Below are 56,216 nucleotides of genomic sequence, written 5' to 3' on the forward strand. Positions count from 1 at the left end.
CTGCGGATCATCAATGGCCCCCTGCCCCATGATCGGCGCTGGACGCAAAGCCGCCTGCTCCGCGCCGTGAAGGCATACGTGGCGGACGGATTCCTGCCCGCTGAAGTGCTTGGACGCGCTGGACGTCGCGAAACCGACGATCGCCTGCCTGTGATTGTCGCCGCAATCAAAGGTGCTGACCCCGAGATCACCTTGCAGGCAATCTGCGACCGACTGGAATCCATGCGTGAGCGCACCCCTCGCGGTCGCACCAGCTGGCAGCCTTCCTCAGTCAGAATGCTGCTGGAGCGTGCTGAAAAGCTGGGGCTCCTCTGAGGATCACACTTGTGTTGGCCTAACCGATTGCCACTAAATCTAGAAAGTGCTTGCACGAATCTGGTTGGTCGGGCAATAGTCTCGAAAAATAACGCGCGGTCACATAAAAAACGCGCCCACGGATCGGGGCAGACATGAGCGAAGTAGAGCAGGATCTAGACATCGCCATCGGGCACTACGCGGAACTTCTCGCGTCGAACCTGCATGCTCAGCGCGCTGCCCACTTCCCTCCGGATGCAAAGAAGGTGATGCGCACTTTGACTAGCGGCGAAGCTGCTGAACTCCTTGGCGTCGATCATACCTATCTTCGTAAGCTTCATCGAGAAGGAAAGATCGTTGACGTCGAGACGACGGCTGGAAGTCATCGCCGCTATACCCTCGACGATATATGGGAAATCCGTCAGACCCTTGAAGGAAATGCAAAGAAGTCTGGAACTTACGTGCCTGGACGTCGCGACGGTGACGAGCTTCAAGTCGTTTCAGTGGTGAACTTCAAGGGCGGGTCAGGCAAGACGACGACGTCTGCTCACCTCGCTCAACGCTTGGCGCTTAAGGGGTACAGGGTTCTTGCGATCGATCTCGACCCTCAAGCATCCCTTTCAGCTCTTCATGGAATCCAGCCGGAACTTGACCTTATGGAGGGCGGGACCCTCTATGATGCCGTTCGCTACGACGATCCGGTTCCGATCGACGAAGTGATCCGCAAGACCTACATCCGCGGCCTTGATCTCATCCCGGGCAACCTTGAACTCATGGAGTTCGAGCACGAGACGCCTGCTGCTATCCAGCGAGGAGGAGCGAAGGCGTTCTTTGCGAGAGTTCATGATGCTCTCGACAGTGTTGAAGCAAACTACGACGTTGTTGTGATCGACTGCCCGCCGCAGCTTGGTTTCTTGACGATGTCAGCCCTTTCCGCGTCCTCGGGTGTTCTCGTGACGGTTCACCCGCAGATGCTTGACCTCATGTCGATGTCCCAATTCCTGCGAATGACTGCGGATCTCCTGGGAGTGATCAGGGATGCAGGCGCAAATCTGCGCTTCGATTGGCTGCGCTTTTTGCCAACGCGATACAAAGTCGGCGACGCGCCACAAACCGAAGTCATCGCTTTCATTCGCGGGCTGTTTGGGAGGTCGGTCCTGACCAATCACATGGTTGAATCGACCGCAATTTCTGATGCCGGCTTGACCAAGCAAACGCTCTACGAAGCTGACAAAAAGGACTTCACGCGTCAGACGTTTGATCGTGCGATCGAATCCATGAACGCAGTCAACGATGAGATCGCTGAAATCATCCAGAACACATGGGGGCGGAATGGCAAGAAAGCCTAAACTCGGCCTGCCGCTGCAGACCCTTCGCAACGCTCCTGACGCTCTTGAAGGGCGCCGACTGCGTGGTGGTGTATTTGAGATCGATCCGGCGCAGATTGTTACCGAAGGACGGTTGGATGACAGGCTTCAGATTGAAGTTGAGGGCCTGAAGAACTCTATCTCCAAGAACGGTCAGCGTGTGCCTGTATTGGTCCGCCCACTGGAAGGCGATCGCTACAACCTGATCTATGGCCGCAGGCGCCTAGAAGCATGTCGCGAACTCGGTATCAAAGTTCGAGCCATCGTCACAGAGGTTGAAGGTGATCAAGCGCTTCGAGATCAGCTTCTCGAGAACCAAGAGCGTCGTGATCTGAGCTTTATTGAACGTGCGCTTGTTGCGACAGCGCTTTTGGACGGTGATCATCTGGAAGGGGCTGAGCGCACCAATCGAGGTGTCGCCGAAGTCCTTAACCTCCACGAAGCTGGGGTTTCACAACTCTTGAGTGTCGTTCGGACAGTCGGCGAGGAACTCATCCAGGCGATTGGTGCAGCTCCCGGGATTGGTCGCCCGAGATGGGAAGAGCTCAAAAAAGCCTTGGGTGCCTACGACGGTGATCGAGCCCAACTGCAAGCCGTAGCTCATGCAGCAAAGTCCGAAAGTTCCGGCTCGGTCGATGAGGTTTCTGAGCGTGCGTTTCTCGCAGTTCTGGCAGCTGCGAAGAGCGCAGAGAAGAAAGCAAGCCCGTCTAGAAAAGGTGTGCCTGCTTTGGCGATCCCCGGTGTCGGAGCTGCGACGGTCAAGACCGGTCGCCAAGGCAAGCAGCTTAAACTCGATCTGACTACGGATGAACCTGAATTTGTCAGCTGGTTGGAGGGCAATGCCTCAAAGCTGATTACCGAGCTTCATGAGCGCTGGAAGCGTTCAGGAGACTGAGGAAGAGCAACCAACAAGAAGGAGGCACGATACAGGCAAAAAGAAAAAGGCCCCGAGAAGCTAGCTTCACGAGACCTTTGTAAGGTTTCGCACCGGGATCAGCCCGCTACAAAATCTCAGTTTTCGCACTTCTGAATGTAGCGTTCTGGCCCCTACCCCGCAAGCGCAAAGCGATTCGCGGGTCCTAGAATTTTTGTCTTCGTGGACATTTTCATGGAGTACACACCAATCTCGCCGTTTATGCGGCCGATTTCGCACGCCCATTTGCGCGTCATTGAGCGACCCGAGGCATCTGTTCCAGCCAGACCCGTTAACAAGTGGGAACTCCTGCGCGAGCTCTCCAAGGCGCAAGCGGCCTTTGGGGTCTCGGAACGTGATCTGACGGTTTTGCAGGGGCTCCTCAGCTTCTTTCCGGACGATGCGCTTGGCGGGAACGCCGAGATGGTCGTCTTCCCCTCGAACAAGGCGATCTGTGAGCGCCTGAATGGTATGCCCTGCTCCACGATGCGTCGTCACCTCGCGCGTCTTGTCGAGGCTGGCTTGCTCCAGCGGCGCGATAGCCCCAATGGGAAGCGCTACGTCCGTAAGCAAGGCGAAGACCGCGTTGCCTTTGGCTTCGATCTTTCCCCGCTCTACTGTCAGTCCGAGGAGATAGCACGGGCCGCAGAGGCCGTACGTGAGGCTGAGGAGCGCGTCAGGCGCCTGAGAGAGGTCGTAAGCCTCATGCGCCGCGATCTCGCGGCCCTCGCCGAGTTCGGAGACGAGATGCAGCCAGGCCTAGGCTTCTGGGATCAGCTTCGCGACAGGGCTGCCCTCACAGCCCGCGCGCTTCGCCGCAAGCTTTCAGTTGAGGACCTCGCGGCCTATCGAGCCGACCTTGAAGCTCTCCTTGACCAGGCACGCAACATCATTGATGGCCCTGAAACAGAAGAAATGAACACCAATGATGCCCAATCTGAGCGTCACCATCATAATTCAAATAAAGAATCTATAGATCTTGAACCTGCTTTAGAAAAAAGCGGGGCGGCGGCCGGCGTGCCAGATGTGGACAGGGATGAGCCCGTGGCTGACGTCGATGAACAGGACACAAGACACCTGCCAAAGATCCCGCTGCACCTGGTGATCGCGGCATGTCCTTCGCTCAAGACCTTCTACCAAGGCGAAATCCGGCATTGGCACCAGCTTTTCGATGCGGCATGCCATGTGCGACCAGCCATGGGGATCAGTGCATCTGCATGGGAAGAAGCGCAGCGGTTCATGGGTCCGGAGCAAGCGTCGATCGTTGTTTCTGCCATGCTGGAACGCTTTGAGGACATCAGATCGCCTGGTGGATACTTGCGAGCTCTAACTGCCAAAGCTGCGGCCGGTGAGTTTTCCTGTGGGCCGATGGTCATGGCATTGATTGGGCGACGATCTGCAGCTTAACAGCTGTTAAGGTTGAGAGACTGCGTACTGTTCCGCCACATCGGAGCTGACGACTTAACAGCTGTTAAGGTCCTGTCTCGGGAGCGTCAGAATAAGAGAGGGAAAGGTTTGTTGGTTTGAGGGATGACGGGAAATGAGATCGGGAGAGTGGCTTCCGGCGCCCGTCGTGGAGAAGATCTGATGGCGAAATCTGCCCAGAAAGTCACCCTGTGCCCGTCCCGGGACATTCCCTTCGACAAGCTCGTGCTGAGCCAGTCCAACGTCCGGCGCATCAAGGCCGGCATCTCGGTCGAGGAACTGGCCGAAGACATCGCCCGCCGCGGGTTGCTGCAGAGCCTGAGCGTTCGGCCCGTTCTGGCGGATGACGGGTCCGAGACCGGCAAGTTCGAAATCCCCGCTGGCGGCCGGCGCTTCCAAGCACTCTCGCTCCTGGTGAAGCAGAAGCGTCTGGCCAAGACGACGCCCATCCCCTGCATCGTACGGGATGCCACTTCCGCGATCCTCGCCGAAGACGACTCGCTTGCTGAGAACATACAGCGTGCAGCCCTGCATCCGCTCGACCAGTTCCGCGCCTTCGTTGCTTTGCGGGAGAAGGGTCAAGGCGATGAAGAGATCGCAGCCGCCTTCTTCGTCACGCCGCAGGTGGTGAAACAGCGCCTGAAACTCGCCGCCGTGGCCCCTGCCCTGCTCGAGCTCTACGCCGAGGACGAGATGACGCTGGAGCAGCTGATGGCCTTCACGGTCAATCCGGATCACGAGCGTCAGGTTCAGGTCTGGGAGGCGCTCAAGTCTTCGTGGAACAAGGAGCCCTATCAGATCCGGCGCATGCTGACGGAAACCTCGGTGCGGGCATCGGACCGGCGCGCCGTCTTTGTCGGCGTCGGGGCCTACGAGGCGGCGGGCGGCACCATGTTGCATGACCTCTTCCAGGGCGACGATGGCGGCTGGCTGGAAGACCCTGCCCTGCTCGATCGTCTGGTCAGCGAGAAGCTCCAGGCTGAAGCCGAAGCCATCGCGACCGAAGGTTGGAAATGGATCGAGGTCTCGCTCGACCTGCCCTATGGCTACAGCCACGGTTTGCGGCGGCTGAGCGGAGACCCGGCGCCGATGACGGATGACGAAGGCGCGGCCCATGCCAAGCTGCTTGCCGAGTACCGGGCGCTCGAGGAGGAATACGAGGGCCAGGATGAGTTCCCCGAAGAGATCGACGCGCGTCTTGGCGCGTTGGAAGTCGCGATGGAGAAGCTCGAGGCCCGACCGCTGATTTTCGACGCGGAGGAGATCGCGCGGGCAGGGGCTTTCGTGACGCTTGATCGCTATGGCGAGCTTGCCGTTTATCGGGGCTTCGTGCGGCCCGAGGATGAGCCACGGGCAGAGGTCGACGTCCACAGCGGTGAACAGGCGGCAGACGGGCAGGGCGCTGAGCTTTCAGCGGGGAGCAATGTGGATGGTATCGGCCACGGCACGGTGATCACCTCTGCCGGTCAGGCGCTTGGTGCCAACGTGCCCGACGACGAGGACGATGGTGCGTTGAAGCCCTTGCCTGAGCGGCTGGTCATGGAGCTGACGGCGCACCGGACATTGGCACTGCGGGAAGCTGTCGGGCGCTCCCCCGACGTCGCGCTGACGCTGCTGCTCCTGAAGCTCGTGGGTGACACCTTCCGGACGTCCAGTTCGGCCGGCAGCTGCCTCGAGGCTTCGGTCCGTCACGTCTACATGTCGGCGCAGGCGAGCGATCTGAAGGACAGCGTGGTGGCCAAGCTGGTCGACGATCGCCACGCCGAGTGGGAGGCCGACTTGCCGCTCGGCGACGATGCCGCTCTCTGGGACTACCTGACCTCCCTTGATCAAGGGAGCCGGCTGTCGCTGCTCGCGCATTGCCTCAGCTTCGGGATCAACGCGCTCCATGAGAAGGTGAACCCCTATGGTGCCGGTATCTCCGCTAGCGGTCTGACCAAGCGGATGACCCAAGCCGACATGGTCGCACAGGCGGTCGAACTCGACATGGTCGAGGCGGGTTGGGAGCCGATGGCCGATACCTACCTGAACCGCGTGCCCAAGGCCCGGATCCTTGAGGCCGTGCGCGAGGCGAAAGGGGAGGGGACGGCGCAACTCCTCGATCACCTGAAGAAGGGCGAGATGGCGACCGAAGCCGAGCGTCTGCTGAAAGGCAGCGGCTGGTTGCCGGAGGTTCTGCGCCGTCACGATCTGGCAGCATTCGATGGCGCGGAAGGGCAGGGGGCGCCTGAGCTCGTTTCCGACGCCGAGCAAGCCGAAGATGTCGACCTTCCCGCCTTCCTCACCGCTGACCTGCCGAGCAATGAGGCATCGATGATGGCTGCGGAGTGATCTGCGCCATCCGAGGGCGGGGAAACCCGTCCTCAATCACATAAAATACAACAATATCAATATGATGGATGCAAAATGACGCATTCAGGATGAGGAATCATGTCTGCAACCACAATTCTCGACACTGCGCCCCTGGGGGCGCTCATTCGCTATACCGACAGCAGTCCCAAGCCGCCCGCTCGGTTCACAAAGAAGCTCGCGGCCTGGGAACGCTCGAACGGCGTCGGCCGTCTTGTCAAGAAGGAGCCGCCGCGACCCTATCCGACCTGGACTGCGCCGGCGTCGTTCACGCTGCACGAGGGGAATTTCTCTTCGGATGGGGTCATTCTTGTCACCATCATGCGAACGCATTCGGCTGACAGTCGGTTGACCTTCGAGGTCGCTGAGGAACCGAAGCCCGGACAGGTGCGCGTCCTGCTGGATTTCGGCGGTTGCACGGAGCTGCTCCACCTGGCCGAGTCTGTCACGGCTGCCGAACTCTGGATCGCCAGAGAAGGCTATCGCAACGCGCGGCTGGAAATTGTCGGCGAAGAAGACGCCGGCAGGGCAGGGGGCGCGGAGCTTGCCGCCTGAGCCCATGTAGAACCCAAGGGGCCCGCCAAAGCGCGGGCCTCTCACCCATCACGACCCTGTCCTGCGAGATCGCGGGGCACCATGGGATCCAATCCAGCACGGAACGAGGTCTTCTACCAAATGCCTGCCCGGGAGGCTGGCAGCGAAAGCATCAGCGGAACACCAGGCTCCAGTCAGCGGTCGCACCATCCCCCGCTCGCCATTCCCTTCCTTGCCCCGAATCCCGTCTTCGAGATCAACCCGCGAGGGGTCGGACTACGGGCGAGCCCGTGCCGCCGGGTGGATTCGGACGAGCCGAACGCACCCGGTGATGTCAGCCGGTCTTCGGGCCCGCGGGGTCCTGTCGCGCGGGGGATGGTCCTCCGCCTCCAAGACAGGAGCCAAACAGATGTCCCGCAAAGATGCTCACGCCTTCGCCGCCTCTCTCGCCGCCACGCTCATGGTCTCGATCGTCGTCTTCCAGGCCGGTGATGGAACCTATGGCGCCGTCCCCGCCGATGAAATCGACGGAGACGAGGTCGTGATCGTCTCGGAATACGATCCCTTCGGGTGAGGCTTCGGCCTCACTTCCCGAGGGCCCAGGCAAGGCGCAGGTGCGCCCCCGGGCCTATCGCCGACAGAGTGACCGGCGGTACCTATCTGAAGAACGCCTGTGTGCCACCAGCGCAGACCATAGTGCTTACAAGGGCTCAAGCACGCGAAAATTGACTTGGAGAGAGCACGCGAGGATAAGTGGGAAAAACAAATCGTTACATGATTGAGGAACGACAGTGACGCTGGATATCCGCGGTAGCCTAAAAAACACGCGCATCAGTAAGAATCCATTGGTGGTCGTGGATGAGCTACTGGCGAACTCGATCGACGCGTTCCTGATCCGAAAGAGGGATGAGGCCGACGCGGTTGCCCTGGAAGTGACGCTCAAGGTGAAAGCTACGAAAGCGGACTTGCTCGGCGAGGTGTTCGAGCTTGAGATCACCTGCGAGGACAACGGTTGCGGTCTTGGGCCAGAGCAGCGCAAGGCCTTCCTGACTAAGGACACCTCCTACAAGGACGACCTCAACATCCCTGGCATTGGGAAGTGCAAGGGAACGGGTCGCGTCCAGTTCTTCCACCATTTCACGGCGGTGTCACTATCATCAACCTACAGAGAGGGAGACGGGCTTAAGCATGTCTCACTGCCTTTTCTGCGCGACCGAAAGACCATCGAAGAGACCGATTTCACGGTAGAGGATCGGGACACCGGCGAAGTCGGGACCCATATACGACTTTCGCACGTGGTGCCGAAGCTGCGCGAGACCATCCTATCCGTCGCCAGCGTGCACAGGACGTTCACTGCCGAGGCGATCCGACAGCACGTTCTCTTCAACCTGCTGCAAAGGTTCGTCAGCCTTAAGGATGACCTCGGCGACTTCCGGATCAAGTTCGTCAGTGACCTCGGGGGCAACAAGTCTGAAAAGACCCTGACGCCCGCGGATATCCCCGAGCACACGTCCGTGACGTCGATCACCGTCGAACACGTCGAAGGTAAGGAAAAGGTGTCAGCCGACTTCACCATAACGCACTACAAGCTGGACGAGACGCAGTACCCGTTGCCTCGCAACATCATAGGTTTGTGTGCGAAGGCATCGATCGCTGAGCTCATCACTGGTCGTTACCTCAAGACCAAGACGCTCGAAAACAATGCGATTGACGGTCATTACCACATTGTCCTGATCGAGGGGGCCCTGTTGGATGATGGTGTGAACGAGCAGCGCGATGGGTTCGATAAGATTCCATTGGACGACGGCTCAGGCGACCTCTTCGGAGGGATGCAGATTACGTTCGAAGACATATTCTCGGTTCTCGACGACAAGGTACAGGAGCTCATAACGCCACCGGATTGGTCCAGGGACACTATCGTGAAAGACGTGGCGAAGGACTTCGGCGTGTCTGAGGAGATGCTCTCGTACTCGAACACGCGCGTGAAGTTCGGGGACACCCCGAACGAGGTCGCGAAGCGTGTCTTGACGAACCTTCAGGAGCAGGTGGTCAACGAGACGTCCAGCCTCTCGGCCATGAAGGAGGCCATCAAGGGCCTCGCCCCGGACAGCGATGACTTCCGACGCAAGATCGACGATCTTTCGTGGGAATTCGCCTCCTCGCTCAAGACGATAGACATGGCCAACCTTTCGCAGCTGGTTGTTCGCAGGTCAGCATTGATCGACGTGCTGGACCTGGCCGTGAAACAGGGCCTCAACGTCCAGACCGAACTACCCGACGGAAAGCGCCGCAAAAACGAGGCTCTGATCCACAGCATCTTCTTCCCGATGCGGAAGGACAGCGAGGATGTCTCGGACCACGACGTCTGGTTGCTCAGCGAGGAGTACCACTACTACGACTACATCGCCTCTGACATGCCGCTGAACCAGATCAAATGGGACAATGGCCAAAGCCTCTTTGAAGCCGACGTCGATGATGCCGTTGGCGAGTTGCTAAACCGGATAGGTGAGGAGAACGGGGGCTGCCGCCCGGATATAGCGCTGTTCCACGAGGAAGGCTCCGTTGTGATCGTCGAGTTCAAGGCGCCCGGCGTCAGTCTCGACGAGCACGACAACGACCTGATGGAATACGCCACACTCTTGGCCGCGAAGTCCAACGGAAGGCTGAAGAAGTTCTACGGATACCTGATAGGGGATACCATCAATCCGATCCGCCTGAGAGGCTACAATCGCTTGCCCGGTGAGAACGGCTTCTTCAGCACCGACGACGTGAAGGAGCCGAAAAGCCAGGCTACACTTGGGCAGCTGTACTCGGAACTTCTTTTCTACGGGGACGTCGTGGATCGTGCTCGCAAACGCATCGGAGTATATAGGGACCGCCTGAAGCTACCACCGCTTTGATCAAGGTCAGCATGTTGCCGCTCCGCCGACCCGCACCCAACAAAAATGCTGCGCGATGGACGAATGACCGGTTCTGTGAAGCTGCGTGGCAGCGCTCGGCTGGGAGGCGAACTGCCGCTCTGGGCCGATCGCGTAGACCAAGCCTTCAACTGATGGCCAGATCGCTCGCGGTCTTTGCTGCTTCCAGGGCTTCCACGAACCACTGCGGTTTGCGTCCTCGGCCTGACCAGGTGAGCGCCGGGTTCTCAGGGTGCCGGTATTTCGGTGCTGCAGGCGAACGCGAGGATTTCGTCTCGGTGCCGACAAGTTCGGCGAGGGTGTAGCCCAGTTCCTGGGCGAGAGCTTCCACCTTGGCGCGGGCTTTCACCTTCTGCCGATCCTCAAAGGTGGAAATCGCCTTGGCGACGTCCTTCTGCATTTTCTTCAGCTCGCTGAGCGACAGTGCCTCGAGATCGTGATCAGCCATTGGTGCGAACCGTGTCCTGAATGCTCCGGTACCGATAGCCCGTCGCGGCAGGGTGCCGCAACTCCCGGAAGGCGGGCAGGGGTGGCGGAGGCTTGTGATCGCCGCTTTCGTCCCCAAGGAGGTGCTGGACTGGGGGTCAGGCTGTCCCGGTTGCCGGGATGTCAGGGTCTGGCATGCGCTCTCCCCGCATCTCTGTCTCCTGGGCCATCCCTTCGACTGACAATCCCCTAATCCCGTTCGGGCTCCTGCGCGCAACCCCGCGTCAGTCCGGGCCGTGTTGCCCCTTCGGGGCTGCCCGCTCCACCCCGGTCCTCTGGGGGTTTCCGGCGTCCGTTCCGTCCACCGTGCACGCGTCACCCGACGGGCTTTTCAGGGTCTTGTCGAAGGGACGGTCCCGAAGACAGGAAACACAGGAGCTTATCATGCAGAACATCGTCATCCTCGCCGGCAACATCGGTCAGACCCCCGAAGTCCGCACCACCCAGAGCGGCACCAAGATCACCAACTTCAGCCTCGCCACCTCGCGTCCCCGCCTCTCGGAAGGCCGTGTGATGCGCGACGAGAACGGCTACCGTGTCATGGACACCGAATGGCACCGCATCACCTGCTTCAACGGTCTCGGCAAGACGGTCGCGGAGCATTGCGAAAAGGGCATGAAGGTCCTCGTCCACGGCCGCATCCACTACACCAAGTGGATCGACAGCATGGGGAACGACCGCTACGGTTGCGAGATCATCGCCGAGAAGGTCGACTTCCTGAGCCGCCCGAAGTCGGCCGAGAACGAAAACCCCGAGCTGGTCGACCGCGACGATGAGATCCCGTTCTGAGGAGCGGGGTTTCCCCCGGACCCGGCGGGGCAACCCGCCGGAAACGGCCAAGTTCAAGACTGAACGATAAACCTCACGTCAGGTCCAAACCGAAGGCCACTGGCATCGCAAAGCGCCTTCAGTGCGCGCATTAGGTCTTCTTGGCCTATGTTTTTGCTGATCCACCAGCCAGAAGTCGTGCGTTTGGTCGGGAGCTCTTTGTTTCCGGGATGAATAGCCTCGGGGTTACGTGCGACGTAGCGTCTGGATCGGGCTCTCATATCGGCGAGCCTCTCAAGGGCCTCAGGCGCAATTTCGGCGGTCAAGTCCACGATTGCGGCAAATACATCGGGGAGCGTACGGCCTCCGATACTCACGCCAAGATACTCGGCTTTGTATTTGTGGTGGCGCGGCTCGTTCAAGGGCGTCGGCAGCGTGCCAGTTTCCTTGGTTTTCACATTGGCGTCACCGGCGATGCTCGCTGCCAAGCTTGCCATGAGATCCCGATCAAGACTGTCCCGCATCTTGAGGATAGCGGCGACGAGATGTACGGGCATTCGAACCAACACGGTTGGTTCTTGTGTTGCAGGTGTCATAAGTGCCTCCAAGACTTTCGATGGCTACGACGCGTGCGCTGCGTCGCGTGATAGAGGGTGATAAGCGTCTCTCCCTCGACGATTACTTGGCTTCCACGCAGCCGCTCGAGTTGCTGAATTTCTTGTTTGCGTTTGCGGATGGCACGGGCAGCATCCTTGTCGGTCAGAAGAAAAGCATCATCCGCCACCCGGGTGCCGACACGGTAGACCAAATCGGCGTCTTCCTCCTTGAACCCGCGCTGGCGCATGCGTGCTTGGGCGTGATGTGTCAGGGCTAGTTCAGTCATCGTTGCCTCCCTTGGGGGATGTTGTGGGAAGATCGATAGTATCGAGCAGGGACATTAGGCTTTCACGCTCTGCCTTGCGTACTGCGAGTTCCTCTTCAGGTATCTGTGCGATCATCCACGCAACGCGCTCTTCTTTCTTTTTGTCGCCCATGAGCTCTTCAGGGATGTCCTTCATCCGCACGTGGCCGCGCAGAAGCGCGTACTCGGCATCGGGATCATCGTCGGTTAGATGGTCGATGATCTCAGCGCCGATGCGGTAGTTCGGAAGTCCCTCACTTGTCTTCCATCCGAAGTCCGCATCGAAGCGAATGTTTTTCGCGCCCACTTCTTTCGCAAAGTCCTGCAGGTAGTCGGCGAAGGGATTGTTTTGCGATCTATCGTAGCCGCAATCAAAAGCTTCTTCAGAAACGTCGATACCAAAGAAGTCCTTTTTTTCAATGGACTTGCGCTCGGCCGCAGTACCTTCGTCTATCCGCCACGCTGTATAAACATAAGAGGAATGGCCGCCGCCGAGGCCTTGTAGCGCTTCCGAGGCTTCTTCGATCGCTTCGACGCGCTCGCGGCGCCAAGCAAGACTACCTTCAGCCAGCAGAGTCATGAAGAGCGGCGCCATCTCGATCTGTGAGCGGATCGGGATGCCGTAGATGTCCTGCACCATGTTAAACGCGAGCGCCGTCTCGGCGTCGATCATAGTGCGCAGCGGGCGGTAGCCCACCTTGCGAAGCGATTCTTCAAGTTGCGCGCGCTCGGTCGGTTCTTTGCCGAGCTCTTCGGTGCTGACTCCGAGTACCTTCGCAAGCGTCAGTGCCACACGATCTTGAGCGGGATAGAAATCTTCTTTTGTGCTCTCGATCCTCTTGATGGTGGGAAGGCTGACCTTGTTCGGACCGCTTGTTGCTTCGCAAAGCTCTTCCTGTGTCCAGCGCTTGCGCGAGCGCTGCGCTTTTAGTGCCTCAGGGTGAATGGGTATGGTCATGATATCCTCCAAGTCTCTGGAGATAAAAGTGATACTGAAATACTTATAAATCCAGAATCAAAATGGATTAGATAGACTGAAAAAGGCGAATAAAGATATCGTCAGATAAAGGAATGTCTCTGCTGCTGATACCTTGGTACGACGTTCCGAGGTTGACGTCGCTCGACATGATACTTCCGCGTATCACGCACTGCGGCAGTTCAAGCTGTCAGTCTAAATCGATTGAAGTCGAGTCATGGGTCAGAGAGTCAGAGCAAGGATGGTTCCTTTGCGACAGGTTGAAGGCTGGGAGAGTGGCTCCCAGCGCCTGTCACGGAGGAATGCCGATGGGTGTTGTAGAAGTTCTGGATCCGGCTCAGCCGTCGCGGGCTGGTGGCTGGAAAGTGGACGTGAGCCGGGGGGAGCGAAACGGGCGGGTGTCGTCCGAATGGTTCAACCGGCCGGATGACGAGCGGTACCTGTCGCTCGACGATCTCTGGGCCAATGTGAAGGGTCGCTCTGAGCGCAGCCGCAGCCGGGTGGTACAGACCGCCGATATCAGGGTCGAGGCCGCGCGCGACAACGCTGAGCGGTTGCACCTGATGCTGCCGAAAGCGCATGAACCCGTTGCGCCGACGCATTGGGCCTTCGGCCAGCTCGCCAGCATTGTGGGCGCTCCGGCCTCTTACCTACGGCAGCTGCCCGCGCCACTGGCGGGGATCAACCTGCAATACGGTTTGACCAACCACCGCGCGGAGCAGGTCAAGACCTTCGAGACCGAGGATGGCCGCACCGAGCTGCGCGCCGTGACCGGCCCCGACTACGGCCGCATCCACGACTTCGAGCTTGTCGAGGCGGTTCAGCGGATCGCGGGCAATGGCACGGGCGACACGCGCTGGAAGGTGCCGGGTGTGCTGGATTGGTCGACCGGGGTCTACAACCCCGATGTCGAAATCAGCCGCGACACGACCACGCTCTACGCCTCGGACCGCGACGTCTTCCTGTTCCTGGTCGACGACCGCAATCCGATCGAGGCGGGCAAGTTGCCCGACGGCTCCCCCGATCTCTATTTCCGGGGCTTCTATTGCTGGAATTCCGAGGTGGGCGCGAAGACCCTTGGCATGGCGAGCTTCTATCTGCGGGCGGTGTGCCAGAACCGCAACCTCTGGGGCGTCGAGGATTTCCAGGAGATCAAGATCCGTCACTCGAAATACGCCGCCTCGCGCTTCGCCCATGAGGCGGCTCCGGCGCTGACGCGGTTTGCGAATTCCTCGCCGCAGGGCTTCGTGAACGGCATCAAGGCCGCGCGGCAGCAGGTCGTGGCGCGCAGCGACGAAGACCGCGCGGATTTCCTGCGCAAACGAGGTTTCTCGAAAGCCGAATCCGGCAAGATCATCGAGAAGGTGCTGATGGAGGAAGGCCGCCCGCCCGAGAGCATCTTCGATTTCGTGCAGGGCATCACGCGGCTCGCCCGCGACAAGACTCAGCAGGATGCCCGCCTTGATATGGAAGGGCGCGCCAAGAAGCTCCTCGACCGGGTCGGCTGACGCGAAGCCCGGCACAGCGACCGCCTGCATCCGCGGCGGTCGCGTTTTCCTCTTCCACATGCACGCCACTGGCCCCGCCCCGAGAGGGCAAGGGGCTTCGGCCTGCGCATTTCAGCGAGACCCCCATGACCCCCCAGGAAGAAACTGTCATCCTCGAGGCCCGCGACATCCTCGGCCGCTATCTCAGCCGAAACCCCGTCATCGACAGCTGGCAGGCGCTTCTTGACTATTGCGCGCTTACGGTGCGCGGGCCGATCGAGCGGTTCCACGTGCTCTATCTCGACCGCAAGAACCGCATCATCGCCGATGAGCTCTTGTCGATCGGCACGGTCGACCATGTCCCGGTCTATCCACGCGAGGTGATCAAACGGGCTCTGATGCTGAACGCCAGCGCCCTGATCCTGATCCACAACCACCCGTCGGGAGATCCAACGCCGTCGGAGGCCGATCTCAGCATGACCGGGGAGATCCAGAATGGGTGTAAGTTTTTCGGCCTGACGCTGCATGACCACATCATCGTCGGCGCCGGGACGGAACTGAGCCTGCGGGCCCTGGGCAAGCTGTGACGCGCCTTGCGAGCCTGCCGCCGTCACCCTTCCGAGGAAGAGGGCGGGGGTTTGGTCTTTGACGGTTTGAAGCGGGGAGAGAGGCTCTCCGCACCGTCGGAGATATGCCCATGTTCGACCTTCCTCTCCAAACTCAGCCGGAAACGCAGAAGACAGGTTTGCCGCCGAGCCTCCTGACCGTTTTTGCAGATCAAGACTTACCGTTCGCACTCACGACGGCTTGCCATGCGCCCGCAGCTCTCATGTCCGGGCAGGCACACCCCAAGGTACTGGAGCGGTTTGCCACGCTGGCCGAGGCCATGCAGGGGGCAATCATTCACGCCGAAGATATCACACCTGAAGACGCTCCGCGCATCCTGGCAATCCTCGATCGGGAGGGCCGTCTCGTTCTGGCCGGAGCTACCTGTGATGGCGGGGTCGCATGGTGCCACCCGGTCTCGGATGCCGCCGAAGCCCGCGCCGTCGTGTCCGAGGCCAGCCAGACCCGCGCGCAGGCCATGCGGGCGGCCGAGTGGCATGAACATGGCCTCGCGCGAAGGCTGCGGCACCACGCCGACGTTCTCGATTCCCGTCTTGTCGATCCGCTCTGGCGTGTCTTCGCGTCTCGCGCCCTGCAGATCGCGGCGTGACGCCCGAGAGTCAGAGAAGGGCAGGGGAGGATGTGAGCCTACGAGGACGAGAGAGAGCCTCGGGGTTCAGATCCTTTCCCTCATTTCGGAGTTTCCAATGTCCAATATCGAACCCACCCTGGCCGCGCCGATGGCGCCGTCCAGGATTGATTTCGCCGCCGTGCTGGCTCGGCAGTCCGAGCGTGACGCGCGGATCGCAGCTTTGCGTCCGGCCAACAAGGAGCGCCTCTTCGATGGCCTGACTGCCGCGGGCATCACCCATGTGACCGTGACCTTCGATGGGGCCGGGGACAGCGGCCAGATCGAAAGCATCGGCGCGTGGTCCGGGGAGACCGCCGTCGATTTCCCCGCGACCGAGATCGACTACGCCGCGCTGACCTCGGACGACCCCGAGGTCGAGATGCGGCAGCTCTCGCTCGAAGATGTCGTCGAGCAACTGGCCTACGACTTCCTCTCCGACACCCATGGTGGCTGGGAGAACAACGACGGTGCCTGGGGCGAGTTCTGCTTCGACGCGGCCGCCCGCTGCATCCACCTTGAGTTCAACGAGCGCTTCACCTCGTCTGAACTCTACACACACGATTTCTGAGGGGGCGGCGATGGCACATCCCTATCACCACGCCCTGTCCTCGGTGAAAAAATGGGGCGGCACGGTCGACGATTTCATGGCGGTGCATGCCTGGTTCGACCAGAGCAAGGAGATTACTGCGGACTTCCGGCACCGGGCTTTACGCCACCATGCCTTATCCTGACTCTATGGAAGCGTCTTATTCCTGTGCATGGTGCGGGTTATGCGGAACCTTAGGATTGAGAGATGAGCCAGCCCCGGCCCGCTCTCCATCAAAAGGGCCGTAGGGACGGGGCTGGCGGCGCTTCGGTTTTAGCGCGACTGGAGTCGCGGGCGTCGTTTGCTGGACGCGAACGCCTTTGGAGGATGGATGACGCAGCTTTATTTCACCGACGGATCGGCGCTGCGCGCGCCCGTTTCGGTCGAAGGCGTTCCGGCCGATCTTTCCGAGTCCCTGACGGAGGCCGCTGGCAAGATCGACCTGATGGATGGCATGCCCTTCTTACTGGATCGGGACGGAAGCTACTTGCATGACGTGAACCGGTTCTTTCGCGCCTGTCCGACCATGGGGGTGCGTTCGCGGCACAGTTTGCGCGCCTACGCCCATGACATCTTCGTCTGGATGCGGTTTCTGGAAGAACGGCGTGGTGGAAAGCAGCTTTGGCGTGCCGATTACAATGATGTCATCGCGTTTCATCATGCACGGCGTTTGTCGGATGCACCGTTCCGGATTTCGGCATCCAGCTGGAACAGGGCGATCGCGGCGCTCGACAAACTGTATCGGTGGGCGCTCGAAGAGGGCCTGATCGCATCCTCGCCGTTTCGATACGACCTGTCCTTTCGTCATGGTCATGGGCGAGGAACGCCGAAGGTGGTTGAGGGGAACAGGGCGCGGGAACGTGCCGCGCGCCCGCATGACATGCAATTCGTCGATCTCGGGCGCTACCTCGTATTCCGGGATATCGGCCTGAGGGGTAAATTGCCGGACGGGTCCGAGGACCCAGCCTGGCGCGGCCGCAATGGCGAGCGGAATGCCGTTTTCGCGGAACTGCTCGTCACGACAGGCATGCGCCTCGGCGAGGCCGGTAGCCTGATCATCGACGAACTGCCCCGGCTGATCTCCGACAGCCCGCGGATACTTCCTTTCGATCTGCCGGCCGTGATCACCAAGGGCGAACGCCCGCGACGCATCCGGTTGCCGCGCCGGGTGCTCAAGCAGATCGGGGATTACGTCGATATCGAGCGCCGGATTGCCGCCGCCAAGGCGCCGCCTCGTCCGGCCGTCCCCTTTGTATTGTCACCCGATGGCCGCAACGCCTTTGATGACAGTGGTCGGCGCATCGCGCTGACCAGGCTCCGTCCGCAAGACCGCCAACGGCTGCTGCGATCACCTGATGGGATGCCTGAACACGCATCGCTCTGGCTCACGGAACGCGGCCAGCCCGTGTCGTCGGGTACTTGGGAGGTAGCGTTTCGTAGGGCAAGCCAGCGGTGCCAGGCTTTCGGCCTCGATATCACCGTCACACCGCACATGTTGCGGCACACCTTTGCGGTCAACATGTTGTCGATGCTGATCCGCGAACAGGTGGGCAGGATCTTCAACCCGACCGATGCGCACGGTGCTGCCTATCGGCAGATGCTTGGCGATCCGCTCCGCCATCTCCAGCACCTCCTCGGCCACGCGAACATCGCTAGCACCTACATCTATCTCGACAGCCTTGCCGAGGCGCAGGAACTCGTCGATGCGGCGGCGGATCGCTGGACCGACGAACTCATGGCGGACGATCGATGACCGGCAGAGCCCGCGTCTCACAGCCCCGCCCAGGGCGACGCGCGAGTTTTCCTGACAATCTTTCCGATCCCGGTCCCGCGGCCGCCATTGCCATCACCGCCCGCCGTTTCGAGATTACCTTGGCCGGACGGACTGCGACGATGGACCTGACGCGTTTGCCGGGTCGCAATTCGCTTGCACGGGCCTTCACGCTGGCACTCTGGCAGGCATGTCAGGTCGGTGGCCCTGCCGGCACCGTCCGCACCGCCATGTCATTGGCCGAAGCCATCCATCGGTTCTGGCGCTATCTCGATGCGACAGACTCATCCGTACAGGCGCTTGCCGAGATTGATGTCGCTACCATCGAAGGCTTCGACGCCTGGATGGATGAGCGCGGGCAGCATCCCAACCATCGCCGCCACCAGATGGGAGATGTAGTGATGCTGCTGCGGTTGGCGGATGCGGGCGAACCAGGCCGCCTTTCCGAAGAGGCTTCCCGCCGATTATTCTATGTCAGTACGCGCCCGGGTGTTCCACCGCGCCCGCGCGATGCCTACAGCGACAGTGTCCGGGTGGCCTTGAAGGTGGCCGCACGTGCCGATGTTGCAGCGATCATGCAGCGATTCCGTCCGGCGCTTGAACAGGAGTGCGAGACACGCATCGACCGGCTGGAGATGGACGCCTTCGCGGAGATCGACCGTGTCGGTTTCATTACCGTCAAGAACGACCTTTTTCGTCAACTCTACGGGGCACGGAACTATGCAGGGATTTCGAATGAGGGGCTGAGCGACAGGATGCATGGCACGCGGCATCTGCTCCTCGGCGACCTGATTGCTCTGTTCGTTCTGCTATCGCTGGCGACCGGTCTCGAGATCGAGGCGATTAAAACCTTGCGAGCCGATTGTCTCAAAAACCCTTCCAATGGCTATGTCGAGATTGAGTATTGCAAGCGCCGCGCCCGTCATGCCGAGTGGAAGCGGCTGCGGGTTCGGGACGGAGGGTCAGGCACCCCGGGCGGCCTCCTGCGCCTCGCAATTCAGTGGACCGCAACGGCGCGCGGTCATCTCAAGAGCGAGCAGCTTTTCACGTATTACTGCCGCGGCCGCCTGACCGATGTCGTTCTGCCGATGCAATCCGCTAGAAAGGTCTGGGTCAAACATCACGGGTTGCAGGATGATTACGGGAAGCCGTTGAAGCTCTGCCTCTCGTGTTTGCGCAAGACCCACAAGGCTGCGTGGTATAGCAAGACCGGCGGTCAGCTGCGCCGGTTTGCGGTTGGACATACCGTCGAGGTTGCTGCGAACCACTATGGGGACATTCCCGCCTTGCGGCCGATACACGAAGCTACCATCGCCGAGGCGCTGATGGACGCTGTCGAAGATGCGTTGCAGCCTACCGTGTTGACCCCGGAGGCCGAGGTCGAAGTCTTGGCAGCTCCGTCTTCGGCTCAGCCCGGTTTTCCGGAGGGCTTGGCGACCGATGTTCCCGCATTGCTGGCAGGCGAACAGGATGTATGGCTGGCAAGCTGTTCCGGCTTCTACAGCAGCCCGTTCGCCACGTCGGGAGAGGCCTGCCCGGTGCCGTTCTGGGGCTGCCTCGAATGCCACAACGGCGTCATCACCACTCGCAAGCTTCCCGCGCTGATGGCGTTTCTGGATTTCGTGGTGGACCAGCGCAAGGTTTTGTCCGAAGCAGATTGGCAGGCGAAGTTCGGGCGGGTCCACCACAGGATCTCTGCGCAGATATTGCCGCAATTTTCTGAGCCCGATTTAGCCGCCGCGCGTGCCCTCACGGCCAGTCAATCGGCACAGATCTACCTTCCCCCGGAGGCGGGTCTCGCATGAGAGCAAATCCAGACTTCACGACCGCTAGGCCATCGCTGCCATCGGCAATCCATCCCGACGACACCGACATCCTCGCAGGCAGACCGCTCAGACCGGGATCGGAGCGGTCGATGCTGTCCCGCTTCGGCGACGATGTCTGGGATCTCAGTCCGGCGATGTTTCGCGCCAACGCGCGTCCGGCAGCGTTTCGCGTGGACTTCGGCGCCATCGAAGACCCCGCGCTTCGACGGCTCGCCAAGGAGTATATGTTTGCCCGCCTTCAGGCGCCTCTGCGCAGCTACCGGGGCCCTTGCGGCCCCTCGACCGCCAAGGGCACATTGCTGTTCCTGCGCCATTTCGGAGAGTTCCTGCACGATCGTATCGGTTCCGTCGAACTGGCGCGCGTCGACCAGCAAGTGCTGGACGCGTATCTGGCGCATCTGGGGGCAGACGGCGCACGTTCATCGCAACAGATCCGTCTCTATGTCGATGTCCCCATCGACCTCCATCATTTTGGGCCATGGGTGACCGGGGGCGGCATTCCCTTCCTGCCCTGGGGTGGGCGCACGGCAAGCAATGTCAGCGGTCGGAGCCGGACGAGCTCGGAGAACACCACGCCGCGCATCCCCGAACCGGTCATCGGCGCACTGCTCCACTGGTCGATGCGATACGTCGATGTGTTCGCTCCGGATATCCTCGCGGCGCGCGAAGAGCTGGATCGCCTTAAAGCCAGCGCTGCCCAGATTATTGCCGAGGATGCGCGCCAGACCCGCCACGAACGGTTTCGCTACCGTCTTCGTACCTGGCTCGAGGCCCGTCGGGCGGAAGGGCGGGGCATACCAATCTGGGAGCGCCGTCCAAACACCACCCGCGGTGTCCCCGATGTTAGGGAAGGCAATGCGTATAATTTCAGGCTGATGTGCCTTCAGATCGGCTGTCCTCAAACGGGGAACCTCAGTAGTTCCACCGCGACCGTGAGGATGCTGGACCAGATGGCGGGTGGGATGGGAACCGAGGTCGGCGGAATGGATACCCCGATCACCCTCGATCCCGATACCGGCCTGCCCTGGCGGGAGCGTTTCGACACGGACAGCCTGCCACATGAAGAGCAGATGCTGCAGGCGGCCTGCTACATCGTCTGCGCGTATCTGACGGGGATGCGCGACAGCGAGTTGCAGGACATGGAGCCGGACTGCGTTTCGGTTGAACGCAGTGCTGACAACCTGATCGAGCGCTATCGGGTACGCAGCAACGTCTATAAGCACCGCGAGGCGGCGGGTGTTTCTGCCGATTGGATCACTATCGCGCCGGTCGCCCGAGCGGTCGATGCTTTGGAAGTCCTGTCACGGCGCGCACGCGGCGAGCGCGACCTGAGATCTCTTTGGGTCTCGTTGAAGCCTTGGGACTGGACGGCGGATTACCTTGCCGCGCAGGCGTCGCCGATCATCAAGATGTTCCGCGACGGTCTGGATGCAAAGGTCGCAAACCCGCCCGCAATTCCACATGTCGACGGACGCCCCTGGCATTTCAGCACCCGCCAGTTCCGGCGCACCATCGCATGGTACATCGCGAACCGCCCTTTCGGCGTGATTGCCGGAAAGATCCAGTACAAGCATGCCTCCGTGGCGATGTTCGAGGGCTATGCCGGTGCGCCGCACGGAGATTTTCGCCGGGCGGTCGAGCAGGAACGCGCCCTTGGCCAATTGGACGATGTGGTCGCCTATTATGAGGCCTACCTGCAGGGTGACGAGCCCGGCGGACCGGCTTCGTCCCGTCTCAAGCAGGAGTTCGACCACGTCCGGGACACCCTCGGTGATCTGCCCGGGCGCATCCTCGACCAGAAACGCCTTCGAACGATGCTGGCGCATCTTGGAAAGACGCTGCATGTCGGATTTCTGAACGATTGCTTCTTTGAGCCCGCCAGCGCCCTCTGCCTGCGGCCCGACGACAAGCCGGAGGCCCCGGTGATTTCGCGTTGCAGCCCTGACCGCTGCCCCAATTCCTGCCTGACCACGCGCCATGTCGCGCCCTGGCGGGCCTCGATCGAGGAGGGCGAGCGCCTCCTGCAGGGCAACACCCTGTCGGCATTTCAGAAGGTCGCAATCGCGCAGGACAATGATCGAAAGCGCCGACTGATCGCGCACTTGGAGGACCCAAAGCTATGACATGGCCCGTCAGTCAGAAGACCGAAGACGCCTTGCGCGCCGCCATGAAGCGGCTGCTCGAAGGAGCCTTAGAGCATACCGACGGGCGCCTCAGTGTCGCCAATCTCGCGCGCGAGGCCGGCGTCAGCCGCGCCACAGCCAACCGGGCCACTGCCGTTCTTGCGGAATTTCGTGCGGCAGAGGCGCGGTTCCGGTCGGGATCAGTCGCGGGATTGAAAGCCCGTATCCGTGAACTCGAAGCCGAGCTGAGGGCCGCCCGCGGCGGCGAACTGGCAGAGCTGCGCGCGACCGTCAAAACCCTAGCGCAACAAATCCAGGTACTCGCGCTGAAGGGTGAAGAACAACGCCGCCTGATTGCGGTTCTTGAAGCACAGATCGCGCGGGCCGACCCGAAAGTCCTGCCGTTCAGTCCGCCGTCCCAGGGCGGCATCTGAAGTCATGATCAGGGAGAGGAAGAGGTGAGCTGGGTTGGGGTGAAACAGGGATGAGAAGAGAGGGAGCCCCCATGAACCGTCTCACCGATGCCACTCGGGAAAACCCCAATGATGGCAAAGAGTTTTCAAAAAGAGACAACTTGACTGTCCAGATAACACACGGAGGGCATCTTCATGGCCGAGACGATTTTCGGGCAGACCCTCACGCTCTCGACCGGGCGCATCATCCCGACCCGCTGGGTCGGGGAACAGCATGTGAAGGAAGACCTCGGCTTCATCCCGAGCTTCGCCGACTGGGTAAAGGCGATCCGGCCCGAACCCTGGATGGGCCGGGCCGAACGGATCGAGGCACAAGTCGATCCGCATCTCGCCTCGCCCGTGGTCGAGGTTACCTGACATGACCGACCCAGCCTATCAGCGCCTCGGGCTGCCAGCGACCGCTTCGTCCTTTGCCGTCCTGCGCGCGGCGGCCCGGGCGCTGCACCCCGACACACGCGCTGTTTGCGGCCTCCGGACCGCGCGCAAGCGTTTCTACCGGCAAATGCTCTGCGCGCATGCCGCACGAAAGGCGGCAGACGACACGTCGATCGGCTGATCGCTCCCGGCCGACCCTTCATCCCGATTCAGTACCCGGCCTCTTGGCCGGGTCTTCCCCATTAAGGAGGTTCCCATGGCAGATTACTTCACCCATTTCTCGTGCCTGCTCGACGTCGGCAGCCCCGACAAGGCTGCCCGTGCACTCGCGCTGTTCCAGGAACTGCGCGCTGCGGATCAGGACGCCGACGACCCGGATGTCGCGGGCTTCGATCTCATGCGCCAGGACGCGCCCGAGGGCAGCAGCCTCTGGATCCATGATGACGGGAACGGCGATGTCGAAGCCGTCATCCGCTTCGTCCTGCGTCTTGCTGAAGAGCTCGACCTCACCGGCCCTTGGGGGTTCCAGTATTCTCTGACCTGCTCTCGGCCACGACTCGACGCCTTTGGTGGCGGCGCGCATGTCATCGATCTCGGTGCGCGCAAATCCATCGGCTGGTCCAGCACGCAAGAATGGCTGGCCGCCGCATTGAACGGGGAGGACATCGATGCCTGAGGTGATCTGCACCACCGTCTACCAGTTCCCCGAACTCTCGGATGCCGCCAAGGAGAAGGCCCGCAACTGGTATCGCGACCTTGGACCCCACGACGACTGGTGGGATGCGGTCTATGAGGATTTCGAGCGGGTCTGCGAAATCCTCGGCATCTGCCTGAAGACCACCGCCGTCCGCCTGATGGGTGGCGGGGCGCGGGCCAAGCCTTGCATCTGGTTTTCCGGTTTCTGGAGCCAGGGCGACGGCGCCTGCTTCGAGGGCTACTGGTCCCACGCCAAGGGCGCGGCCACGCGCATCCGGGACTACGCCCCGACCGACGCGACGCTGCATGGCATCGCCGACCGTCTGCAGGCCATCCAGCGGCGAAACTTCTACCAACTCGCCGCCGAGGCCAGCCACCGTGGCCGCTACTACCATGAATACACCATGTCGATCGACGTCACGCGGGACAGCCCGAGGTGGCAGCCGCCGACCGAGGACGCCGAGGAGCTCGTGACCGAGGCGCTGCGCGATCTGGCCCGCTGGCTCTACCGCCAGCTTGAAGCCGAATACGACCACCTTACCTCGGACGAGGCCATCGAGGAGGGGATCATCGTCAACGAGTATACGTTCACGGAAGGAGGGCGGCGGTTCGGGTAACAGTGATCAACGCGCAAGGTTCATTTGATCTTTACAGTAAGTCCATATGGACTATATTGAAGCCAATGGAGGACGCCATGTACGTTGCAGAGAAAATCCGGGAACCCGCACAGATCAACGCCGTCGCGTTGAAAGCTTATGCACGCGTGGCCGATGCTTGGGGTCTCAGTCTCAAGGAAGCGGCTGGCCTTGCCGACATGTCAGAGAGCACGTGGAAGCGCGCCAAGAAGCCGGATTTCGCTGGGGAGCTCACCAAGGACCAACTGCTGCGGCTCAGCGCTGTAATTGGCATCTTCAAGTCGCTTGAACTCTACTTTTCGGAGCCTCTGGCAAAAAGCTGGTTCACCCGACCGAACAAGGGGCCGCTCTTTGGTGGAAGCCGACCAGTCGACACCGCCATCGACGGGGGTTTGCCGCAGATCCTCGCGGTTCGGACCTATCTTGATGCGTTGCGTGGTGGGGCATGAAGCAGACCGAGATTTCCGATCGCGGTCTCGTTCGTCTCCTGCCCGCCACCTACCACAAGCCACCATCGCTGCGCGGTCTCGTCGATACCGATGACGAGATGGAGATCTTGGCAGAGATCGAGGGCCTGACCAGTGGACGTCTACAGGCCGAACGCGGGCGCAACCCGCATCTGGACCCGCGCGAACTCGCTTGGCAACGCCGCAGCCGCGATCTGCGCATCTATGGGGACAGTCACGTCAACGCAGCCTTCACTTACACCCGCGCCGGCGGAAACCGCTTCAACGCCGAGGAGCGCGGCGCTTGGTACTGCGCATGGGATGTGATGGTTTCTGTCAGCGAAGTGGCCTGGCACCGCACACGCGAACTCGGCTTTACCGGCAGCTTCCACGACAGCGCCCGCTATGTGGAATTGCTGGCCGACTTCATCGGCGTCTTCAACGACATGACCGATGAGGCAGGTCATCCGGCGCTGCATCCGGATCCGGCTGTCGGGTATCCCGAGGGCCAAAGCCTGGCACAGCATCTGCGTCGGGGCGGATCCAAGGGCCTGATTTACCCTTCGGTCCGGGCTCCTGCACCGGGCGGGAATTGCCTGGTCTGCTTCGAGCCCCACGCAATTCAGAACGTTCGTCCGGGCGCGTCTTGGGATCTTGTTTGGGATGGGACACCGCACTACTCGATTGCGGCTGTCAGCTAATCCGCAAAACCGTAATTGCCCCGGAGGCCTATAAGGATGGCAACGCCTGATATTGAAAGCCCTGACCGCACCGATCTCAAGCAGATCGACCATGCGCACTTCTTTGAAGCGATGGACTCGCCGCCTTTGCCGACCGAAGCACTGCGCTCTGCCTTTCGTCGGGCGAAAACGCGGTCATTTCAGCGAAACACAGGGCTTGGAAGCGCCGACTGAGTTCACCCGTCTTCGGCGCCTCCCATCGACGCGATGAGGACGGCCAACGCAAAGCGCCCCTCACGACGGTGATGGCCGTGGCTCAACCCAGGAGCTTCAACAAGGCGTCGCGCTGCGCTGCGTGCTTTTCGGGGTTGTCGCGCTTCAGTTTGTTCAGGTTGAGAAGTTTCCACTTCACGGCCGGTAGGTCAGCGGCCTGCGAACGGTCGATCGCCGCGAAGTCAGGCTCGCCGTCCTGAAGCGTCAGGAGGAACTGCCTCGCCTTGTCATCGAGCCTCGATTGCAGATCGGCGACCAACTTGAGGCGCGTCGCCAAAAGCGTAGCGAGCGGGACGGGTGTTCTGGTCATGCCTTCGAATTCCCGCGCGTAGGGTTGCTCGAGATCGATCAGGTTCGGATCGAGAAGCTCATGCGCCGGTCGTGGCGAACTGGCGACATAGATCAGGAAGGTGTGGAAGAGGTCCTGCGTCAGTCCCTCGTTTTCGTAAAGGAGCGTGACGTCGTAGAGATCCCGGGGATGCTGCCTGTCCAGGGCGGCGTGCAGCTTGCCAGCGAACAGATCCTCGAACGAGACGATCTGCATTTCGGCATAGCCATAGGCATCCTCCACGGCGGCAGATACGGTCCGGACTTCCGGGTCGTGGACTACGCCCCGGGTCACGGGCGAGGTTTCGATCTTGATCTCGGCATTCCCGAGGCGCGCCAGGAGCCGGGTGGCTCCGCCGCCGCCCCCTTGGATGCGCTGAGTTTTTGCCCCGCGGATACCGGTCTCGATGGAAGCCGCGATGCGATCCATCGCGGCGTTGATCTCGTCCAGGCTCTCGGCGCGTTCCTTGATTGGCAGGTAGGTCAGGTCGATGTCGACCGACAGCCGAGGCAGGTCGCGGTAGAAGAGGTTGATGGCCGTCCCGCCCTTGAGCGCGAAGACGCTTTCGCCCGCGACATTGGGCAGGACGCGCACCAGGAGCGCAACCTGGGCTTCATAGGTCTCACGCGCCATTTTCGGCCTCCGGTTTCACGAATTCTTCTGGCACCATGATCCGATAGCGCGGGTGGATCTTGCCGCCCTGGATCAAGGCTCGGTCGCCGCTTCCGAGGTCGAATGCCTGCGGGTCGATCCGTTTGCGCCAGGGATGATCGTGGCGGTCCGCGAAGACGAAGAACAGGCGCTTGACCTTGATTTTCTGGCACGCTTGCAGGAGGTCGGAAATCAGCCTTGGGCGCAGGGTTGTCAGGCTCTCGAAGACCATGTCGAGCGTGTGGAAACTCTCATGGTGGGGCAACTCGTCCATGGCTTCCAGGATTGCGCGCTCCGGCGTCGACATCGTCAGACCCCAGTCCCATGGCAGGCCAGAATTCTTGCCCTCGATCACGCCCAGCTTCGGATCGGTGAACAAGGAACGGGGGCGGATACTGAAAGGGGCATCCGTCGGCAGTTTGATCAGCCAGTTCGGGACCTTGTCCCCATAGACCCAGACTGGAGCGCTTTCCCCCAGGCGGAGGTAATGGGCATGTCCTTGTTCACCGAGTGCCGTTGTGCTCCCGACATGCAGATCATGACCCATGATATGTTGCATCGAAAGGATGCAGGTCTTCCAGTCGATGCTGTTGGACGCCTGCATATTCGGGACTGGTCGGCGGAAGACACCGCGTGCGATGCGCTCCAGCCAGCCGCGTTTCACATAGTCACGGAAGCTCTCATAGGCGATGCCCTGCGAGACGAGCCATGCCGCGTCGACCAGATACCCGGCGGGTACGGCATCGAGCACTTTCTTCAGATTCTGTGACCTTGCGGTGTCCATGATACCTAAAGTGATAGATTTTCAAAGAGACATCTACAGTTTTCTTTGATGAAAATGCTTTTCCTGCGTTATGGACGCTCCTATCTCACCATTTCCAAAGAACTTAGGGACTAGCCCCAAGGGGAGGGAGATCTGAAGACGCTGGGTTGAGAGACGGCTACGACTTGCGGTGGTTACCGAAGGTCGCAGCGGTGCACCTCCCGGCGTGCCGCCGGAACCAGACCTTGGTCCTTCGGACAGGAGCTTGACCGAGGCTGATGTCCCGAAGGTCCAGTCTGCCAACCTACAGCTTGGCAGCTGCGCTCGGTTTGCCAAACCGCGGTATGGCAGAATCTCCGGCAGGTCGGAGCCAGCCGGTGCCGTTCTCACCTGTTCCCGTCGATCCACTTCGACATGAGCCCCCTGTCGCGAAAGCATTCGTCCGGAACGGCGCGCCTTTTGATCCGGGCGAGTTTCTCAGCGAAGGCCACCTGCTTGGACGTGGGCAGCCGGTCCATGTCCGATACCGGTTTCAGCTGGGCCTGAGCCTCGATCCAGGCGCTCAAAGATCGCCGGTCTTGCTGAACCTCCCAGGGCAGGAGCGTCCGGTTGCGCAGGGCGAGCGACCGCGCATAGGCAATCTGCTTGGGCGTTGCGGGCAGGGCGTGCTTGGTGCTTTCCATGGTGGAACCCCCTTTCTGACTTGGCTCTGAGCATAGAACATAACAAGAACAAAATCAAGCCAAGCGTCGGGAACACCTTGGTGCGAAAGGGAGAGAGGGGCCGGGAAAGATCAGGTCCGAGGCTGCCCGAGAGAGGGTGTCCGGGCCTGATCCTGTCCTTCATTCCGGAGTTTCCCGATGACCCACCTTGCCCCCGTTGCGCAGGCGTCCTTGCCTGCGCCCATTGTCCCGTTGGCAGCAAATCCCGCCCCTGCGATCGTTGCTGTTGCCGAAGCGCTGCAGCCCGATCTGGCGCAAGGGCTTCAGATCGACGCGCTGCGCCTGCGCCGCGAGATGGAACATGCCTTTGGCGGTTCCGATGCGACCGGTGCTTGGGACTGGAAGCTCGCCTATGAGGCCGGCGAGGTGGCGCTGGTTCTGTTCTTGCGGAAATTCGGCCGCGCCCTTCTCGCCCGGGCGGGCTCGCCTGCGGCGCTCTTGCCGATCCTCGCCAAGGTGGCAGGCCTCTTGCCCACGCACACCCGGCGGTCGGAAGAGATGGAGCGCTTTCAGCAATTCTCGACGCCGCTGCCCATGGGGCTCGCGGCTGTGGCGGCAGCACAGATCACGCCCTATGATCTTGTCCTAGAGCCGTCTGCCGGGACCGGGCTTCTGGCGATCCTCGCCGAGATCGCCGGCGGCGCTCTGGCTCTCAACGAGTTGGCGGACACCCGCGCCGACCTTCTTCGCTTGCTGTTCCCGGGCCGACCGGTCACGGGGTTTGATGCCGCGCAGATCGACGATCATCTCGATGCCTGCTCAAGCCCGAGCGTCATTCTGATGAACCCGCCTTTCTCGGCCCAAGCCAATGTCGATGGTCGGTCGACCGAGGCGACCGCCCGACATCTGCGCTCGGCCCTTGCGCGCTTAGTTCCCGGCGGACGGCTCGTGGCCATCACAGGGGCCGGTTTCGCGCCGGATGCGCCGGCCTGGGCCGAGACCTTCGGCCGTCTGACCGAGACCGCCCATCTCGTCTTCACCGGCGCGGTGTCGGGCGCCGCTTTCGCCAAGCACGGCACCAGCTTCGAGACGCGGATTTCTGTCTTCGACAAATGCCGCGGCGGCGAGCCGGGCGGCACCACCGCAGACCTGCGCCAACCCATGTCTAGGGACGTGGCGCATCTGATGTCCCGGGTCACTGCCGAGGTTCCGCCGCGCCTCAAACTGGATCCAGCTCCTGCTGCGGGGCAGGGCCATTCTTCCCCCTTTCCGGGAAATTTTCACCTCACCACCCGCAAACCCGCCAGCCGATCGCACGCGACCTCTGCAGCCAATCCGGCGAAGCCTGAAACCCAGATTGAGGCCGAGGAACTGGACTACGCTCTCCGCGACGCCGCCGAGGACGAAGACGCGACACGGCTGTCCGACGCGATCTACGAGACCTTCCGTCTGCAGGCTATCGACATCCCAGACGCCGCATCGCACCCGACCAAGCTTGTGCAATCGGCGGCCATGGCCTCTGTCGCACCTCCGAAACCCTCCTATCGCCCCAAGCTTCCGGCGGCCATCCTGCGCGACGGCCTGTTGTCCGACGCGCAGCTTGAGACTGTCATCTACGCGGGGGAGGCGCATGGCGCGCATCTCACTGGGTCTTGGACCGTCGATGAAACCGGAGACGTGGTCTCCGCTGCACCGGACGATGCCGCTGACGCCGTCCGCTTCCGCCGCGGCTTTTTCCTCGGCGATGGCACCGGGGCGGGCAAGGGCCGCCAGTCGGCCGGGATCCTGCTCGACAACTGGTGCCAAGGCCGCCGCAAGGCGCTCTGGATCTCGAAGAGCGACAAGCTTCTCGAGGATGCGCAGCGCGACTGGTCCGCACTCGGCCAGGAGCGGCTGCTTGTCACGCCCCTCTCGCGCTTCGCGCAGGGCCGCGACATCCCGCTCTCCGAGGGCATTCTCTTCACCACCTACGCCACGCTGCGCTCCGAAGAGCGGGGGACCAAGAAGTCCCGCGTCGACCAGATCGTCGACTGGCTCGGGGCGGATTTCGACGGAGTGATCCTCTTCGACGAAAGCCATGCCATGGCGAATGCCGCCGGCGGCAAAGGCGAGCGGGGCGAAACACAAGCCTCGCAGCAGGGCAGGGCGGGCCTGCGCCTGCAGCACAAACTTCCGAATGCCCGCGTGGTCTATGTCTCGGCCACGGGCGCGACGACGGTCCACAACCTCGCTTATGCTCAGCGTCTCGGTCTCTGGGGCGGGGAGGATTTTCCATTTGCTACCCGCGCCGAGTTTGTCGAAGCCATCGAGGCTGGCGGCGTCGCGGCGATGGAGGTTCTGGCCCGTGACCTCCGGGCGCTCGGTCTCTACACGGCGCGGTCGCTTTCCTATGACGGTGTCGAATACGAGATGCTGGAGCACGCGCTCAGCTTCGAGCAGCGCGGCATTTACGATGCCTATGCCGGGGCCTTCGCCATCATCCACAACAACCTGACCGCGGCGCTGGAAGCCGCGAACATTTCTGGCGCGGCCGACGGGCCGAGCGGGTCGGGCACGCTGAACCGCCAGGCGAAATCCGCTGCGCGGTCAGCCTTCGAGTCCGCCAAGCAGCGTTTCTTCGGCCATTTGCTCACCTCGATGAAGACCCCCACGCTGATTTCCAGCATTGAGGCCGATCTGGCTGCGGGCCATGCGGCGGTCATCCAGATCGTCTCGACGGGTGAGGCACTGATGGAACGCCGCCTGTCGGAGATCCCAACCGACGAATGGAACGACATCCGCTGTGACATCACGCCAAGGGAATATGTCCTGGATTACCTCGCCCATTCCTTTCCGGTGCAACTCTACGAGCCCTTCACCGACAGCGAGGGCAACCTCTCGTCTCGGCCCGTGACACGAGACGGTCAGCCGGTCGACTGCCGCGAGGCCGTCCGCCGTCGTGACGCGCTGATCGAAAAGCTGGCCTCGCTGCCGCCGGTCCCTGGTGCGCTCGACCAGATCGTCCAGCGCTTCGGCACGGATCTCGTGGCCGAGGTCACGGGGCGTTCACGGCGCATCGTGCGCAAGGGCGAAGGGCATTCGGCACGGCTCGTGGTGGAGAACCGGGCCGGAGCCGCGAACCTCACGGAGACCCAAGCCTTCATGGATGACGAAAAACGTATCCTGATCTTCTCGGATGCCGGCGGCACCGGGCGCAGCTATCATGCTGATCTCGGAGCGAAGAACCAGCGCTTGCGGGTCCACTACCTCTTGGAACCCGGCTGGAAGGCTGATGCTGCAATCCAGGGTCTCGGGCGCACCAACCGGACCAATCAGGCGCAGCCGCCGCTCTTCCGGCCGGTCGCCACCGATGTGAAAGCGGAGAAGCGGTTCCTGTCGACCATCGCGCGCCGCCTCGACACGCTCGGGGCCATCACGCGCGGCCAGCGCCAGACCGGGGGGCAGGGGCTTTTCCGCCCCGAAGACAACCTCGAGTCGCCTTACGCCCGCGATGCCCTGCGCCAGCTTTACCGCCGCATCTATCGCGGCGATCTGGCCGGATGTTCGCTCGGGGCTTTCGAGGATGCGACCGGGCTCAGCCTGACCGATGACAACGGGCTGAAGGATGACCTGCCGCCGATCACGACCTTCCTCAATCGCCTGCTGGCGCTGACGATCGACATGCAGGCCGTGCTGTTCGCGGGTTTCGAGGAGCTGCTCGATCAGCAAATTGAGGGCGCCATCGCCGCCGGGGTCTATGATCTCGGGCTCGAGACACTCCGTGCCGAGAGCTTCCGGGTGACCGACGCACAGGTCATCTACACCCATCCGGGCTCCGGTGCGGAAACCCAGCTTCTCACCATCGCGGAAAAACGGCGCAACAAGCCGACCTCCCTCGCGGATGCGCTCGACTGGCTCGATGACCCGAAGGCGCGGCTTCTGGTCAACAGCCGCTCCGGCCGCGCGGCGGTGCAGGTGCCCGCCACCAGCCTGATGCTGGATGATGGCACCATCGAGCCGCGCCTGCGCCTGATCCGCCCGACCGAGGCGAGCACGGTTCCCGCCAGGATCATGGAGGACACCCACTGGCTCGAGGCCGACCGCGCGGCCTTCTCCGCAGCCTGGACCGGGGAACTGGCCGAGGTGCCGGAGTTCTCCGAAGCCACGCTGCACATCGTGGCAGGTCTGCTGCTGCCGATCTGGAAGCAGCTCCCCCAGGACGAAACCCGTGTCTATCGCCTGCAGACCGATGACGGCCAGCGTATCATCGGACGCCGTGTCTCGCCTGCCTGGGTCGCGACCACGCTGGCCGCCGATGCGCCCAAGCTCTCGGCCGCGCAGGTCCATGCCCTCGTTCTGGAGGGCAAGACCGTGGTGTGCCTGTCCGAAGGGATGGAATTGCACCGCTCGCGCGTCATGGGTGCGAACCGGATCGAACTCTCGGGCTTCTCGGAGGCAGCCAAGGATCGGCTCAAGGCCGATGGCTTCTTCTCCGAGATTATTAGTTGGAAGCTTCGGCTGTTTTGCCCGACCGACGCCGATGGCGTCGCGATACTGGATCGTCTGCTTGCACGTTGTCCTGTCGCAAGGCTACATGATCGCGGAGGTTGTTGACCCATGTATTCCGAGACCGAAGACCTCGTGCGCGATCTGGCAGAAAATGCCGAAGGCGTCTGTCGTGCCTACCTTCCCGCCGGACGGCGGGAAGGATCCTACTGGATCGTCGGCGATCTGCAGAACAATCCTGGCCGGTCGCTCTTCGTGCGGTTGACGGGCCCTGCGTCGGGACCAGGGGCTGCGGGCAAGTTTACGGATGGGGCCACAGGCGAGCATGGCGATCTCCTGGACATCATCCGCGCCCGGACGGGGATCACGCGCTTCCCCGACCTTCTCGCCGAGGCCCGAGCGCATCTTGGCCGTCCGCAGCCGGTCGTCCCGGATAGGCAAGAGCCGAGGAAGGCCAAGGCGCCCGGTGGCACTCCTGCGGCGGCGGCGCGCTTGTTTGCTGCCTCGAACCCGATCACAGGCACGCTTGCTGAGACCTACCTCCGTTCCCGAGGCATCACCCAATTCGGGGCGAACGGCGCCTTACGCTTCCACCCGAAGTGCTGGCATCGGGAAGAGGGGCAGACCCGGAGCATCCCCAGACCGGCGATGATCGCGGCGGTTACCGATGGGGCAGGGGCCGTGCAGGGCGTGCATCGCACCTGGCTGGCGCCTGACGGACAGGGGAAGGCGGCAGTGAATCCAGAGCGTCGGGCTATGGGTCACCTCCTCGGCAATGCTGTCAGGCTCACCCCGCACGATGCCATCCTCGTCGTCGGCGAAGGCATCGAGACCATGCTGTCCCTGTCCGAGGCGATCCCCGGCCTTCCCGTCTGGGCGGCGCTCTCTTCGGGTCACCTCGGGGCGGTCCTGCTGCCAGAGGGTCTGAAGCGCCTCTACATCGCGATCGATCGCGATCCGGCCGGGCAGCGCGCGGCAGAGAAGTTGAGCGCCATAGCCACCGAGGTCGGGATTGGTTGCCATGTGCTGGAACCGCGGCTCGGGGATTTCAACGATGACCTCCGGGCGAACGGCAAGGACGCGCTGCGCCAGCATCTGGCAGGGCAGATCGGGCCAGAGGATCGGCATCGCCTGCTCAGCTGAGCTGTATCGCGCAGGGGGGGCTGGGAGTGCGGGGCAGGGGGCTGCATCCCAGTCGTGGCTCTGGTTCGTCGTCCTCACCCCATCCCGGGCGTTGCGCATCCACCCGTCAGCCCTGCGCGGCCTTCAAGAGATGGGCAGGCCGTCAAAGCGGTTGCCCCTGCAAGGTCGGCAGGGAACCTATTTCCGCCAGCGGCAGAGCCGCCTTTGCATCGCGAAACAAATAGCTTCCCTGCCGACCTCCTCCACGCTGTTCCGGCCCCGGTGAAGCCGGGGTGAAGGGGCAACCGCCCCGACGGCTCGGGTCTGCCCATGAAGGCCGCGCGGGATGACGCACGGACGAGACAGGCCCGGAGGCAAGAAACCGATGACGATCCATACCCACGACGACGCGTATGAACCCGCCCATATCGCATCCCAGACCGCCCATGCGCTCGACGAGCTCCAGCTCTACGGCTATCGCCCCTTCGACGAGCCCGATCCGCGCCCGATGCCCGATGGGCAGCGCCTCGCCGTCGCCGTCGCCGACATCTTCGACGCCCTCGTCGCGACCCTGGAAGACACCCGTATGGAACCCGACCTCGAAGAGGTGCTCTGGGGCCAGGTCAACCTCTTCCACCGCGCCACGGCCCGGATCGAGCGGACGCTCGATGAGAACGAGCAGGCGCAGCGCCGCCTCCAGCGCGAGCAGGACGGCTCCGAAGTGAAGTCCGTCGAACTCGAGCGCCTGACGGCCGAAGGCCTGACTCTCGTTGAACGGCGCAACTGCATGGACATGATGCGCGATCACGCCGCCACCGAGTTCGTCCATCACACGGGATCGACCTGGCGCCCCCGCACCGGCTCGATGGTGAACCGCCAGCACATGACCGCCGCTCTGATCGACAGCCGCGATTTCCTGGCCGCCAAGCGCCGCGCCGAGACCGAAGTGATGTTGCCGGCAGGCCCCAAGGTCGCCCTCACTGGCGGGACCGATTTCAACGATCACCGCCTGATCTGGGGCAAGCTCGACCAGGTCCGGACCAAGTATCCCGACATGGTCCTCCTGCATGGTGGCAGCCCCAAAGGCGCAGAACTCATCGCCGCCAAATGGGCTGAAGCCAGGGGCGTGACGCAGGTCGCCTTCAAGCCTGACTGGACCAAGCACGCCAAGGCCGCGCCCTTCAAACGAAACGATGCGTTGCTGGATGTACTCCCGGTCGGGGTCCTTGTCTTCCCCGGAACCGGTATCCAGGAAAACCTCGCCGACAAGGCCAAGAAGCTGGGCATCCCGGTCATGAAGTTCGAGAAGGGGGCGTGAGCCCCCGACTTCAATCCGGGACAGAACATTGTGGAAACGTCGAAGAGCGCTTGATATTGTGGTCTGGAGAGAGGTGCCAACAACATGTTCGACACATCGCAGCAAATGGAAGTGTTCCCGACGACGGTCGATCTCAAGCGGATCGACCCGTCTCTGAACATGCGCCGCTTCTATCGAATGAGCGTTCAGCCGGACCTGTTTGGCGGCGCATGCCTTGTGCGGGAATGGGGCCGTATCGGGTTTCGAGGGCAGATGCTGATAGAACGGCATGATGACGAGGGAAGGGCTGTCACGGCACTCATGAAGCTCGCGGCGACGAAGGAGCGGCGAGGTTATCGGTTGCTTGATAGAGTGAATGCCAAGGATTGACATTCCATATCAGTTTCACTATTTAAATTTGTGAAACTGATATGGAACAAGCGCCATGACCAAGGTTGTCGTCCCATTTCCGAAAGGCCAGCGACTGCGTTCGCCGTTAGCGCAGTTCTTCCGTGTCGGAGACTCTCACAACAAGTTTGCCGAGATGTACGCGTCCGGGGGGCTGCCTGCTTCTCGAGTTGTCTTTGACGCCGCACGCCTCAACCGACAGACTGCTCTAGCGAAAGAGTTAAAAGTTGAAGGTGTTGAGATCACGATCGACACCGGAGCGGCCGAACTGTCGAGCTTGGCGCGACATAGGACGTTTGTGCGTAACTCCCCATGGTTGGTCGAGGCTCCGATGTCTCCCTTGGGGCCGGACGCATTTACTACAGAGGTCATCGAGCGCATCGCGGAAATGGTGGTTGCGGTCGGTGCGGATCGCGTGCTGGCTCCGAGTCACTTCTTGGGCGATCCGAAATTTGACGGATGGCTCAAGGTCGATGCGGCTGCGTGTTCGGCCCTCCGATTGGCGCTTGATCGTTTGGGGGGAGGCCAGGTCCGGATCGACTACCCGGTTATACAAAGCGTTCAAGGATTGGTGGATCCCGCGTCGCGGAAGGCGCTTGCCGAGACCCTTTCGATCCTTCCCGTCGATGCGATTTGGATGCGCCTTTCCGGTCTCGGGAAGGAGCCAGGTCCGCAAAAGGTTCGGTCTTTGATACGGATGCTCAGCGGTTTCCACAATATGGGGAAGCCTGTCATTTTGGACTACTGTTCTGGTTTGAACGCGGAGGCTACCGAAGCATTCGGTGTGGCTTCTGGCTCCGCGAGCGGAATTCTCGAGTTGGACCAGTTCAACGCACGTGATTGGCACAAACCCCCAGAAGAGCCCGATCCCGATGCGCAGTTCGGTCGGCGTAGCATTGTTCAGGTACCGGGTCTTGGTCGGGGCTTTTATGCACACGAGTTTGAATTGCTAGCCAAGTCTCGCGGTGGCCGGAAGCTGCTTCTTCAAAGCGAGTTCGTTTCCGTTTCCAGTGTCGAGGAAATGGTAAGAACTCGAAAGCAGGTACAGGCACTTCACTTGGTGCGCTCACAAGAAGCGCTTCAGTCTGTACCGGACCTCAACCGAGCAGGGCATTTTTTGTCAAAGACGATGGCGGATGCCGAGCGCAGGGCAAAAGATGTCAGCTTCCTCAAGCCCACTGAAGCTCAAGCCCAGGCGGCGGGTGTCGACTTGCCAAGTCTGCTCAAGCGGACCAGAGGACACGCAGAGACGATGGGCAAGGTTGCAGACGCGCTTGAAAAGCTCCATGAGGAGCGCGGAACAGAGTCACCGCGAGTTCGGGCTTGCGACTTCAATGTCGATATTGCCCTGCGTCGTGGCGATCAGAGGTAAGAAATGCAAAGTGCAGTGTCACGCTACATAGGCGAACTCGCCGACATCGGGGGCCTTAAAGGAACCGATATCGCAAATATTACGGATGTCTCCAAAGCTACGGTGTCGCGTTGGAAGGCTGGTGATATCAAACCGCAACCAAAGAACGAACTGATTCTGTCCGACCTCTATTACGTCGTCGGCCGTCTCAATGAATACTACACGCCGGACGAGGTTCGCGCCTGGTTGTACGCGCGGCACCCGCAACTTGGCGGCGAGCGCGCCATGGATCTTATTCATAATGATCGCTCGCTCGAGGTTCTGGCCGTTATCGACCGGCTGGACAATGATGTTTATGTGTAGGTTCGATGAATGGTTAAAGCTCGACGCGACAACCGGCTGATCGACGCGATTGAGGCAATCGAGCCAGTCGTTTTTGAGGGCAATGTTTGGCGCTTGGTTCGTGACGGACGAGACCCGCTGTTGTGCAGCGCGTCGGGAGGTCGGTGGGACGACGGAACCTTCGATGTGCTCTATACCTCAACGTCTCGGTCGGGCGCTCTGGAAGAGATGCGCTTTCATTTGATGCGCGGCCAACCGATTATGCCGAGTAAAGTTAAGTACCGCATGTTCGAGATCGAACTTCTACTTGAACGGGCGCTGCGATTTGTGGATCTTGACGCGCTTTCCGACGTTGGGTTGAACACGGAGACGTTCGGTCGTCTTTCCTATGAGCAAAAGAACGACGAATATCCTCGTACTCAGGAGATTGGTGAAGTCGCACACTTCCTAGATTTCGATGGCCTGATTGTCCCATCAGCTCGATCCGACACAAACAACGCTGTTGTGTTCTGCGACAAGGTAAGATCGCTGCCCGAGTCCACTCTCAGGGATCACGGCCTCGTGGACTGGGAAAAATGATCCAACTCGATAAAGAGCTTAACCTTCTTGGCTGACAAATTGGGTATGAGGGTTCCGATTAGCTATCCCTGCTTGCAAAGATAGATGTTACATAAAACGAATTATCGGATTTTTGATAAATTGTTGTTTTCATGCAATTTTTATTCACTCCAGTCGAGTTTCAACCAGTATCGCGTGTGCCGCCGCTTGCCGGTTCGAGCGAGCACGCCCTTCTCGACCAGATCCTGCAGATCGCGGGTCGCGGTCGCGCGTGAGGTTCCGGTGATCTTGAGGTAGTTGTCGGCGCTGAGGCCGCCTTTGAAACCGCCAGGGCCTTCCCGAAACATTCGAGCGATGGCCTTGGCCTGTCGTTCGTTCAACTGGTCTCTGTGACGATCGTAGAAGTGTGCCTTGCTGATGAAGAAGCCGACGCGGTCGAGTGTTGCCTGTTGCGCCTTCAAGACAACTTCCGCGAACCAGACGAGCCAATCGGTCACGTCGAGCGTTTTTTGATGCTGCTCGAGCTGGTCGTAGTATGCCTTGCGCTCCTTCTCGATGGTGAAGGCGAGCGAGATGAGGGTCGGCTGGCCAATGTTCTGCGCCAGCGACTTTTCAGCGAGGGCGCGACCCAAGCGTCCGTTGCCGTCTTCGAAGGGATGGATGCTCTCGAAATAGAGGTGGCTTAGCCCTGCGCGCGTCAGCGCTGGAAGCGGCTCTGCTCCCCCCGGCCCGGTCTTGTTGTACCAATCCGCGTATCGCTCCATCTCAGGCATGACCCGCTCCGAGGGAGGCGCTTCGAAATGGATCGTGGGCCGGTCAAGGCGGCCGGAAACGATTTGCATCGCCTCGGCGTGTTGTCGGTAGGCCCCGATGGTTTCCAACCGACGGTCATGGGACAGGAGCATCCGATGCCAGCGGTACAGTGTCTCATGGGTCAGCGGCTCTGCAAAACTGGAATAGACGTCGACCATCATTTCCGCGACGCCCTGTTCGCGCGGTTTGGCAGGGTAGCTGTCCGGATCGAGGCCCAGGTGGCGGCGCAGCGAAGACTGGACACTGAGCCGATCGAGGATTTCACCCTCGATGGCGCTCGTCTGCATCGCTTCCTCGCTGAGCAGTTCGATGCGGAGTTGCTCGCGCTCCGGCTGGCTGACATGATGGACCGCGCCGAGGATTTCTCCGGACGACAGCAGGAACGACTGCTCAAACGGCTCCAGAGCGGAGGCGTCATACCGGAAATCCGGCCAATCAGGCAGCGTCCAGTTCCAAGCCATGAGTTATAGACATCCTTTCTATAACTCACATCTAGATCACTTCTGAGGCATAGAAGTCAACTCTATCGCTCAAAGGACCTGCGGGATGGGGTGGCCCACAAACCGACGCGAGACCTTGAGCTAGGCCTTTTCAAGGTGCGTCAGATCTTGCTGACGCGGTCTGGGGATCTTTGGATCGACAGGGTTCTGTTCCGGCGCTGGAATGAATGGCTCATAGCGAACGTCCGCCATGGCACCGTCGAACCAGGCAGGCTGCACGTCACCATTGTTCCATTGGTAAAGGTAGCCAACCAGATTTTCAGATGTCTTGCAGAGGATGCGCATGATCGGTTCGCCAGTCAGGCGGGGCTTCGTGTTCATAATGCGTTCCTCCAAAATGGACCTCGTAACTCGTCACCACTGAGGTCTGAAATTCCCTATGACGCTCATTAGCGCCACGCTTTCCGCAACTGCAAGGCGAGCTTCGGCCGGTGGGCGAAAATCCACCGGCGAAATGCAAGTTATCTTTTCAGATAGGTCTCTTACGGTGCGTGCGGTTCATGCGGTGATGCAGCGCGAACCGCAATTTCTTCCAAGATTTTGTCGATCTCGCCCCATATGCGTGGTTCCATCTGGCCACGGATCAGGGCCCATTTACTCAAGACGTCGAGGGGGTCGTGGTCCCGGAGGAGGACACCCAGGCTGGCCGCATCGACTGCCAGAGATGTACGGGCCTGCCACTGCGTGTTTCGAGTGCGCCGCTCCTCCGCGATTGGCGCGAAGACCGGCGACAGTTGCCAGCCTTTGACTGCACGGCGCAGGGCGGCGCGCACCACATGTGCTGGCTCGACACCACAAGCCTGCAGCGCTGCTTCCTGTCGTTCGAGTGCGTTGACCCTGATGTCGATCTTCCGGGTGGGGCTCAAAGCGCGCGCCGATACGGGAGCTCTCAGGCTGGTATGCGGGTCTGAGCTTTTCGCGGTGACTTGGTGCGGCGCCACGGCACCTTCCGGCACAAGCTCTGACCCGTGCCGATCCGCGTCAACGTCAGCGGCTGGGGTGCCTGTCTTTGTTGCTGTGACCTGTGCCTCATCTTCCTTCCCGGGAATCTCGCGGTCACCCTGTTGCAGGGTGGCGGCGTAGGCTGGGTCGGGCCTAGTGATGGTCGGGATCTTCTTGCGCAATCGACTGTCCTCACGCAGCAAGAATATTGTTGAGGATGTCCGTCGCCTCCTCGAGCGCCTCGACGACATGACGTACATGTGGGCGCATCAGAGGGTTTGGATCAGATTGCTTTTCCAGCGCCAAGGCGTGGAGAAGCCCCTTCTGATCCATCTCCTTGTAAGTGTTTCGTCGCATCATGACGGTCTCAATCACCGGAAAACGGGTGAGCGCTTCTTCAATCAGGGCGGCGTCAGCACGGGTCGTTTTCGGGTCGACCAGGTTGAGGACGACGTGGTGGCGCGGAAGGCTGGAGGGGTCGTCAACACGGGATTTCAGTTTCTCAAACCAATCAGAAGTCTGCGCTCCGACATCGAAATCAGACGTTGACAGCATGACGGGCGTCACAATGTGGTCCGCAAGCACCGCGATGCCGTCTGACCATTCGGCCCCGACCCCTGCGGTATCGATGAAGATGAAGTCTGCCGTGCCTGCCATGTAGACCTGATCGATCTGATCCTCGACACCCGCCACGCTTTCGACGGTGGCCGAACAGAGAAGCGGCGAACTCAGCCCACCGGCTTCCGCCCGAGCATGCCAGGCCCCGAGTACCCTCGTGCTGTCCGTGTCGATCAACATCACTCTGCGTCCGGCGGCGATCGCGGCGCTGATCAAGGCGCGCGAAAGCGTCGTTTTTCCACTGCCCCCTTTCCGGGCCATCGCTGCGATCACCACAAGATTTTCGTTCGGCATTCTGATCCTCCGCAAAAATAGTGAATCGCAACGATAATACCAAAATGTCGCTAAGCGCATGAGGCGGAGGGGTCAAGCAGAAGTCGGGATGCGACCCGCGTCTGGCATGCTGCGGGCGGCGTTGTGCGATAACCGTGCAACGTCTGCCGTGGCGCCTTCAGCATTCGTCGCGGGGCACGACACACCCTCCAAATGTCGGGATGCGCTTGGCGATGTGCTGCGGACGGAATGCAGGTGACGGATAGCGCGCTCCAGACGCCGGGAGGCAGCCTCGCGTATGTCGTTCTGCGGGTGACGCGAGACGGTCAGCACGCGGCAAAACCCGTCTTGCGGGGTGCAAGAGACGGGGCGCGAAAGACGCGATGCGCGATGCGGAGACCGCATCGCGTGGTGCAATGAGCGCGAAGCGCGATCCATTTGACAAGGGACGGGAAATCGCCCCTGCAGGGCAATTTTCTACATTGAGTACAAGCCCTTATGGCCGACGCCACTTGCGTTGGGAGTCGGCGGGCTTGTACGAAGTTGGCAAGAAATAGGAACGTTAACTTCAAAATGCCCCGCCGCCGCAGACTGTCAAAGATCGAGCGATCGACCATCGCCCAGGACCGCCGGAACGGCGTCTCCGCGGCGTCGTTGGCAGCCCACTACGATGTCAGCCTTAAGACGATCTACAACGTGGTGAACCACTGGGGTGAGCGTCAGACAGCGAACGGCAGCCGATCGCGGGTTGTGGGGATCCGGGTCTCGGACGACGACCTGCGCCGGTTCGACGCGGCGCTGTCGCGGCGCGGGATTGTGCACCGCTCGGATGCCATGCGCCGCCTGATGCTGGCGGCCGAAGGTGTCTTCCTGCCCGACGACGAGATGTGTGACGAGTTGCGCAACCTCGGCGCCGCGCTCAACCGGGTCGGCAACAACGTGAACCAGATCGCGCGACGTCTGAACGAGGCCAAGGTGCGGGGCGAGAGACTGTCCTACCCGGCATCAAGTCACCGTGACGTCCGCGCCCTTGCGGGTCTGGTCTTCGATCTGGCCGACCAGGTCCAGGAGATGTCGCGTGCGCGGCGCAGCCTGCTGGACCTTGAGATCAGCTCTGCCCTGGCGGGCCTCGCCGAGAGGGATGAGAATGGCGCGGAGTGATCGGGCCCGGGGCATCGACCCGGCGCTCTTCGACCGCGGCTGGAGCCGGGTTTCGGGATCCTGGCAGGGGCTTTCCAGGGGCGCGCAGATGGTTCGGGCCGCGCGCGGCTATTCGCCAGCGATCTTCAAGGCGATCTCGAAAGGGGGCTGTCACACCGGAGCGCAGCTACGGGCGCAGCTCACATATCTCACGACGAAGTCGACCCATATCCTCGACAGCCGCGGCACCCATGACGGGAAGAAGCAGCTCTCGGAAGCCGAGATCAACCGAGTGGCGCGGCGGTTCGAGAACCAGTGGAACGAGCGCCACAGCCCCAAGCTCGGCCACACATCGCATCTGCTGATGGCATTCCCGGTTGGAACGAGCGGCGACGAAGTGCGCGATATCACCCAGGCGGTCTGCGAGAAGTTCTTTCAAGGTGAGGGGTCGCAATTCGACTATATTGCTGCAATACACCAAGATCGCGCGCATCCACATGCGCATATCGTTCTGAACCGCCGCAGCAAGGATGGCGAAATGTTCTTTCTCGGGAAGGATCATCACTTCAACTACGACGCCTTTCGCGAGGCGATGGTCGAGGCGGCCCGGGTTCATGGGATCCGCCTTGAGGCGACGCGTCGTCTGGATCGCGGCGTCACGACCTACGCCGCCGAGACCTTCGAAATCTACAAGGCCCGCAACGAAGGTCGTCCCCCAGTCGAGCGCCAGAGAACCGGTGCTGACCTGGCGGCCGCTCTGGAAACCGTCAGGCACAACGCGTTGATCTATCGCGGGCTCGCGGCGGAGGCGTCACGTTCGAATTTCGAAGACGTGGCCGAAGCGCTCGAGAGGGCCAGCACCATCCTTGCCAGCGGCGGTCAGATTCAATCTGACGGAGCCATCTACATGTCCCAAGACGAAGCAGCGTTCGACACGCTGATCACCGAGTTTTCTCAGAACATTCGCCAGATCGAGGCGGCGATCGACAGGGCGCCGGCGGCCGAGCGGCCGGTGATCGAGCGCAAGCTGACCGATGTTCTGGCCTCGGTCGCGCATTTGAACCCGCTCGGGGATCGCTCCGCCGCCCTGGTCGATGCTCCGTCCCGGGACGGCATCTATGCAAGGCCGAACTTAAGTGAAGAACACCTCGCGCGTCTTGACGATGGAGAGGTGGCACCAAAGCTGGCCGAGGCGTTGCAAGGCACGGGCATCGATGCCGAGGCTGTGGCCGCGCGCCTGCGGGAGGGGGCAGGCAATGCCGCATTGGAGCGCCAGTGGCTGGCACAGGATCTGCAGGGGATTGCCAAAGCAAGCGACCTCGATCTGGAGAAATCTGCGGACCGGGAAGAAGCGCTCGACCGGCTGGAAGCCGTGCATGTTCGGCTGGGCGATGTTCTGACCGATGTACGCGTCCTGCGCGCGCCAACCGAGGTCGACGAGGTGGATGACGCTGAGGCAGCGCTTGGTGAGCGGTTGACGACACCTGGGAGCGATCTGGCGCAAGATGGGTCCGACATCTTTGCCCCATCGGAGCGGCAGGCGTTCAGAGCGCTGGTGGCGCAGTTCCGCCGGACGGATTTCGATCATCCGTTCTCCGACGACCCCTCGGTGCGGCGGGCGGGCGCCGTGGAGGTGGAGGAGGCCCGCGCCGCGTTCGATGCCTACGCGCAGAGATCTCCGCAGCATGCCGAACTGGCCTCGATGGCTTGGGAACAGATGACTGACAGTCGAATGCCGCCGCAATATGCGGTATCGGCGCAGGACCGCACGCTTCATGCTGGCGACATGGACCTCGCCTTGCGGGATCCTTCGGATCATCTCGGTCCGATCACGGAAGAGCTCCGCATCCTCGCCCGCTATCGCACGGAAATGCCGGATGACGAATTCGGGCAGGCCGTCGAGGACGAAATCAATCACCTTCGTTCGCTCGGCGCGTCGCGGGCCTATATCAGCGAGCGCAGTTTCGAGATCGAGGACCAGGCGCGACAAGACTACGCCGAGCGCCGGTATATGGAAGAGACCGCCCCAACCGTCATGGCCTTTGTGCGAAACGCCGACGTCGAGGGCCCGCTCTCCGAGTCAGAGCAGCAGGACATCGTCCGGCAGATAGACGAACGACTAAGCCCCGACGCAATCGACGCGCTGCGGGCCGGTAACGCGGACGTCTTGGACACATTCACCGAGGATCCGCTGCGCCAGCTGGAACTCGCCAAGACCTATCTTCAAAGCAGCGAGGTCACCGCGCATGGCCCGGCCATGGAGCGCGTTCTCGATGCTCTGGCCGAAGAGCAGATCGAGGCGCAGCGCGCGCGCCACGCAGCGGCACATGGTGAGAAGGGGATCACCCATGGATAAAGGCAAGATTGCCTTAGGAGTGTTGAGCCTCGTGCTGGTCGGTCTCGCCATGGGCTATGTCGTAGCGACCGGCTTTGTCATGTTCCGCTATGGGCTTTCTCCCACGCGTTTCGACGTCACCCTGCTTGCCCGCGAGTATCGGGGTCTGTCTCAGTCCGCACCAAAAGACTTCCTCTGGGTGAACCTCATCCTTGGCGGCTTCGGCCTGGCATCGCTGATGCTGAGCGTCACGCTTCTGGGGGATGCATTGACCCGCTTCGGGACGACGCATTGGCAGACCCGCGGTGAGATGAAGAGGAACGGTTTCTTTGCCAAGCCCGGTGGCGGCTTCCTTCTGGGCAAGCTTGGCTCCCCGAAGTCCAAGCGCCCGTTTCTTGTCTCAAAAACCTTCCCCCACGCGCTGATCGTGGCGCCCACGGGCCGGGGCAAGGGCGTGGGGTTCGTGATCCCGAACCTACTGACCTACAAGGGCTCCGCCGTGGTGCTCGACGTGAAAGGCGAGAACTTCCGCGGGAGTGTCCTGAACTTTGTGTATCCGGGCCGGCCCATGCGGTTTGGGATACTCAAGCGTCGAAGCGCTCGCCGAACATTATGGCGAACTGATTGCGGGCGGCAAACCATTCCCGGACATTTCGGCCATCCTTTTCGAATTTGCGGATTGCGAGGTAGATCAGCTTGGTCGCGGCCTCGTCGGTCGGGAACGAGCCCCGTGTCTTGATGGATTTCCGGATGACGCGGTTCAGACTTTCTATGGCATTCGTGGTGTAGATGATCTTGCGGATCGCGGGATCGAAACCAAAGAACGGGATCACCTCCTGCCATGCTCGGCGCCAGGCCGGGGCGATGGAGGCGTATTTCCCGGCCCATTTCTCCTCGAAGGCATCGAGCTCGGCCTCGGCCATATCGGCGGTCGGGGCGCTGTAAATCCGGCGCAGGTCGGCAGCCACCACCTTCCGGTCCTTCCAGGAACAGAAGTTCAGGCTGTGGCGCACCAGATGCACGATGCAGGTCTGGACCATGGCCTCCGGGAAGGCGGCAGTGATGGCCTCGGGGAAGCCCTTCAGACCGTCCACGACCGCGATCAGAATGTCCTGGGTGCCGCGGTTCTTCAGCTCGTTCATCACCGAAAGCCAGAATTTGGCGCCTTCATTTTCGGCGATCCAGAGGCCAAGAACCTCGCGCTGGCCATCGCGGGTAACGCCCAAGGCGACATACACGGCCTTGTTCTTCACCGTCCGGCTGTCGGCATCGCGGATCTTCACCCGTAGCGCGTCGAAGATCACGATCGGATACATTCGTTCCAGCGCCCGGCTCTGCCATTCCCGGACCTCGTCCAGAACGGCGTCGGTCACGCGGCTGATCAGGTCGGGCGAGACCTTCAGACCGTAGAGATCGAGCAGATGGGCCTGGATATCCCGCACCGTCAGCCCGGCGGCATAGAGCCCGATGATCTTGTCGTCCATCCCGTCGATCCGGGTCTGGCCCTTCTTCACTAGTTCGGGCTCGAAGCTGCTGTCGCGGTCGCGGGGCACCGCCACCGGCATCTCTCCGTCCTGTCCCTTCAGCACCTTGGTCGAGGTGCCGTTCCGGCGGTTGCCCTGTCCCGGTGGAACCTCCTTGCCCTCTTCATAGCCCAGATGCGCGGTCAGCTCGGCGCCCAGCATCCGCTCCATGAGCTTGATCTTCAGCTCTTTCATCAGCCCGGCCTCGCCGAGCAGGTCCTCAGGGCGCTCCACGCCCTTCAGCAGTTCGTCCAGCAGTTCCTTGGAAATCGTCATGCATGCTTCCTTTCGAAGAAGCATGGACCGGATCACTCATACACAGAAGATCTGACACTCTCACTTCCGCGAGACCTCGCGCTTCCGCGCCAGCATGGGGGACAAGGTTTTCCGCTTCGCGCCGACCGACTGGGACCGACCAACACATCGCTATAATCCGCTGGCGCGCATTGCTGCCATGACCAACCCCGACCGGCAGCAGATGGAGCTTAAACTCACCGCGAAGCTCTTCCTGCAGACCGACAACGAAAAGCTGAGCGGCCTTCTCGCAGGCGGTATCGACTTGTTCGTGGCGGCCGGTCTTCTGGCCTTCGAGCGCGGCGTGCCGACCATCGGCGAGATCTACCGCATCACCGCCTCGGGGGGCGACAAGCAGAAGGAATATCTGAAGCGTTCGCAGGAGGTGAAGAACACCTCGGCCAAACTGATCTTCGAGCGTATGGCCTCGACCAACAACGACACCCTCACCTCCTACCTCTCGCTTCTCATGACATCGGGTCTCGACACCTGGGACAACCGCGCGATCGACGCGGCCACCGCGACCTCTGACTTTTCCTTCCGGGATATCCGCCGTCGCCCACATGCGATCTATCTTGCGGTCGAATCCGAGATGATCCGCCCGCTTGCCCCGCTGATCCGCCTCTTCTTCTCGGACCTGATCGCCTCGCTGCAAGCACAGGAACCCGGCGATGACGAGCCCTGGCCGGTGATGATCATGCTCGACGAGTTTGACCGGCTCGGGAAAATGCCAATCGTCGCCGAAAGCATAAAGACGCTGCGCTCCTTCGGCGGCAACCTCGCCATCGTGACCCAGACGATCCCGGCGCTGGACGAGATCTATGGTGAAAACACCCGCAGGTCGCTGCAGGGCGGCGCCGGGGTAAAGCTCTACCTCACCCCGTCCGAGCAGAAGACCATCGAGGAATTGAGCCAGGCTGTCGGCAAGACCACCAAGCGCGTGGTGACCCGGTCACGCGCGGTCGGGCGCAATCCGTTTGAGGGGCGCAGCGTTTCGGAGAGGACAGAAGATACCCCGCTTCTGACAGAGGATGAAGTCCGGCGAATGGACCTCGACGAAGTCATCCTCGTGATCGACGCGCAGATGCCGATTCGGGCAAGAAGGGTGAAGTATTTCGAGGACCCTGCCCTGAAGGTGCTGCACGCCGGCCAATCAGGAAGCTTCCCATATCCCGACGAGGACGGGCTGCGGCGGGACCGACAGATGTCCGAGACTCGGGAAACGGTGGAGAAGCTGAAGCAAGAGCTGCAAGAGGTGCGTGCGGCTGCGGGGGAACGAGGAGCTGGACCAGCAGCTGCATTGGCGACGGCTGGGGCGTCTCCAGCTGAGCCGCGGGATTTAATGCATAGGATGTTAGGTCGGGCGCGAGGTAGAGCCGCTCGCTCGGAGGCGGGTGGCGCAGGTGTAGGTCAGTTGTCGGTCGATCTGGCTAGCTTGGGAATCAAGGATGCAGTCAGGTCAGAGTTTGAGGCTGCTGTTCAGACGACACGCGCAATCATCAAAGAGCACGGGTGATCGGTTCAAAAACTGGTTTTCTAACATCTATCGATGGTGTTCGGAGTGGCGATTGACGTCATTTGACATGAATTCAGCAAGCGCCAGCCCTCTGGGTTGACGATGATCTCTAGCAAGCCGTTTCTCTGCAGTTATAGGTTGACAAATAGACAAATTCGGTTTACAAAAATTCAAACACAGCGCGGGTGAGGCCAGTGGAAGTTGACAAATCTCTAATTAACCGGCTCCTCGAAGCCGCCATGTCAGCGGATTACACCTCCCTTCGACGTATTGGCAATGAGTTCGCGAAACAACTTGCGAAGCAGAATGACCATGACGGAGCTAAGGCAATACAAGCGATCCTGCGAAAGCGTGGGGTTCCGCTTCAAGCGTCGGGTTATGCCGAAGCTTTGCCACGCGATGCTGCGTCGCGATTGCCGTTGCTCGAAGAAGGTCAGTGGCCCACGACTCCGATTATGCTCAACGGTGAACCTGGCGCCACGATTTCGCAGTTTATTGATGACGCGAAGCATATCGATCTCCTCAGTGAGAAAGGTGTGTCTGCGCGCCTCGGGTTGTTGCTTTATGGCCCGCCTGGCACGGGGAAGAGCCTTCTGGCGGGGCATGTCGCCGCATCACTCGGGCGTCCATTTTACATCGCTCGGCTGGACTCATTGATCTCCTCCCGTCTTGGTGAGACAGCCAAGAACATCCGGGGCGTGTTCGAGTATGTACCTGCTAAGAAGGCAGTGCTTTTCCTCGACGAGATGGATGCGATTGCCAAAGTCAGAGATGATCGCCACGAACTGGGTGAGCTGAAGCGCGTCGTTAACACCGTACTTCAGGGATTGGATTCTCTGACTGATGATGTCGTAACGATCGCAGCCACAAACCACCCTCATCTTCTTGATCCCGCAATATGGCGGCGCTTCCCGTACAAGGCAGAAATTAGCCTGCCTGACCGCGACGTACGTGAAAGCCTGTGGCTGCACTTTCTCTATGAGGGACAAGAAGCGCGTCGAGATGAAGCGACACTGCTCGCGCTGGTTTCGGATGGACTCAATGGCGCTGATATAGAGAACATCGGTCTTGCTGCACGGCGACGTGCGATCCTCTCTGGGGTGGAACCTGCCCTAGCCAAAATTCTTCTTGCGGTCTCGGGATCGAGATCGGGCAGCGCGCGCTTGATTGGTAACGATGATTTGGACGCTCAAGCCAAAAGAACCTTGAGTAGTTTTCTCAGCGACAAAGGTGGGATCAGCCAAGCTGAGATTGCCCGGATCATCGGCGTCAGCCGCCAAATGGTGAATAGGTATCTGAAAGAGGTGCAGGATGGCTGACTCTCCGCGGCGCCCCCTACTGAATCCGGTTTTGCGCTTCACGCAAGACCCGAAGCCCAAACGCGTGACTGGCGGCGGAAAGTCCGCCGATAGCATTATTGGAAACCGGCTGGATGAGCAGCGTGAGGCTTTGGCACAAGCCTTCCGAACAATGGCCGAGACCGTGGTCAGTCAGCCGAGCTTCAGCGGTCAAGTCGTTGTATACGCTGGTATGTTCGAAGACTCGCTTGCGCCGTCATATACTCCCGATGATCTTTTCCATCCTATTCATGGTGCGCGCCTTATCGCCCCACATCGCACAGGCTACCTCATCGAGTTTCAAGCTGATCAGTTGGTGAGGCTCGCGGAGCAGATCGAACGCACAACCCGGATAAAAGAACTGGTGGACATCTCACGGGTGCAGAGCGCGCGGTTCTTCAGCGAAGAGAATGCCCGCGGTGGGCGGGAACTGAGTGCCTTGTGGGATGCAGCCCCCGAAGCCGAGGACGGCCGCGCCTTTATCACCTGGCTGATGCCACTGCGAAGCAGGGAAGCGGGTGAACATCTTATCCAAAAGGTGGCGGGGCTGCGTGACAACGCCATCTTGTCCCCGCGGCCGCTACTAGAAGACATTCGCGGCGCCCTTGATAGCAGTGTTCCTGCCGTCATGCGCCGAAGCTTGCAGGCTGCGGCCAGTGAAGGAGATCGCATCGCGCTTGCGATGCGTGACTACCGGCAGCGGGGTCACGCTCGCGCGACAGTCATTATTCCGTCTCAAGCGGCACTAGGGCAACTCTTAGCATCCGGCACCGTTTTCAGGATCGACCCCGTGAGCCCGATCACCAGCACGGCGCCAGGAGATGGGGCGGAACCAAACCGCCCTTTGCCCGCCGACATGTCGGGCCTGCCGATCGTTGGGGTGGTGGACGGGGGGTTGACGGCTAATTCCTACAAATCGGCCGAAGCGTGGCGGGCACCGGCATTTATCGCTGACGTCCATGCTGACACGAAGCACGGCAACCAAGTCACTTCGCTGATTGTGCAAGGTCACGACTGGAACAACAATCTGGCGCTCCCGCCGCTTTATTGCCAGGTCGGGACGGTACAAGCTGTCCCGAAACATGGCTCGTCCATCTTTGTCGATCCGCAAAACCTTGTCGCCTATCTCGATGGGTTGATGGGGGCGGCGTCGAACACGCGAGTCTGGAATTTCTCGCTGAACATCAAAGAGGATTGCCCACTCGATGGCGTAAATTCTCTGTCGCATGACATTGCAATGCTGGCACGCAAGCACGAGGTACTGCCGATCATTTCGATCGGGAACAAGCCCGGCGGCCACATCCAACCGCCTGCCGATTGCGAAGCCGCGATCACGGTTGGGGGCCGGCAGCATGATGCCAACGGAAATCCCGCCGGAGAGTGTGGAGTTAGCCTGAGCGGCCCCGGTCCCTCCTGTATGCTGAAGCCTGATCTAACCAATTTCTCGAAGGTGCGGGTGATCGGCGGCACCGTTACCGAAGGATCGAGCTTCTCCACAGCACTGACCTCTCCGGTGGCGGCACATACTATGGCGCGGCTTCGGGACGCCTCACCTGATTTGGTCAAAGCACTGCTTTTGCACAATGCGGATCGGGACGCTTTTGATGCCAAATTGGGGTTCGGAACACCCGCGGTCGATCCGTTGCCGTGGGAATGTCGGCCAGGATTTGTCACGCTACAATGGACAGCGCAGCTCCGGCCAGGCGCGGCGTTCTATTGGGAGCTTCCGATCCCCGCCTCGCTTCGCAAGACAGGTAAGCTGAAGGGTGCCGGAGCGCTCACTGCCATCCTTAACCCGCATCCTATGGTTTCCGAGATTGCTGGGATGAACTACTTCAGCGCGCGTTTGGAAGCCGCGTTACAATTCGAGCGCGGCGTAACCTCGAACGGCGATGCAAAATTTCATAACTTGCTCGGGTCACTTGAAAAAGAGCGCCTGACCGAACAGCAAGCGCGAGAATTGGACCACAAATGGTCGCCCGTGCGTCACCACAAGAAATCTTTCGCGCGCGGCGTCCAGTTTGATGGTGAAAACCTGCGTGTCTATGCCCGCCTCTTCAGCCGCGATCTCTACCTCTACGGAATGAACAATGCCGACGAAGTGCCCCCGCTGGATACGGTCTTCGTTCTTTCGATCGGTACGGGTGATGAAAACGACGATGTTTATAACGAACTCCGAGACGAACTCGGAACGTTCGTGGAAGCTGCAGTCATCGACACTGAGATCGATGTAGAAATTGGGGACAGCTAACCTTGCAGCGTTTTCAGTTCGGTGTCGGATTCGAAAAGGTCACTATTCGCATCCTGTTAAGAACATGGCGCCGCCTATGTCCCTCCATTTGGTTTGGTAGATTGTACGATTTGTGCACTTTGCGCCGAAACCAAACTCGTACAGACAAGCTGTGCTTGGCGCTATTGCCCTAATCGCTTTGCTCTCTCCGCCATCCTGACCACCTGTGCGCTCGCGGTCGCCGCGGCGCTTTTTACCGCAGCAGGAGCCTGCACAGTTCCACGTCCAATCGCCTCACCCGTCGTGAGCGCCCCGATCCGCGCCCTGCCCTGCACACCAGATGTGTTAGCCAGCCCTCGCAGCACCCCGGCGGACCCGCTGACGATCGCCGGTGCCGCCACCACCATTAGGTTTCCCGAGATGCCGCGAACGATCAGGGGTGTTGCTGCTACAAATCCTTTGGCCAGGAAAACCATGACGAAGAACGGCACGAGCGATCCGATGTTGGTTGCCGAGTTCGGATCACCGAGCTGGGCGAGCAGCGAATTCGCCATGCCGACGACGGTCGAAAACATGGCTGCGATGACGATGGGGTAGAAGGCATAGCTGACCGTCGTCGAGACCCACCTATGGAAGAAATCTTTGGTCGCGTCGAAGAGCGACAATGCGATCATGATCGGAGCAAGGCCGAGCATGAGGGTCAGCATCATCTTGGCGAATATGAGGATGATGCCGGTCATGAAGCCAAGGAGGCTCAAAAGAATAAGCCCGATACCGCCTAGGATCGCGCCCGTCATCCAGTTCAGGTTGCTGCCGATGGCATTCAGGTACTGGCTGAATTTTTCGATCAGGATGTCGAATTCGCCGGCAAAGTGTGTGGCTCCGGCTCCGCCGCCGCCAACCGAAGACACCAGTGCGCCAGCGACGTAGTCCAAGCCTCCAATGACTGCGTTTGCTACTGCATTGAAGTTTGCCCAATTGAAGGCGAATAGACCGATAAGGGTCAGCTTGATCAGGTACCAGAAGAAGCTGGCCCCATCCATGCTGCGGAACTGGAATGCCATGTTGATGCAGACGCCGATCAGCGAAAGCGTGACCATCAGCAGGACGATCGTGCCGGTATTGCTTGCCACGGCCCCGAACTGGGACTCAGCCGCATCGACAAGGAACGCGTCTGCCGTTCCGACCATCCAGCTGACGACGCCCATTACCAGTTGCCTTGAGCTTCGCAGATTGTACGCACGCTCGGCTCGAGTTGCTTCCTTACTTCAATCCAGTCGCGGCGAAACGCTGAATGCTCGGCTTGGCTAAGGCCTGCATACTTTTCATGATATTCGCCATCGGAGCTATCCCAAGCGGGAAAGCGGGTTTCACAGCTGCAGTCGCCAGATTCAGCGATCTCCTCCCAGGCCCGAATTTCGTACAACTCCATCAAAGCTGCTACCTTGTAAGCTTCACGCGGATTGATTTCGTCCATCCAAGTCGGTCGCGCCGGACGATCGTTGCAGATCCGGTATTGTTGAGGCGACATATCGACTGTGAGATCGTTTGAAACCTGAGGCGAAGTCTGCGCCACAAGGGGGCCCGCAAGGGCGGCAAGCGTGACTGCGAGGATTGGTTTTCGCATCTGGGGGGTCCTTTTTTACTCAGCGGCAACGGAGGGGCTCTTGTTGCCTCTGCCGTCGACCGTGTCGAGGTTCAAATCTGTGGTTTGACCCGGCAGGAAGAACTCGGTGATTCCGCGCGCGCCTTCATGGCGGCCTGCCTGAATGATCACGTCGATCGAGCCCTCAATATAATCGATCATGTCGGCATAGGTCATCGGCACATCCGTTTTCAGGGCAGCGATGGCGAGGCGACGAACAGCAAGTTGTGGGGTCTCGGCATGGAGCGTAGTCAGCGATCCACCGTGGCCGGTATTGATTGCCTCGAGAAACGTCATCGCCTCGCGACCGCGGACTTCGCCTAGGACAATCCGGTCGGGTCGCATGCGAAGCGTTGAGGCCAAGAGCACATCGGCACTGCGGGCATCCGTGTCCCGGTCCGCGATCAACGTCACGGCATTGGGCTGCTCGGGGCGCAGCTCGGCCGCCTCCTCGATGGTGATGATCCGCTCTTCGGGCGGAATCAGCGAAAGGATCTTGCGCGCCGCAACCGTCTTGCCGGTCGACGTGCCACCCGAGACGATCATGTTGAGCTTGTTCTCGACGCAAAACCGCAGCGCGGCGCCGATGTCGCCGGATGTCACCACATCGCGCAGTGCGGCGTTACGTTCGCGGCGCAGGCCTTCGAGGCTGCGCTCCTTGCCATAGAGAAATCCGAGCCGGATCGCCTCTAGCGGCAGGGAGGAGAAAAACCGCAGTGATATTGAAAACCCGCCCTCGACTGCCGGCGGCTGGATCACCTGCGCGCGGATCGGGCGATCTCGATATAGGATCGAGACCGAGACGATAGGCTTCTTGGTGCTTAGCGTGGTCGAGGCGGCGGAGGCGATCTGGTTGCCGAGGTCCTTGATCTCGGTCTGGCTCAGCGGGCTGCCGAGACCTCGCATGAAGTGGTCGCCCTGGAATTCGCCCCAGACTTGTCCGTCGGGATTGATGCAGATCTCGATCGTGTCGTCGCGCAGGACCTCGGGGCCGAAACGGTCGAGCGACGCTTCCAGATAACTTGCAGCCATGTCAGAAAATCTCGAGGTCACGATCAACCATGACCGTGATCCGTGTACCCTGATCGACATGTATCACTGGCCGGATCGCCAGATAGTCCTGCATCACGCTTTGCGTGCTATCGCGCAGGTCGGTGCCGACATCACTCGCAACATCGGCCGCCGCCTCGCTGTCGATTTGACCCGCTGCAGCCGCAGGCAGGGCGCCGATCAAGGAGATCAGCGCGGCGGAGCCGAAGCGTTGCGCGAAACGGGTGTCGACAAACCCGGTGGTGCCAGTACGGCCGAGTTCGTCTCCACCGAAGGCGCTGATCTGCACGGTCTGATTATCGGGCAAGATGATCCGGTCCCATGCCACCATGACGCGCGATTGGGCGAGTGCGACATCGGAGCGGTAGCGCCCGATCAGCCGCGCGCCGCGCGGGATCAGGATACGCGTTCCATCGAAAGAATGGACGTCTTCCGAGACGATGGCGCGGATCGCGCCGGGCAGTGTGCTGTCGAGGGCCGTCTCTGTCACAGCCTGAATCATGGTGCCCTGAACAACCGTGTTCGATGGGTTCGCGATCACTTCGGCACGTGTCACCTGTGCAGGTTGCGCGCCCGAACGAACAAAGGCTTCATCTGCATTCAAACGTGCGGCTTCCAGCGTGTTCTCCCTATCCGCACCCGCGCCCATCCCGGAGAACGCGATCATAGGAGACGCGATGCGCTCTGCGCGGGCCTCGGCTTCGTCTGCGCGCCGCCTTTCGAGTTCGGCCAGCCGCAATTCTTCTTCACTTGGTCCCAATGAGGTCGGCTCTGGTGGTACAAGCCGTGCAAGCTCCAAGTCCATGCGGAGCTGATCCAATTCGCGATCCCGCTCGTTCAGCTGCCGCTCGAGGGCACGCTGCGCCTCGGCGGATGCTTCCTGTAAGGTGGCAATTTGCGCCGTCAGGTCCGCAATAGCCTGCTCCGCCCCGCTATCCGCGGCCTCGGCCGGTCTTGCGCGCAGTTCCTCGAGTTCCGCTCTCAATGTCGCAAGACTTTCCATCAGCGCGAGTTCAGACTCGCTCGGACCTGTGTCCGCAGGGGGGGCTTGGCTGGGCTCCGGGGTAGAAATCGGCGCCAGATCTCCGAATCCGGGGCCGCTGCTCTGGAACTCTTCCGGCGCGGCGGTCGCCATTGGTGCTTCTGCCGACGGCTGTAGCGCAGCCCACGCCAGACCACCTGCTGCGGCGATGCCGACGACTCCAAGGATCGCGGCAAGCGGTGCAGGCCGCTTGTTTGCCTTCGCTTTGCCTGTCGAACCTTCGAGAGCCGCGAGGCGCGGGGCGAGGTCTTCCGTACCTTCGGTCATGATGTGGCCTGTCCTGCGTCCTGGACGCAAACCACCTCTTCGCCAAGGCGAAGGACCCATTGTCGGTCGACGCCGGACACGCGGATGACGCCGTCACTCAAGGCCTGGCTGTTCACCGCGCGTTCCCTGCCGTTCGAATATCGGAAGATGGCGGGCACCGGCGCATTCCGTGCGAACCGGAAATACGTGAAGGTACCATCATCCCAGATGGCCGTCGGCGTGAACTCTTCTCGGGCGCTGACCGCATAGTTCGCGTTCGGCGCATCGGCCGCAACCGCCCTGGTGGGTTGCACGCGGTTTTCAGGATAGCGGAACTGTACGACATAATGCGGCGTCTCCCGGGCTTCGACGACATGGAAGTAGTAGGAGCGACGGTTGGTGTAGACGGTGATGTTGGTGGCGACGCCAGATGCTGTTGGCTTGATGGCGAAGGCACGGCCACCCGGGACACCGTCGAATTGAAACCCGACCGTATCGCCGGCGATGATCGAGCGGATGGTTTCACCCTCACCGAATTCGACTGTGGTGACGCGGGTCAGAGTCGTGACGACACGGTAAACCTGGCCTTCAGTCCAGGTCGCGACGCGCACGCGATTGTCATGAGAACCTGGACGGGGCGTAGTTTCGGCCAAAGCAGTCGTTCCCGCGAACGCGAGAATACTGGCGGCCAGCAGCGCAGAGATTGGAGTGCGGGTCATTCAGAACGGTCCGATCGGATAGCATATTGGGTGACGGTGAATCCGAAAGGGTTTTGCCAGACATCGTCGATCGCGCGGGTCCGCTCGGGCCGGAATTCGTACATCAACGTGGCAGTGAACGATCCATCCTGTACCCCCTGAGGGCTGGTCAGGCGCTTTCTGAGCCGCACCTGGGCGCGGTTCTCGCCAATAAGGGTGATCGATGCGATCTCAACGGCCATCTCGGCCGCAGCCCCGTAACGCGTCGGCGGATAGCTCTCCTGACCCGATGTCCACATCGCGCGCATGTTGGCCTCGGCCGACCCGGAAGACTGTGCGAGGACACGGTGGACACGAAGATCGTTGTCGAGCTGGTTGTAGGTCTCGCGGTCGAGAATGTAGCGGTAGATTTGCGCTTCGATCACGGCAGGCCGTTCGGAAAGCGACACGGTTTCAACCGTGGCATTGGGGAGCGCCATCCCGGTCGCGGGATCGTAGGGCACAACCA

Annotated in this window: 51 protein-coding genes and 5 pseudogenes (1 of these 56 running past the window's edge); 38 read left to right on the forward strand and 18 right to left on the reverse strand. The window is 61.1% G+C overall.

Annotated elements, in window-relative coordinates; translation table 11 throughout:
• From M4578_RS11370 to M4578_RS11405, 8 genes and pseudogenes are all read left to right on the forward strand, one after another.
• Positions 1-315: pseudogene (locus M4578_RS11370) on the forward strand (recombinase family protein); the annotation flags it as partial.
• Positions 316-449: 134 nt separating this feature from the next.
• Positions 450-1,643 (forward strand): plasmid partitioning protein RepA, encoded by a 1,194-nt coding sequence (repA, locus tag M4578_RS11375; RefSeq protein WP_080623354.1) that lies wholly within the window; start codon positions 450-452, stop codon positions 1,641-1,643.
• Positions 1,627-2,556, forward strand: coding sequence for a plasmid partitioning protein RepB (gene repB / locus M4578_RS11380; RefSeq protein ID WP_258093542.1), 930 nt, complete (start codon positions 1,627-1,629; stop codon positions 2,554-2,556). Before repA ends, repB begins: the two co-directional genes overlap by 17 nt.
• Positions 2,557-2,769: 213 nt before the next feature.
• On the forward strand, positions 2,770-3,981 hold the full coding sequence (gene repC / locus M4578_RS11385) for a plasmid replication protein RepC (RefSeq protein ID WP_209507367.1): 1,212 nt from the start codon (positions 2,770-2,772) through the stop codon (positions 3,979-3,981).
• 180 nt (positions 3,982-4,161) lie between these two features.
• On the forward strand, positions 4,162-6,330 hold the full coding sequence (locus tag M4578_RS11390) for a ParB/RepB/Spo0J family partition protein (RefSeq protein ID WP_209507368.1): 2,169 nt from the start codon (positions 4,162-4,164) through the stop codon (positions 6,328-6,330).
• Positions 6,331-6,429: 99 nt separating this feature from the next.
• Positions 6,430-6,903 (forward strand): hypothetical protein, encoded by a 474-nt coding sequence (locus M4578_RS11395; RefSeq protein ID WP_209507369.1) that lies wholly within the window; start codon positions 6,430-6,432, stop codon positions 6,901-6,903.
• A 388-nt stretch (positions 6,904-7,291) separates the two neighbouring features.
• Positions 7,292-7,456, forward strand: a complete 165-nt coding sequence (locus M4578_RS11400) for a hypothetical protein (protein ID WP_009574204.1) — start codon at positions 7,292-7,294, stop codon at positions 7,454-7,456.
• A gap of 217 nt (positions 7,457-7,673) precedes the next feature.
• Positions 7,674-9,782, forward strand: coding sequence for a hypothetical protein (locus tag M4578_RS11405; protein ID WP_209507370.1), 2,109 nt, complete (start codon positions 7,674-7,676; stop codon positions 9,780-9,782).
• Between the two features lie 145 nt (positions 9,783-9,927).
• Here the strand turns inward: M4578_RS11405 and M4578_RS11410 are convergent, their stop codons facing one another.
• Positions 9,928-10,248, reverse strand: a complete 321-nt coding sequence (locus M4578_RS11410; RefSeq protein ID WP_209507371.1) for an H-NS histone family protein — start codon at positions 10,246-10,248, stop codon at positions 9,928-9,930.
• A 422-nt stretch (positions 10,249-10,670) separates the two neighbouring features.
• Here M4578_RS11410 and M4578_RS11415 point away from each other — a divergent pair, with 422 nt between their 5' ends.
• Complete coding sequence (locus tag M4578_RS11415; RefSeq protein ID WP_008335991.1) at positions 10,671-11,075, forward strand: single-stranded DNA-binding protein; 405 nt, start codon at positions 10,671-10,673, stop codon at positions 11,073-11,075.
• Between the two features lie 53 nt (positions 11,076-11,128).
• On the opposite strand, the gene M4578_RS11420 is transcribed toward M4578_RS11415, so the two are convergent.
• From M4578_RS11420 to M4578_RS11430, 3 genes are read right to left on the reverse strand one after another with little or no spacing between them, the layout of a single operon-like run.
• Positions 11,129-11,650 (reverse strand): hypothetical protein, encoded by a 522-nt coding sequence (locus M4578_RS11420; protein ID WP_258093543.1) that lies wholly within the window; start codon positions 11,648-11,650, stop codon positions 11,129-11,131.
• Positions 11,647-11,937, reverse strand: a complete 291-nt coding sequence (locus tag M4578_RS11425; protein ID WP_209507375.1) for a hypothetical protein — start codon at positions 11,935-11,937, stop codon at positions 11,647-11,649. Before M4578_RS11425 ends, M4578_RS11420 begins: the two co-directional genes overlap by 4 nt.
• Entirely contained in the window at positions 11,930-12,913 is a 984-nt protein-coding gene (locus tag M4578_RS11430) for a helix-turn-helix domain-containing protein (RefSeq protein WP_209507376.1), read from the reverse strand. The genes M4578_RS11425 and M4578_RS11430 overlap by 8 nt, the downstream gene beginning before the upstream one ends.
• A 326-nt stretch (positions 12,914-13,239) precedes the next feature.
• On the opposite strand from M4578_RS11430, the gene M4578_RS11435 reads away from it, so the two are divergent.
• From M4578_RS11435 to M4578_RS11510, 16 genes and pseudogenes are all read left to right on the forward strand, one after another.
• Positions 13,240-14,439 carry a DUF932 domain-containing protein gene (locus tag M4578_RS11435; RefSeq protein ID WP_258093544.1) on the forward strand — a complete coding sequence of 400 codons (1,200 nt, stop codon included), beginning with the start codon at positions 13,240-13,242 and terminating at the stop codon, positions 14,437-14,439.
• Between the two features lie 125 nt (positions 14,440-14,564).
• Positions 14,565-15,005 carry a JAB domain-containing protein gene (locus M4578_RS11440; protein ID WP_038070029.1) on the forward strand — a complete coding sequence of 147 codons (441 nt, stop codon included), beginning with the start codon at positions 14,565-14,567 and terminating at the stop codon, positions 15,003-15,005.
• Positions 15,006-15,115: 110 nt separating this feature from the next.
• On the forward strand, positions 15,116-15,634 hold the full coding sequence (locus tag M4578_RS11445) for a hypothetical protein (RefSeq protein ID WP_038070031.1): 519 nt from the start codon (positions 15,116-15,118) through the stop codon (positions 15,632-15,634).
• Between the two features lie 97 nt (positions 15,635-15,731).
• Positions 15,732-16,223, forward strand: a complete 492-nt coding sequence (locus M4578_RS11450) for a DUF6878 family protein (protein WP_038070033.1) — start codon at positions 15,732-15,734, stop codon at positions 16,221-16,223.
• Positions 16,224-16,233: 10 nt separating this feature from the next.
• Positions 16,234-16,377, forward strand: a pseudogene (locus M4578_RS11455) (DUF6915 family protein); the annotation flags it as partial.
• Positions 16,378-16,572: 195 nt separating this feature from the next.
• Positions 16,573-17,994 (forward strand): tyrosine-type recombinase/integrase, encoded by a 1,422-nt coding sequence (locus M4578_RS11460; RefSeq protein WP_258093545.1) that lies wholly within the window; start codon positions 16,573-16,575, stop codon positions 17,992-17,994.
• A 140-nt stretch (positions 17,995-18,134) separates the two neighbouring features.
• Entirely contained in the window at positions 18,135-19,817 is a 1,683-nt protein-coding gene (locus M4578_RS11465) for a hypothetical protein (protein ID WP_258093546.1), read from the forward strand.
• Positions 19,818-19,927: 110 nt separating this feature from the next.
• A complete protein-coding gene (locus M4578_RS11470) occupies positions 19,928-21,961 on the forward strand; it encodes a site-specific integrase (RefSeq protein WP_258093547.1) in 2,034 nt (677 codons plus the stop codon).
• Positions 21,958-22,395 (forward strand): helix-turn-helix domain-containing protein, encoded by a 438-nt coding sequence (locus tag M4578_RS11475; protein ID WP_258093548.1) that lies wholly within the window; start codon positions 21,958-21,960, stop codon positions 22,393-22,395. Before M4578_RS11470 ends, M4578_RS11475 begins: the two co-directional genes overlap by 4 nt.
• Before the next feature lie 156 nt (positions 22,396-22,551).
• Positions 22,552-22,791: pseudogene (locus tag M4578_RS11480) on the forward strand (DUF6915 family protein); the annotation flags it as partial.
• 1 nt (position 22,792) lies between these two features.
• Positions 22,793-22,990 carry a hypothetical protein gene (locus M4578_RS11485; RefSeq protein WP_038070038.1) on the forward strand — a complete coding sequence of 66 codons (198 nt, stop codon included), beginning with the start codon at positions 22,793-22,795 and terminating at the stop codon, positions 22,988-22,990.
• Positions 22,991-23,065: 75 nt separating this feature from the next.
• Complete coding sequence (locus tag M4578_RS11490) at positions 23,066-23,485, forward strand: hypothetical protein (RefSeq protein ID WP_074855011.1); 420 nt, start codon at positions 23,066-23,068, stop codon at positions 23,483-23,485.
• Complete coding sequence (locus M4578_RS11495; RefSeq protein ID WP_043872315.1) at positions 23,478-24,122, forward strand: hypothetical protein; 645 nt, start codon at positions 23,478-23,480, stop codon at positions 24,120-24,122. Before M4578_RS11490 ends, M4578_RS11495 begins: the two co-directional genes overlap by 8 nt.
• A gap of 65 nt (positions 24,123-24,187) precedes the next feature.
• Entirely contained in the window at positions 24,188-24,589 is a 402-nt protein-coding gene (locus M4578_RS11500; protein WP_028095451.1) for an MbcA/ParS/Xre antitoxin family protein, read from the forward strand.
• Entirely contained in the window at positions 24,586-25,287 is a 702-nt protein-coding gene (locus M4578_RS11505; protein WP_078542905.1) for an RES family NAD+ phosphorylase, read from the forward strand. The genes M4578_RS11500 and M4578_RS11505 overlap by 4 nt, the downstream gene beginning before the upstream one ends.
• A 36-nt stretch (positions 25,288-25,323) precedes the next feature.
• Complete coding sequence (locus M4578_RS11510) at positions 25,324-25,500, forward strand: type II toxin-antitoxin system TacA family antitoxin (RefSeq protein WP_018065915.1); 177 nt, start codon at positions 25,324-25,326, stop codon at positions 25,498-25,500.
• Positions 25,501-25,582: 82 nt separating this feature from the next.
• Here M4578_RS11510 and M4578_RS11515 read toward each other — a convergent pair whose 3' ends face one another.
• The 3 genes from M4578_RS11515 to M4578_RS11525 form a co-directional block, all read right to left on the reverse strand.
• Positions 25,583-26,500, reverse strand: a complete 918-nt coding sequence (locus tag M4578_RS11515; protein WP_038070225.1) for a nucleotidyl transferase AbiEii/AbiGii toxin family protein — start codon at positions 26,498-26,500, stop codon at positions 25,583-25,585.
• Positions 26,490-27,302, reverse strand: coding sequence for a type IV toxin-antitoxin system AbiEi family antitoxin domain-containing protein (locus M4578_RS11520; RefSeq protein ID WP_038070221.1), 813 nt, complete (start codon positions 27,300-27,302; stop codon positions 26,490-26,492). The genes M4578_RS11515 and M4578_RS11520 overlap by 11 nt, the downstream gene beginning before the upstream one ends.
• 365 nt (positions 27,303-27,667) lie before the next feature.
• Complete coding sequence (locus tag M4578_RS11525) at positions 27,668-27,964, reverse strand: hypothetical protein (RefSeq protein ID WP_038070220.1); 297 nt, start codon at positions 27,962-27,964, stop codon at positions 27,668-27,670.
• Positions 27,965-28,141: 177 nt separating this feature from the next.
• On the opposite strand from M4578_RS11525, the gene M4578_RS11530 reads away from it, so the two are divergent.
• From M4578_RS11530 to M4578_RS11560, 7 genes are all read left to right on the forward strand, one after another.
• Positions 28,142-32,536: a bifunctional class I SAM-dependent methyltransferase/DEAD/DEAH box helicase gene (locus M4578_RS11530; protein ID WP_258093549.1), complete on the forward strand. Its 4,395-nt coding sequence runs from the start codon at positions 28,142-28,144 to the stop codon at positions 32,534-32,536.
• A gap of 3 nt (positions 32,537-32,539) precedes the next feature.
• On the forward strand, positions 32,540-33,571 hold the full coding sequence (locus M4578_RS11535; protein WP_258093550.1) for a DUF7146 domain-containing protein: 1,032 nt from the start codon (positions 32,540-32,542) through the stop codon (positions 33,569-33,571).
• A gap of 364 nt (positions 33,572-33,935) precedes the next feature.
• Positions 33,936-34,868 carry a DUF2493 domain-containing protein gene (locus M4578_RS11540; RefSeq protein WP_258093551.1) on the forward strand — a complete coding sequence of 311 codons (933 nt, stop codon included), beginning with the start codon at positions 33,936-33,938 and terminating at the stop codon, positions 34,866-34,868.
• Positions 34,869-34,952: 84 nt separating this feature from the next.
• Positions 34,953-35,237, forward strand: a complete 285-nt coding sequence (locus tag M4578_RS11545) for a WGR domain-containing protein (RefSeq protein WP_258093552.1) — start codon at positions 34,953-34,955, stop codon at positions 35,235-35,237.
• 55 nt (positions 35,238-35,292) lie between these two features.
• Positions 35,293-36,627 carry a hypothetical protein gene (locus M4578_RS11550; protein WP_038073763.1) on the forward strand — a complete coding sequence of 445 codons (1,335 nt, stop codon included), beginning with the start codon at positions 35,293-35,295 and terminating at the stop codon, positions 36,625-36,627.
• Between the two features lie 3 nt (positions 36,628-36,630).
• On the forward strand, positions 36,631-36,969 hold the full coding sequence (locus tag M4578_RS11555; protein WP_038073762.1) for an antitoxin Xre/MbcA/ParS toxin-binding domain-containing protein: 339 nt from the start codon (positions 36,631-36,633) through the stop codon (positions 36,967-36,969).
• A gap of 9 nt (positions 36,970-36,978) precedes the next feature.
• Positions 36,979-37,527, forward strand: coding sequence for an RES family NAD+ phosphorylase (locus tag M4578_RS11560; protein ID WP_119400499.1), 549 nt, complete (start codon positions 36,979-36,981; stop codon positions 37,525-37,527).
• Positions 37,528-37,667: 140 nt separating this feature from the next.
• Here M4578_RS11560 and M4578_RS11565 read toward each other — a convergent pair whose 3' ends face one another.
• The 4 genes from M4578_RS11565 to M4578_RS11580 form a co-directional block, all read right to left on the reverse strand.
• Complete coding sequence (locus M4578_RS11565; protein WP_078572079.1) at positions 37,668-38,780, reverse strand: Fic family protein; 1,113 nt, start codon at positions 38,778-38,780, stop codon at positions 37,668-37,670.
• 120 nt (positions 38,781-38,900) lie between these two features.
• On the reverse strand, positions 38,901-39,140 hold the full coding sequence (locus M4578_RS11570) for a hypothetical protein (RefSeq protein WP_038147482.1): 240 nt from the start codon (positions 39,138-39,140) through the stop codon (positions 38,901-38,903).
• 161 nt (positions 39,141-39,301) lie between these two features.
• Positions 39,302-39,943, reverse strand: coding sequence for a hypothetical protein (locus M4578_RS11575; protein ID WP_258093553.1), 642 nt, complete (start codon positions 39,941-39,943; stop codon positions 39,302-39,304).
• 10 nt (positions 39,944-39,953) lie between these two features.
• Positions 39,954-40,673: a nucleotide-binding protein gene (locus M4578_RS11580; RefSeq protein WP_078572077.1), complete on the reverse strand. Its 720-nt coding sequence runs from the start codon at positions 40,671-40,673 to the stop codon at positions 39,954-39,956.
• A 552-nt stretch (positions 40,674-41,225) separates the two neighbouring features.
• Between M4578_RS11580 and M4578_RS11585 the strand changes: the two genes are divergently transcribed.
• The 3 genes and pseudogenes from M4578_RS11585 to M4578_RS11595 all read left to right on the forward strand — a co-directional run.
• Positions 41,226-41,813: a MobC family plasmid mobilization relaxosome protein gene (locus tag M4578_RS11585; protein ID WP_258093554.1), complete on the forward strand. Its 588-nt coding sequence runs from the start codon at positions 41,226-41,228 to the stop codon at positions 41,811-41,813.
• Positions 41,800-44,148 (forward strand): relaxase/mobilization nuclease domain-containing protein, encoded by a 2,349-nt coding sequence (locus M4578_RS11590; RefSeq protein ID WP_258093555.1) that lies wholly within the window; start codon positions 41,800-41,802, stop codon positions 44,146-44,148. The genes M4578_RS11585 and M4578_RS11590 overlap by 14 nt, the downstream gene beginning before the upstream one ends.
• A 289-nt stretch (positions 44,149-44,437) precedes the next feature.
• Positions 44,438-44,644 (forward strand): annotated as a pseudogene (locus M4578_RS11595) (type IV secretory system conjugative DNA transfer family protein); the annotation flags it as partial.
• A 67-nt stretch (positions 44,645-44,711) separates the two neighbouring features.
• Here the strand turns inward: M4578_RS11595 and M4578_RS11600 are convergent.
• Positions 44,712-45,926 (reverse strand): IS256 family transposase, encoded by a 1,215-nt coding sequence (locus tag M4578_RS11600; RefSeq protein WP_258093556.1) that lies wholly within the window; start codon positions 45,924-45,926, stop codon positions 44,712-44,714.
• A 61-nt stretch (positions 45,927-45,987) separates the two neighbouring features.
• Between M4578_RS11600 and M4578_RS11605 the strand changes: the two are divergent.
• From M4578_RS11605 to M4578_RS11615, 3 genes and pseudogenes are all read left to right on the forward strand, one after another.
• Positions 45,988-47,227: pseudogene (locus M4578_RS11605) on the forward strand (type IV secretory system conjugative DNA transfer family protein); the annotation flags it as partial.
• 427 nt (positions 47,228-47,654) lie between these two features.
• Positions 47,655-48,779 (forward strand): AAA family ATPase, encoded by a 1,125-nt coding sequence (locus M4578_RS11610; protein ID WP_258093557.1) that lies wholly within the window; start codon positions 47,655-47,657, stop codon positions 48,777-48,779.
• Positions 48,772-51,048 carry a S8 family peptidase gene (locus M4578_RS11615; RefSeq protein ID WP_258093558.1) on the forward strand — a complete coding sequence of 759 codons (2,277 nt, stop codon included), beginning with the start codon at positions 48,772-48,774 and terminating at the stop codon, positions 51,046-51,048. The genes M4578_RS11610 and M4578_RS11615 overlap by 8 nt, the downstream gene beginning before the upstream one ends.
• Before the next feature lie 161 nt (positions 51,049-51,209).
• On the opposite strand, the gene M4578_RS11620 is transcribed toward M4578_RS11615, so the two are convergent.
• The 6 genes in view from M4578_RS11620 to M4578_RS11645 are tightly spaced (at most 15 nt apart) and all read right to left on the reverse strand, a layout consistent with a single transcriptional unit that may run on beyond the window.
• Positions 51,210-52,235 (reverse strand): TrbL/VirB6 family protein, encoded by a 1,026-nt coding sequence (locus M4578_RS11620; RefSeq protein ID WP_258093559.1) that lies wholly within the window; start codon positions 52,233-52,235, stop codon positions 51,210-51,212.
• Positions 52,235-52,654 (reverse strand): hypothetical protein, encoded by a 420-nt coding sequence (locus M4578_RS11625; protein ID WP_258093560.1) that lies wholly within the window; start codon positions 52,652-52,654, stop codon positions 52,235-52,237. The genes M4578_RS11620 and M4578_RS11625 overlap by 1 nt, the downstream gene beginning before the upstream one ends.
• A gap of 15 nt (positions 52,655-52,669) precedes the next feature.
• On the reverse strand, positions 52,670-53,704 hold the full coding sequence (locus M4578_RS11630) for an ATPase, T2SS/T4P/T4SS family (RefSeq protein WP_009574167.1): 1,035 nt from the start codon (positions 53,702-53,704) through the stop codon (positions 52,670-52,672).
• A gap of 1 nt (position 53,705) precedes the next feature.
• Complete coding sequence (locus M4578_RS11635) at positions 53,706-55,031, reverse strand: TraB/TrbI/VirB10 family type IV secretion system protein (RefSeq protein ID WP_258093561.1); 1,326 nt, start codon at positions 55,029-55,031, stop codon at positions 53,706-53,708.
• Entirely contained in the window at positions 55,028-55,729 is a 702-nt protein-coding gene (locus tag M4578_RS11640) for a TrbG/VirB9 family P-type conjugative transfer protein (protein WP_258093562.1), read from the reverse strand. The genes M4578_RS11635 and M4578_RS11640 overlap by 4 nt, the downstream gene beginning before the upstream one ends.
• Positions 55,726-56,216, reverse strand: partial view of a VirB8 family type IV secretion system protein gene (locus tag M4578_RS11645; RefSeq protein WP_076367416.1) — the 3' portion only. 157 nt of this gene lie beyond the right edge of the window; the window shows 491 of its 648 coding nt (coding positions 158-648); its start codon lies beyond the right edge, outside the window; it ends in the stop codon at positions 55,726-55,728. Before M4578_RS11645 ends, M4578_RS11640 begins: the two co-directional genes overlap by 4 nt.

Origin of the sequence: Salipiger pentaromativorans (assembly GCF_024721115.1) — a bacterium.
In the GTDB taxonomy this organism is placed as follows: Bacteria; Pseudomonadota; Alphaproteobacteria; order Rhodobacterales; family Rhodobacteraceae; genus Salipiger; species Salipiger pentaromativorans.

What these genes read in the sequence shown, in the direction of transcription:
- repA (WP_080623354.1), top strand. Translation starts at nt 450, where the DNA reads ATGAGCGAAGTAGAGCAGGATCTAGACATCGCCATCGGGCACTACGCG.
- repB (WP_258093542.1), top strand. Translation starts at nt 1,627, where the DNA reads ATGGCAAGAAAGCCTAAACTCGGCCTGCCGCTGCAGACCCTTCGCAAC.
- repC (WP_209507367.1), top strand. Translation starts at nt 2,770, where the DNA reads ATGGAGTACACACCAATCTCGCCGTTTATGCGGCCGATTTCGCACGCC.
- M4578_RS11390 (WP_209507368.1), top strand. Translation starts at nt 4,162, where the DNA reads ATGGCGAAATCTGCCCAGAAAGTCACCCTGTGCCCGTCCCGGGACATT.
- M4578_RS11395 (WP_209507369.1), top strand. Translation starts at nt 6,430, where the DNA reads ATGTCTGCAACCACAATTCTCGACACTGCGCCCCTGGGGGCGCTCATT.
- M4578_RS11400 (WP_009574204.1), top strand. Translation starts at nt 7,292, where the DNA reads ATGTCCCGCAAAGATGCTCACGCCTTCGCCGCCTCTCTCGCCGCCACG.
- M4578_RS11410 (WP_209507371.1), bottom strand. Translation starts at nt 10,248, where the DNA reads ATGGCTGATCACGATCTCGAGGCACTGTCGCTCAGCGAGCTGAAGAAA.
- M4578_RS11415 (WP_008335991.1), top strand. Translation starts at nt 10,671, where the DNA reads ATGCAGAACATCGTCATCCTCGCCGGCAACATCGGTCAGACCCCCGAA.
- M4578_RS11420 (WP_258093543.1), bottom strand. Translation starts at nt 11,650, where the DNA reads ATGACACCTGCAACACAAGAACCAACCGTGTTGGTTCGAATGCCCGTA.
- M4578_RS11425 (WP_209507375.1), bottom strand. Translation starts at nt 11,937, where the DNA reads ATGACTGAACTAGCCCTGACACATCACGCCCAAGCACGCATGCGCCAG.
- M4578_RS11430 (WP_209507376.1), bottom strand. Translation starts at nt 12,913, where the DNA reads ATGACCATACCCATTCACCCTGAGGCACTAAAAGCGCAGCGCTCGCGC.
- M4578_RS11435 (WP_258093544.1), top strand. Translation starts at nt 13,240, where the DNA reads ATGGGTGTTGTAGAAGTTCTGGATCCGGCTCAGCCGTCGCGGGCTGGT.
- M4578_RS11440 (WP_038070029.1), top strand. Translation starts at nt 14,565, where the DNA reads ATGACCCCCCAGGAAGAAACTGTCATCCTCGAGGCCCGCGACATCCTC.
- M4578_RS11445 (WP_038070031.1), top strand. Translation starts at nt 15,116, where the DNA reads ATGTTCGACCTTCCTCTCCAAACTCAGCCGGAAACGCAGAAGACAGGT.
- M4578_RS11450 (WP_038070033.1), top strand. Translation starts at nt 15,732, where the DNA reads ATGTCCAATATCGAACCCACCCTGGCCGCGCCGATGGCGCCGTCCAGG.
- M4578_RS11460 (WP_258093545.1), top strand. Translation starts at nt 16,573, where the DNA reads ATGACGCAGCTTTATTTCACCGACGGATCGGCGCTGCGCGCGCCCGTT.
- M4578_RS11465 (WP_258093546.1), top strand. Translation starts at nt 18,135, where the DNA reads ATGGACCTGACGCGTTTGCCGGGTCGCAATTCGCTTGCACGGGCCTTC.
- M4578_RS11470 (WP_258093547.1), top strand. Translation starts at nt 19,928, where the DNA reads ATGCTGTCCCGCTTCGGCGACGATGTCTGGGATCTCAGTCCGGCGATG.
- M4578_RS11475 (WP_258093548.1), top strand. Translation starts at nt 21,958, where the DNA reads ATGACATGGCCCGTCAGTCAGAAGACCGAAGACGCCTTGCGCGCCGCC.
- M4578_RS11485 (WP_038070038.1), top strand. Translation starts at nt 22,793, where the DNA reads ATGACCGACCCAGCCTATCAGCGCCTCGGGCTGCCAGCGACCGCTTCG.
- M4578_RS11490 (WP_074855011.1), top strand. Translation starts at nt 23,066, where the DNA reads ATGGCAGATTACTTCACCCATTTCTCGTGCCTGCTCGACGTCGGCAGC.
- M4578_RS11495 (WP_043872315.1), top strand. Translation starts at nt 23,478, where the DNA reads ATGCCTGAGGTGATCTGCACCACCGTCTACCAGTTCCCCGAACTCTCG.
- M4578_RS11500 (WP_028095451.1), top strand. Translation starts at nt 24,188, where the DNA reads ATGGAGGACGCCATGTACGTTGCAGAGAAAATCCGGGAACCCGCACAG.
- M4578_RS11505 (WP_078542905.1), top strand. Translation starts at nt 24,586, where the DNA reads ATGAAGCAGACCGAGATTTCCGATCGCGGTCTCGTTCGTCTCCTGCCC.
- M4578_RS11510 (WP_018065915.1), top strand. Translation starts at nt 25,324, where the DNA reads ATGGCAACGCCTGATATTGAAAGCCCTGACCGCACCGATCTCAAGCAG.
- M4578_RS11515 (WP_038070225.1), bottom strand. Translation starts at nt 26,500, where the DNA reads ATGGCGCGTGAGACCTATGAAGCCCAGGTTGCGCTCCTGGTGCGCGTC.
- M4578_RS11520 (WP_038070221.1), bottom strand. Translation starts at nt 27,302, where the DNA reads ATGGACACCGCAAGGTCACAGAATCTGAAGAAAGTGCTCGATGCCGTA.
- M4578_RS11525 (WP_038070220.1), bottom strand. Translation starts at nt 27,964, where the DNA reads ATGGAAAGCACCAAGCACGCCCTGCCCGCAACGCCCAAGCAGATTGCC.
- M4578_RS11530 (WP_258093549.1), top strand. Translation starts at nt 28,142, where the DNA reads ATGACCCACCTTGCCCCCGTTGCGCAGGCGTCCTTGCCTGCGCCCATT.
- M4578_RS11535 (WP_258093550.1), top strand. Translation starts at nt 32,540, where the DNA reads ATGTATTCCGAGACCGAAGACCTCGTGCGCGATCTGGCAGAAAATGCC.
- M4578_RS11540 (WP_258093551.1), top strand. Translation starts at nt 33,936, where the DNA reads ATGACGATCCATACCCACGACGACGCGTATGAACCCGCCCATATCGCA.
- M4578_RS11545 (WP_258093552.1), top strand. Translation starts at nt 34,953, where the DNA reads ATGTTCGACACATCGCAGCAAATGGAAGTGTTCCCGACGACGGTCGAT.
- M4578_RS11550 (WP_038073763.1), top strand. Translation starts at nt 35,293, where the DNA reads ATGACCAAGGTTGTCGTCCCATTTCCGAAAGGCCAGCGACTGCGTTCG.
- M4578_RS11555 (WP_038073762.1), top strand. Translation starts at nt 36,631, where the DNA reads ATGCAAAGTGCAGTGTCACGCTACATAGGCGAACTCGCCGACATCGGG.
- M4578_RS11560 (WP_119400499.1), top strand. Translation starts at nt 36,979, where the DNA reads ATGGTTAAAGCTCGACGCGACAACCGGCTGATCGACGCGATTGAGGCA.
- M4578_RS11565 (WP_078572079.1), bottom strand. Translation starts at nt 38,780, where the DNA reads ATGGCTTGGAACTGGACGCTGCCTGATTGGCCGGATTTCCGGTATGAC.
- M4578_RS11570 (WP_038147482.1), bottom strand. Translation starts at nt 39,140, where the DNA reads ATGAACACGAAGCCCCGCCTGACTGGCGAACCGATCATGCGCATCCTC.
- M4578_RS11580 (WP_078572077.1), bottom strand. Translation starts at nt 40,673, where the DNA reads ATGCCGAACGAAAATCTTGTGGTGATCGCAGCGATGGCCCGGAAAGGG.
- M4578_RS11585 (WP_258093554.1), top strand. Translation starts at nt 41,226, where the DNA reads ATGCCCCGCCGCCGCAGACTGTCAAAGATCGAGCGATCGACCATCGCC.
- M4578_RS11590 (WP_258093555.1), top strand. Translation starts at nt 41,800, where the DNA reads ATGGCGCGGAGTGATCGGGCCCGGGGCATCGACCCGGCGCTCTTCGAC.
- M4578_RS11600 (WP_258093556.1), bottom strand. Translation starts at nt 45,926, where the DNA reads ATGACGATTTCCAAGGAACTGCTGGACGAACTGCTGAAGGGCGTGGAG.
- M4578_RS11615 (WP_258093558.1), top strand. Translation starts at nt 48,772, where the DNA reads ATGGCTGACTCTCCGCGGCGCCCCCTACTGAATCCGGTTTTGCGCTTC.
- M4578_RS11620 (WP_258093559.1), bottom strand. Translation starts at nt 52,235, where the DNA reads ATGGGCGTCGTCAGCTGGATGGTCGGAACGGCAGACGCGTTCCTTGTC.
- M4578_RS11625 (WP_258093560.1), bottom strand. Translation starts at nt 52,654, where the DNA reads ATGCGAAAACCAATCCTCGCAGTCACGCTTGCCGCCCTTGCGGGCCCC.
- M4578_RS11630 (WP_009574167.1), bottom strand. Translation starts at nt 53,704, where the DNA reads ATGGCTGCAAGTTATCTGGAAGCGTCGCTCGACCGTTTCGGCCCCGAG.
- M4578_RS11635 (WP_258093561.1), bottom strand. Translation starts at nt 55,031, where the DNA reads ATGACCGAAGGTACGGAAGACCTCGCCCCGCGCCTCGCGGCTCTCGAA.
- M4578_RS11640 (WP_258093562.1), bottom strand. Translation starts at nt 55,729, where the DNA reads ATGACCCGCACTCCAATCTCTGCGCTGCTGGCCGCCAGTATTCTCGCG.